This window comes from Streptomyces humi (assembly GCF_001005085.2).
GTDB lineage: Bacteria > Actinomycetota > Actinomycetes > Streptomycetales > Streptomycetaceae > Streptomyces > Streptomyces humi.
Genome location: NZ_LBMU02000044.1, coordinates 1 through 57,671 on the forward strand (window position 1 = coordinate 1; position 57,671 = coordinate 57,671).

The 57,671-nt window shown below is 72.6% G+C and carries 39 protein-coding genes; 17 read left to right on the forward strand and 22 right to left on the reverse strand.

Going from position 1 to position 57,671, the window contains the following annotated elements:
• Positions 1-43 precede the first annotated feature (43 nt).
• Positions 44-412 carry a DUF6479 family protein gene (locus tag AAW13_RS20400; protein WP_046730441.1) on the reverse strand — a complete coding sequence of 123 codons (369 nt, stop codon included), beginning with the start codon at positions 410-412 and terminating at the stop codon, positions 44-46.
• A gap of 187 nt (positions 413-599) precedes the next feature.
• On the opposite strand from AAW13_RS20400, the gene ctaD reads away from it, so the two are divergent.
• Together ctaD and ctaF are read left to right on the forward strand one after the other, a co-directional pair.
• Positions 600-2,273 (forward strand): aa3-type cytochrome oxidase subunit I, encoded by a 1,674-nt coding sequence (ctaD, locus tag AAW13_RS20405; protein ID WP_046730440.1) that lies wholly within the window; start codon positions 600-602, stop codon positions 2,271-2,273.
• A complete protein-coding gene (gene ctaF / locus AAW13_RS20410; RefSeq protein WP_046730439.1) occupies positions 2,270-2,674 on the forward strand; it encodes an aa3-type cytochrome oxidase subunit IV in 405 nt (134 codons plus the stop codon). Before ctaD ends, ctaF begins: the two co-directional genes overlap by 4 nt.
• Here ctaF and qcrB read toward each other — a convergent pair.
• The 6 genes from qcrB to AAW13_RS20440 form a co-directional block, all read right to left on the reverse strand.
• Positions 2,592-4,109, reverse strand: coding sequence for a cytochrome bc1 complex cytochrome b subunit (gene qcrB / locus AAW13_RS20415; protein WP_079178873.1), 1,518 nt, complete (start codon positions 4,107-4,109; stop codon positions 2,592-2,594). The genes ctaF and qcrB overlap by 83 nt on opposite strands.
• Before the next feature lie 137 nt (positions 4,110-4,246).
• Complete coding sequence (locus AAW13_RS20420; protein WP_046730438.1) at positions 4,247-4,666, reverse strand: CBS domain-containing protein; 420 nt, start codon at positions 4,664-4,666, stop codon at positions 4,247-4,249.
• A 14-nt stretch (positions 4,667-4,680) separates the two neighbouring features.
• Positions 4,681-5,466: a metallophosphoesterase family protein gene (locus AAW13_RS20425; protein WP_046730437.1), complete on the reverse strand. Its 786-nt coding sequence runs from the start codon at positions 5,464-5,466 to the stop codon at positions 4,681-4,683.
• The gene (locus tag AAW13_RS20430) at positions 5,463-5,705 is read right to left on the reverse strand and encodes a BON domain-containing protein (protein WP_046730436.1); all 243 of its coding nucleotides are present in this window, start codon (positions 5,703-5,705) and stop codon (positions 5,463-5,465) included. The genes AAW13_RS20425 and AAW13_RS20430 overlap by 4 nt, the downstream gene beginning before the upstream one ends.
• Positions 5,702-6,352: a nucleotidyltransferase family protein gene (locus AAW13_RS20435; RefSeq protein WP_046730435.1), complete on the reverse strand. Its 651-nt coding sequence runs from the start codon at positions 6,350-6,352 to the stop codon at positions 5,702-5,704. Before AAW13_RS20435 ends, AAW13_RS20430 begins: the two co-directional genes overlap by 4 nt.
• Entirely contained in the window at positions 6,349-6,993 is a 645-nt protein-coding gene (locus AAW13_RS20440) for a hypothetical protein (protein ID WP_046730434.1), read from the reverse strand. Before AAW13_RS20440 ends, AAW13_RS20435 begins: the two co-directional genes overlap by 4 nt.
• A gap of 139 nt (positions 6,994-7,132) precedes the next feature.
• Between AAW13_RS20440 and AAW13_RS20445 the strand changes: the two genes are divergently transcribed.
• The 9 genes from AAW13_RS20445 to AAW13_RS20485 all read left to right on the forward strand — a co-directional run bounded on the left by AAW13_RS20445 (position 7,133) and on the right by AAW13_RS20485 (position 19,535).
• A complete protein-coding gene (locus AAW13_RS20445) occupies positions 7,133-8,089 on the forward strand; it encodes an LLM class F420-dependent oxidoreductase (protein ID WP_046730433.1) in 957 nt (318 codons plus the stop codon).
• Positions 8,090-8,167: 78 nt separating this feature from the next.
• Positions 8,168-8,731, forward strand: a complete 564-nt coding sequence (locus tag AAW13_RS20450; protein ID WP_046730449.1) for a cysteine hydrolase family protein — start codon at positions 8,168-8,170, stop codon at positions 8,729-8,731.
• Positions 8,728-11,781 carry an FAD-binding and (Fe-S)-binding domain-containing protein gene (locus tag AAW13_RS20455; protein ID WP_046730432.1) on the forward strand — a complete coding sequence of 1,018 codons (3,054 nt, stop codon included), beginning with the start codon at positions 8,728-8,730 and terminating at the stop codon, positions 11,779-11,781. The genes AAW13_RS20450 and AAW13_RS20455 overlap by 4 nt, the downstream gene beginning before the upstream one ends.
• A gap of 34 nt (positions 11,782-11,815) precedes the next feature.
• Entirely contained in the window at positions 11,816-13,618 is a 1,803-nt protein-coding gene (locus AAW13_RS20460) for a thiamine pyrophosphate-requiring protein (RefSeq protein WP_046730431.1), read from the forward strand.
• Positions 13,615-14,724, forward strand: a complete 1,110-nt coding sequence (locus tag AAW13_RS20465) for an enolase C-terminal domain-like protein (RefSeq protein ID WP_046730430.1) — start codon at positions 13,615-13,617, stop codon at positions 14,722-14,724. Before AAW13_RS20460 ends, AAW13_RS20465 begins: the two co-directional genes overlap by 4 nt.
• Before the next feature lie 117 nt (positions 14,725-14,841).
• Positions 14,842-15,855 (forward strand): SDR family oxidoreductase, encoded by a 1,014-nt coding sequence (locus AAW13_RS20470; RefSeq protein ID WP_046730429.1) that lies wholly within the window; start codon positions 14,842-14,844, stop codon positions 15,853-15,855.
• 101 nt (positions 15,856-15,956) lie between these two features.
• Positions 15,957-17,483, forward strand: a complete 1,527-nt coding sequence (locus tag AAW13_RS20475; RefSeq protein WP_052768592.1) for an APC family permease — start codon at positions 15,957-15,959, stop codon at positions 17,481-17,483.
• Positions 17,484-17,549: 66 nt separating this feature from the next.
• The gene (locus AAW13_RS20480) at positions 17,550-18,509 is read left to right on the forward strand and encodes an alpha/beta fold hydrolase (RefSeq protein WP_046730447.1); all 960 of its coding nucleotides are present in this window, start codon (positions 17,550-17,552) and stop codon (positions 18,507-18,509) included.
• 111 nt (positions 18,510-18,620) lie between these two features.
• Positions 18,621-19,535, forward strand: a complete 915-nt coding sequence (locus tag AAW13_RS20485) for a squalene/phytoene synthase family protein (protein ID WP_046730446.1) — start codon at positions 18,621-18,623, stop codon at positions 19,533-19,535.
• Here AAW13_RS20485 and AAW13_RS20490 read toward each other — a convergent pair.
• From AAW13_RS20490 to AAW13_RS20505, 3 genes are all read right to left on the reverse strand, one after another.
• The gene (locus AAW13_RS20490; protein ID WP_046730428.1) at positions 19,526-21,421 is read right to left on the reverse strand and encodes a glycoside hydrolase family 97 protein; all 1,896 of its coding nucleotides are present in this window, start codon (positions 21,419-21,421) and stop codon (positions 19,526-19,528) included. The two genes, AAW13_RS20485 and AAW13_RS20490, sit on opposite strands and share 10 nt — an antisense overlap.
• A 26-nt stretch (positions 21,422-21,447) precedes the next feature.
• Entirely contained in the window at positions 21,448-23,757 is a 2,310-nt protein-coding gene (locus AAW13_RS20500; RefSeq protein WP_206306250.1) for a glycosyl hydrolase family 95 catalytic domain-containing protein, read from the reverse strand.
• Between the two features lie 232 nt (positions 23,758-23,989).
• Positions 23,990-24,982 (reverse strand): RICIN domain-containing protein, encoded by a 993-nt coding sequence (locus tag AAW13_RS20505; protein WP_240528664.1) that lies wholly within the window; start codon positions 24,980-24,982, stop codon positions 23,990-23,992.
• A gap of 308 nt (positions 24,983-25,290) precedes the next feature.
• On the opposite strand from AAW13_RS20505, the gene AAW13_RS20510 reads away from it, so the two are divergent.
• The 3 genes from AAW13_RS20510 to AAW13_RS20520 are packed head-to-tail and all read left to right on the forward strand — an operon-like array spanning position 25,291 to position 31,759.
• A complete protein-coding gene (locus AAW13_RS20510; protein ID WP_240528665.1) occupies positions 25,291-25,878 on the forward strand; it encodes a sigma-70 family RNA polymerase sigma factor in 588 nt (195 codons plus the stop codon).
• Entirely contained in the window at positions 25,875-27,152 is a 1,278-nt protein-coding gene (locus AAW13_RS44915) for a hypothetical protein (protein WP_052768590.1), read from the forward strand. Before AAW13_RS20510 ends, AAW13_RS44915 begins: the two co-directional genes overlap by 4 nt.
• 53 nt (positions 27,153-27,205) lie before the next feature.
• Complete coding sequence (locus tag AAW13_RS20520) at positions 27,206-31,759, forward strand: FtsK/SpoIIIE domain-containing protein (RefSeq protein WP_046730426.1); 4,554 nt, start codon at positions 27,206-27,208, stop codon at positions 31,757-31,759.
• A gap of 51 nt (positions 31,760-31,810) precedes the next feature.
• Here the strand turns inward: AAW13_RS20520 and AAW13_RS20525 are convergent, their stop codons facing one another.
• On the reverse strand, positions 31,811-32,122 hold the full coding sequence (locus AAW13_RS20525; RefSeq protein WP_046730425.1) for a hypothetical protein: 312 nt from the start codon (positions 32,120-32,122) through the stop codon (positions 31,811-31,813).
• Between the two features lie 41 nt (positions 32,123-32,163).
• Complete coding sequence (locus tag AAW13_RS20530; RefSeq protein WP_046730424.1) at positions 32,164-32,976, reverse strand: hypothetical protein; 813 nt, start codon at positions 32,974-32,976, stop codon at positions 32,164-32,166.
• Between the two features lie 172 nt (positions 32,977-33,148).
• Between AAW13_RS20530 and AAW13_RS20535 the strand changes: the two genes are divergently transcribed.
• The 3 genes from AAW13_RS20535 (at position 33,149) to AAW13_RS20545 (ending at position 47,285) form a co-directional block, all read left to right on the forward strand.
• Positions 33,149-44,059: a hypothetical protein gene (locus AAW13_RS20535; RefSeq protein WP_046730423.1), complete on the forward strand. Its 10,911-nt coding sequence runs from the start codon at positions 33,149-33,151 to the stop codon at positions 44,057-44,059.
• 37 nt (positions 44,060-44,096) lie between these two features.
• Entirely contained in the window at positions 44,097-46,619 is a 2,523-nt protein-coding gene (locus tag AAW13_RS20540; RefSeq protein ID WP_046730422.1) for a right-handed parallel beta-helix repeat-containing protein, read from the forward strand.
• Positions 46,620-46,712: 93 nt separating this feature from the next.
• Entirely contained in the window at positions 46,713-47,285 is a 573-nt protein-coding gene (locus AAW13_RS20545; protein WP_046730421.1) for a MarR family winged helix-turn-helix transcriptional regulator, read from the forward strand.
• Here the strand turns inward: AAW13_RS20545 and AAW13_RS20550 are convergent, their stop codons facing one another.
• The 10 genes from AAW13_RS20550 to AAW13_RS20595 all read right to left on the reverse strand — a co-directional run bounded on the left by AAW13_RS20550 (position 47,286) and on the right by AAW13_RS20595 (position 57,438).
• Complete coding sequence (locus AAW13_RS20550) at positions 47,286-47,987, reverse strand: gamma-glutamyl-gamma-aminobutyrate hydrolase family protein (protein WP_046730420.1); 702 nt, start codon at positions 47,985-47,987, stop codon at positions 47,286-47,288.
• Complete coding sequence (locus AAW13_RS20555) at positions 47,984-49,474, reverse strand: aldehyde dehydrogenase (RefSeq protein WP_046730419.1); 1,491 nt, start codon at positions 49,472-49,474, stop codon at positions 47,984-47,986. Before AAW13_RS20555 ends, AAW13_RS20550 begins: the two co-directional genes overlap by 4 nt.
• A 61-nt stretch (positions 49,475-49,535) precedes the next feature.
• Positions 49,536-50,978, reverse strand: coding sequence for an APC family permease (locus tag AAW13_RS20560; protein ID WP_046730418.1), 1,443 nt, complete (start codon positions 50,976-50,978; stop codon positions 49,536-49,538).
• Positions 50,979-51,164: 186 nt separating this feature from the next.
• Positions 51,165-51,791: a TetR/AcrR family transcriptional regulator gene (locus AAW13_RS20565; protein ID WP_046730417.1), complete on the reverse strand. Its 627-nt coding sequence runs from the start codon at positions 51,789-51,791 to the stop codon at positions 51,165-51,167.
• 43 nt (positions 51,792-51,834) lie between these two features.
• The gene (locus AAW13_RS20570; RefSeq protein ID WP_046730416.1) at positions 51,835-52,680 is read right to left on the reverse strand and encodes a fumarylacetoacetate hydrolase family protein; all 846 of its coding nucleotides are present in this window, start codon (positions 52,678-52,680) and stop codon (positions 51,835-51,837) included.
• Positions 52,681-52,691: 11 nt separating this feature from the next.
• Positions 52,692-53,630, reverse strand: a complete 939-nt coding sequence (locus tag AAW13_RS20575; RefSeq protein WP_046730415.1) for a 3,4-dihydroxyphenylacetate 2,3-dioxygenase — start codon at positions 53,628-53,630, stop codon at positions 52,692-52,694.
• Positions 53,623-55,083 carry an aldehyde dehydrogenase gene (locus AAW13_RS20580; protein ID WP_046730414.1) on the reverse strand — a complete coding sequence of 487 codons (1,461 nt, stop codon included), beginning with the start codon at positions 55,081-55,083 and terminating at the stop codon, positions 53,623-53,625. Before AAW13_RS20580 ends, AAW13_RS20575 begins: the two co-directional genes overlap by 8 nt.
• Before the next feature lie 132 nt (positions 55,084-55,215).
• Positions 55,216-56,028: an acetoacetate decarboxylase family protein gene (locus AAW13_RS20585; protein ID WP_046730413.1), complete on the reverse strand. Its 813-nt coding sequence runs from the start codon at positions 56,026-56,028 to the stop codon at positions 55,216-55,218.
• Between the two features lie 10 nt (positions 56,029-56,038).
• Positions 56,039-57,247 (reverse strand): NAD(P)/FAD-dependent oxidoreductase, encoded by a 1,209-nt coding sequence (locus AAW13_RS20590; protein WP_046730412.1) that lies wholly within the window; start codon positions 57,245-57,247, stop codon positions 56,039-56,041.
• 2 nt (positions 57,248-57,249) lie between these two features.
• Complete coding sequence (locus AAW13_RS20595; RefSeq protein ID WP_046730411.1) at positions 57,250-57,438, reverse strand: ferredoxin; 189 nt, start codon at positions 57,436-57,438, stop codon at positions 57,250-57,252.
• Positions 57,439-57,671 lie beyond the last annotated feature (233 nt).

Below are 57,671 nucleotides of genomic sequence, written 5' to 3' on the forward strand. Positions count from 1 at the left end.
CCCGTCCCCCGTCCCCCGTCCCCCGTCGGCGGACGCCGGCACGTCAGGTGGTGCCGCCGCCCCCGCCGCCGAAGGAGCCGCTGGAACCGGGGTGCCAGCGGCGGCGGGTCTGGTCGCCGCTGGGCCGGGTGGAGACGTTGCCGAGCTGGTGCGGGGTGAGACGGTCGTCGTCATCCGACGCCCGGGGCACCTCGTTCGGCTCGCGCACGCTGCGTTCCTCGCGCACCGGCCCGGTGCTGGGCAGCTTCGGCTGCTCCTCGGGCCGGGGTGCGGGGGACTCCCGCCGCCGCACCCGGATGCCCAGGCGTACGGCCGCGACCAGGGCGGCCGCGATGAGCACGCCACAGACGACGATCGCTGCCGCCCCCGCTGCCGAACCGCCGGCGGCCAGTTGCTGAAGTGTCGTATGCATGGGCGGCGAGTACCCCCCACCCGGCGTGGAATGCCCGGTCTGCGAGGCGTGGCGGACAGGGCATCGGGCGGGACACCGGTAGCGTCGCCACGCGCACCCGGCGTTCGCGTGCAGCGGCCGGTTTTCCCGGCCGGCGGGCAGGGCACCCGCGAGGCGCTCGTCGCGCCCGGCACGGCTGAGGAGGACCATGACCCAACTGTCGCAACGCGTCCACGAAGAGCCGCCGCCTCCCGCCGCACCGGCGCCCCTCGGACGCAGACTGCTGGGCTGGGCCACCACGACCGACCACAAGGTGATCGGCCGGCTCTACATGGTGACGGCGTTCTGCTTCTTCCTGTTCGCCGGGCTGCTGGCCCTCGGCATGCGCGCCGAACTGGCCCGCCCCGGCCTTCAGTTCCTCAGCAACGAGACCTACAACGAGTTCGTCACCATCCACGGCACGATCATGATGCTGCTGTTCGCGACCCCGATGTTCGCCGGGTTCACGAACGCGGTCATGCCGCTCCAGATCGGCGCGCCCGACCTGGCCTTCCCCCGGCTCAACGCGCTGTCGTACTGGATGTACCTGTTCGGCGGGCTGATCGTGGTCTCCGGATTCCTGGTGCCCGGCGGGGCCGCGTCGTTCGGCTGGTTCGCCTACGCGCCGCTGAACAGCGCGTACCGCTCCCCCGGGGCGGGCGGTGACCTGTGGACGATGGGGCTGGTGGTCTCGGGCGTGTCCACGACGCTCAGCGCCGTCAACTTCCTCGCCACCGTCATGTGTCTGCGCGCGCCGGGCATGACCATGTTCCGGATGCCGATGTTCACCTGGAACGTGCTGTTCACGTCCATCCTGGTGCTGCCCGCGTTCCCGGTGCTGACGGCCGCGCTGCTCGCCCTGGAGTGCGACCGGAAGTTCGGCTCGCACGTCTTCGACGCGCACAACGGCGGGGCGCTGCTGTGGCAGCACCTGTTCTGGTTCTTCGGGCACCCCGAGGTGTACATCGTGGCGCTGCCGTTCTTCGGCATCATCTCCGAGATCATCCCGGTGTTCTCGCGCAAGCCGCTGTTCGGCTATCTGCCGATGATCGGGGCGACCACCTCCATCACCATGCTGTCCGCGGTGGTCTGGGCGCACCACATGTTCGCCACCGGCGCGGTGCTGCTGCCGTTCTTCTCCCTCATGTCGTTCCTGATCGCGGTGCCGACCGGCATCAAGTTCTTCGCGTGGATCGGGACGATGCGCGGGGGCTCGCTCTCGTTCGAGACGCCGATGCTGTGGTCGATGGGCTTCCTCGTGACGTTCCTGCTCGGCGGGTTGAGCGGGGTGCTGGTCGCGTCGCCGCCGCTGGACTTCCACGTCACCGACTCGTACTTCGTGGTGGCGCACCTGCACTACGTGCTGTTCGGGACGGTGGTGTTCGCGATGTTCGCCGGGTTCTACTTCTGGTGGCCCAAGTTCACCGGGAAGATGCTCGACGAGCGGTGGGGCAAGGTGCACTTCTGGCTGCTGTTCCCGGGGTTCCAGCTGACGTTCCTGGTGCAGCACTGGCTCGGGGCGGAGGGCATGCCCCGCCGGTACGCCGACTACCTGCCGACGGACGGGTTCACCCTGCTCAACACCGTCTCGTCGGCGGGCGCGTTCCTGCTCGGCGTCTCCACGCTGCCGTTCCTCTACAACGTCTGGCTCACCGCGCACCAGGGCGAGCAGGTCGAGGAGGACGACCCGTGGGGCTTCGGGCGGGGCCTGGAGTGGGCGACCTCCTGTCCGCCGCCGCGGCACAACTTCGTGGCGCTCCCCCGGGTCAGGTCGGAGTCACCGGCGTTCGACCTGCACCATCCGGAGGTCGCGCGGAAGCTGGCGGAGGAGGGTCGGCGGTGAAGGTCGAGGCACTGCTCTTCGGCGGGGTGGCCGTCTTCTTCGGCGCCGCCGCCGCGCTCTACGGGGTGTGGTCGCACGCCGATCCGGCGGGTACGGCGGCGCTGATCGTGGCGTTCGGGATGGCCTCGGTGGTGTCGTTCTTCTGCGCGACGCACTATGTGCGCCACGGCTCGCGCCCCCAGGACCGTACCGACGCGGAGGTGGCCGACACCGCCGGGCCGGTGGAGTTCTTCCCGCCGCACAGTCCCTGGCCGATCGTCACCGCGCTCGGGTTCGCCGTCGCGGCGACCGGTGTGGTGTTCGGGCTGTGGCTGTTCCTCATCGGTTTCGGCGTTCTGGCCCGGGGGGTCGCGGGGCTGGTGTTCCAGTACGTGAACCGGGGGACTGAGCAGGGGGACTGAGCGGCCGGCGCGGGGCGCCCGGCCGGAAGTCGGTCACCGGCCGGTGCCCACTCTCGTAACCCCCGGCGAGGGTCTGCCGCACCAGCCCGGTCTCCTCCCCCTCGACCAGCCGTTCCTGTTCGGCGTGGAGCAGCGCGCGGCACAGGGCGCGGGTGACGAAGAAGGCCAGCACCGGGCCGACGATCAGGGCGATCCGGAAGATCCAGGTCAGCGCGTTCACCGAGATCCGGAAGGTCTGCGCCATCACGTCGTTGCCGCCGGCCAGCACCAGCACGCCGTAGAAGGTGACGCCCGCCGCGCCGAGGCCCGTGCGCACGGGGCGTTCCCGGGGCCGCTCGCTGAAGTGCTGCTCCTGCCGCCACTCCCCCGTCAGCCGCTGCTCGACGAACGGGTAGGCGTACAGGACGGCGAAGAGCAGCGCGGGCAGTACGACGGCGGGCAGCAGGACGTTCCACATGAGGGTGTGGCCGGCGAGGTTGGTCTCCCAGGGCGGGACGAGCCGCAGCGAGCCTTCCAGGAAGCCGACGTACCAGTCCGGCTGGGAGCCCGTGGACACCTGGTCGGGGCGGTACGGGCCGTACACCCAGACCGGGTTGATCTGGGCGACGCCGGCCAGGGCGACCAGCAGACCGGCGACGGTGAGGGACAGTCCGATGGAGGAGGCCGAGAACTGCGGGTAGAGCGGCTTCCCCACCACGTTGGAGTTCTTGTGGCCGGGCCCCCGCCACTGGGTGTGCTTGAGGTGGAAGACCAGGATCAGGTGGACCGTCACCAGGCCGATCAGCACGCCCGGCAGCAGCAGGATGTGCAGGCTGTACAGCCGGGGGATGATGTCGTGGCCGGGGAACTCGGAGCCGAAGAAGAGGATGCCCACGTACGTGCCGATGATCGGGATCGACTGCATGATGCCCTCGGCGATCCGCAGCCCGGTGCCCGAGAGCAGGTCGTCCGGCAGGGAGTAGCCGGCGAAGCCCTCGGCCAGTGCGAGCGCGAAGAGCGTGACGCCGATGACCCAGTTCATCTCGCGGGGGCGGCGGAACGCTCCGGTGAAGAAGATCCGCAGCAGGTGCACGCCGATCGCGCCGACGAACACCAGCGCGGCCCAGTGGTGGGCCTGCCGCATCAGCAGGCCGCCACGGACGTCGAAGCTGATGTGGAGGGTGGAGTCGAAGGCCCCGGAGACGGGCTGCCCCTGCAAGGGCGTGTAGGGCCCCTGGTACACGACCTCCCGCATCTCGGGCTTGAAGAAGAAGGTCAGCCAGACGCCGGTCACCACCAGGACGACCAGGCTGTACAGGGCGATCTCGCCGAGCAGGAAGGACCAGTGGTCGGGGAAGGCCTTGCGGAGCAGCTGTCCGGCCCCGTCGTGCACGGGCAGCCGGGCGTCGACCGCGTCCGCGAACCTCTCCCCCGCCCCGCCTCGTTCAGGCTCCACCCGACGCTCCTCCCGACGGCCCGCCGCCGTGCTCTCGTCATGCCTTGCCCGTCACGGGCTCGGAGCGGGTTCCCGGCCGGCGCGAAACACTCGCGCGGCTGGGCGGTGGCACCCGATCGGCTGAGGACGCCGGGACCTCAGGTGTTGGGACGGGCCGCGCTGATGTCGCCGAGGGCGGACCGCTCGTCGCGCTCCATCGCGAGGTCGCCGAGGGCGAGGATGCCCACGGGGCGGTCGCCGTCGACGACCGGGAGGCGCCGGACGGCGTGCTCGCGCATCAGCCGGACCGCCTGGTCCAGGCTGTCGTCCGGGGTGACGGTGACCAGGTCGGTGCTGGCCGCCTGCATGATCGTGGTCCGGTCGGGGTCGGCGCCCTCGGCGAAGGCCCGCACCACCAGGTCGCGGTCGCTCACCAGGCAGCGCAGGTGCCCTTCCTCGGTCACCAGGACCGCGCCGACGTCCTCGTCCCGCATCACCCGGGCGACGGCGGCCACCGACGCCTGGGGTTCGACGGTCACCAGGTCGCTGGTCATGATGTCGCGTACGTGCTGGGCCATGACCGGCCCCCTTCTCACTGTCGGACGGTGTCTTCCGGCGACCGGGTACCCGTGGCGCCGGATCCCTCCCCGGGATCGCGGGGATTCAGGGAGTAGACGTGGAAGGCCCGCTCGATCACGGGCTGGGCGACGTTGCGCACCCGCACTCCGCCGCCGGTCATGCCGTGTTCGGTGCCGGCGTGCGCGTGTCCGTGGACGGCGAGGTCGGCCCCCGCGGTGTCGATGGCCTCGGCGAGCAGGTAGCTGCCGAGGAACGGGTAGATCTCCAGGGGTTCGCCGGCCAGGGTGTCGGGCACGGGGGCGAAGTGGGTCAGGGCGATCCGTACGTCGCACTCGCGTCCCCTGAGCTCCTCCAGGGCGGTGCGCAGGCCGTCGGCACGGTGCCGTGAGTACCGTACGAACTCCCGCATCACGGGCTCGCCGAACTCCCCGGCGCAGCGGCCCACGAACCCGCCGCCGAACCCCTTGGTCCCGGCCACCCCGATCCGCAGACCGCCGTGGGTGACGACGGTGGCCTCGCCCTCCAGGACGTGCGCGCCGGCGTCCCGCAGGATGGCCGTGATCTCGTCGGGGTGGTCGTCGTGGTGGTCGTGGTTGCCGAGGACGGCGACGACCGGGACGCCCAGGTCCGCGATCTCCCCGGCCACCACCCGTGCCTCCTCGGGGGTGCCGTGCCGGGTGAGGTCCCCGGCCAGCAGGAGCACGTCGGCGCAGTCGGGCAGGGTGTCGAAGGCCGGGCGGAGGGTGCCCCGGCTGTCGGGGCCCAGGTGGATGTCACCGACGGCGGCTACCCGGGTCATGGGAGCTCCTCTGGGTGGTCGGGCGGGGCGTTCTCCGCGACGACGAGATCGCAGTGCACCGGCACGTCCGGGAGTTCGTCGTGGGCGACGCGGAGGATGTCGTCACGGCAGCCGGCCGAGGGGACGGTCCCCGTCAGCAGGACCGCGCCGCCCCGGATCTCGGCTCGTACCCCCAGTTCGCCGCACTGCCCCGCGGCCAGCCGTTCGGCGACGTGGGCGACGCGGTATTCCAGGTTCATCGCTCCTCCGGTTCGGGGTCGATGACGTTCAGGCGTTCCAGGAGGTAGAGGAAGGCGGCCGGCATCGGTTCGTCGCCGCAGCGGCGGCGCACCTCAGGCCAGTCGACCTTCTCGCGCAGCGAGCGGGCCACCGGGAGTACGGCCCCGAAGTCACAGTGGTGTTCGGAGAAGGCGGTGCTCAGGTTGACCACGAGGTCGGTCGCCGAGAGCACCGGCATGTGCACCGAGTCCACCGGGAGTTCCTCGGCCCGGGACAGCAGGTCCACGGTGACCGGCTGGTGGGCCAGCTCGAAGATGATGTCCACGTCCTGGTCGAAACAGGTGGTCTTCACCAGCCAGTCCTCCGGCGGCACCCGCACGGTCAGCCCGGCCGTGCGCAGCGACCCGGCCACCGCCTCGGCGTCCTCGGGGAGCACGCAGAAGTCGGTGTCGTGCTGGAGGGTGCCGGTACCGCCGTGCGCGTACACCGCGACGCTTCCGGCGAGGGCGAACTTGTGCCCGGCGCGTTTCAGGATGGCGCCCACCTGTTTGGTGGCCTCCAGGATGGCCTGGCTGCGGTCGGGCGGCAGCCGGTCCGGCGCCGGCTCGGGACCCGGGGCGGCCTGCTGGAGGTCGGGGGCGCGTTCGTCGCCCGGCGCTTCCGTCATGGCCGGCTCCCTTCGCGTGCCGCGGTGCGCAGGCAGCGCCGCAGTTCCTCGGCGTACGGCACGGCGACACCGGCGACGATCACTCCGGCGAGCGCGGCCAGGTACGTGGCGGGCAGCGGCCGCTCCTTGGGGAGCAGCCGCCAGTCCTCGGGTCCGGTGCCGCCGCGCAGCGCCCTGCGGACCTGGTCGGCGTGGAGACAGGCGGTGAACGAGAGGGCGGTGAGCGGCAGCACCTCCAGGAAGCTGTGGATGTGCTGCTCGACGGGGCGGACCTCGCGCTCGCCGACGGCCAGCGACACGTCGTAGACGGCGGTCGCCCCGTGGACCAGTGCCGCGCCGCCCATGACGGTGAGCACGAGCGGGTTGACCCGGGCCAGCAGACCCATGAGCACCGGCACGCCGGTCTCGGTCATCATCAACGCGTGGACCGCGGACTCCCTGGTCCCGCTGGTGTGCTCGATCCGGGTCCGCCTGTGCATCCACCAGTCCGCGAGGCCGGGCAGTACCCACAGGGGCAGGGCGCCGTAGAGGAGGAACCGCCGGCTCGCGTCCTCGGTGTCGGTCGATCGGAGCGGGATCCGCAGGTCGTCGGAGCGCCGCCAGTTCCGCCAGGCCTTCCGGGGCAGCAGGCGCAGTGCCATGTGAACCTCCGTGAGGTCGGTCTTCGGGGACCCGCATCCCCGGTACCCCTCCTGATCCGTGCGACACGCCGTGCACAACCCGGTGGCCATCGGGTACTCGGCAGCGGACCCCAGACGTACACGTGGTTCAGGAGAGACGATGGCGGCCTTCGGATACTTCCTCTCGTGCGAGGAGCACACCCCGGCGGAACTCGTCGAGCAGGCGCGGATGGCCGAGCAGGCCGGCTTCGAGTCGCTGTGGATATCGGACCACTACCACCCCTGGCACGACGGCCAGGGGCAGAGCCCGTTCGTCTGGTCGGTGATCGGTGCCCTGTCGCAGGCGGTCTCGCTGCCCGTGGAGACGGCGGTGACCTGCCCGCTGATCCGCACCCATCCCGCCGTGATCGCCCAGGCCGCCGCGACCAGCGCGGTGCAGCTGGGCGGGCGGTTCCGGCTGGGCGTGGGCACCGGTGAGGCGCTGAACGAGCACATCCTCGGGACCGTCTGGCCGGAGGCTCCGGTGCGGCTGGAGATGCTGGAGGAGGCCCTACAGATCATCCGGCGGCTGTTCACCGGGGAGCAGGTCAGCCATCGCGGCAAGCACTACACCGTCGAGAACGCGCGGCTGTACACCGTGCCGGACGAGCCGGTGCCGATCGACGTGTCGGCGTTCGGCCCACAGGCCGCCGAGGTGGCCGCGCGGATCGGCGACGGGCTGATCACGATGATGCCCGACGAGTCGCTGGTGGAGCGCTTCCGGCGCGGTGGCGGCGGCACCAGCCCGGTGTACGGCGGGATGAAGGTGTGCTGGGGCACCGACCGGCCGGAGGCGGTGCGCACCGCGCACCGGCTGTGGGCGAACGAGCGGCTGCCGGGCGAGCTCCCGCAGATCCTGCCGACCCCGCGCCACTTCGAGCAGGCCATGGACCTGGTCACCGAGGAGCAGGTGGCCGGTTCGGTTCCGTGCGGCGACGATCCGGACGAACACGTCAAGGCGGTCTCCGCGTTCGTCGACGCGGGCTTCGACACCGTCTACGTCAACCAGATCGGCAAGGACCAGCAGGGCTTCTTCGACTTCTACCGCACCAAGGTCCTCCCCCGGCTGCGGACCTGACCGCGACAGCAGCGGAAGGTGGTGAACGCCGTGACCGGGTCCGGTTCGACCGACGGCCGCGCGCTCGTCGTCATCGACATGATCAACACGTACGACCACGAGGACGCGGAGCTGCTGCTGCCCGCCGCGGAGCAGGTGGTGCCCGTCCTGGCGGACCTGATCGGCCGGGCCCGGGACGCGGGCGTGCCGGTGATCTACGCCAACGACAACTTCGGGCGCTGGCGTTCCCACCACGGCGAACTGGTCGAGACCGCGCTGTCCCGCCCGCACGGCGCGCTGGTCGAACCGATCCGGCCCGACGACGACTCGCTGTTCGTCGTGAAGGCCCGGCACTCGATCTTCTACGACACCCCCCTGGCCTATCTGCTGTGGCAGCTGGGCATCGGGACGGTGGTGCTGACCGGCCAGGTCACCGAGCAGTGCGTCCTGTACTCGGCCCTGGACGCGCACATCCGCCATCTGGAGGTCACGGTGCCGAGGGACGCCGTCGCCTCGATCCATCCGCACCTGGCGGACGCGGCGCTGGAAATGATGGAGCGCAACATGGACGCCCGGATCGTCCTGGCGAAGGAAGTCGACTTCCTGGGTACCCGGGGGGCCGCACCGGAGGAAACTCCACGTCAGCCCGGAGGTCGGCCATGAGCACACGCGTTCCCGGAGAGTCGTTGGACAGCCTGGTCAAGGCCCTGCGGGCCGGGACCGACGCGGAGGTCCGTTTCGATACCGGGAGCCGGGGCGCCTACTCGACGGACGGCTCCAACTACCGGCAGGTCCCGCTCGGCGTGGTCGTGCCCCGCACCGTGGAGGCCGGCGCCCACGCGCTGGAGCTGTGCGCCCGCTTCGACGTGCCGGTGCTGTCGCGCGGCGGCGGCACGAGTCTCGCCGGGCAGACCACGAACGAGGCCGTGGTGATCGACTGGAGCAAGCACTGCAACGCGCTGGTCTCCGTCGACCCCGACGCCCGCACCTGCGTGGTGGAGCCGGGCATCGTGCTGGACGAACTCAACCGGCGGCTGGCCGGCCACAAGCTCAAGTTCGGCCCGAAGCCCTCGACGCACAGCCACTGCGCGCTCGGCGGCATGATCGGCAACAACTCGTGCGGGGCGTCCGCGCAGGCCTACGGCAAGACGGTCGACAACGTGCGCCGGCTCGAAGTGATGACCTACGACGGGCTGCGGATGTGGGTGGGGCCCACCTCGAAGGCCGAGCGGGCCCGGATCGCCGCCGAGGGCGGCCGGCGGGCCGAGCTGTACGACGGTCTGGACCGTCTCGTCGCCGAGTACCTGGGTGACATCCGGCGCGGCTATCCGAAGATCCCGCGCCGCGTCTCCGGCTACAACCTGGACTCGCTGCTCCCGGAGAACGGGTTCGACGTGGCCAGGGCCCTGGTCGGCAGCGAGGGCACCCTGGTGACCGTGCTGCACGCCGAGCTGGAGCTGGTGCCGGTACCGGCGTACGAGTCGCTGCTGGTGCTCGGGTACGACGACATCTGCCAGGCCGCCGACCACGTGTCGCAGCTGCTCGAGCACTGCTCCCCCGGCCAGCTGGAGGCGCTGGACGGGCGGATGGCGCAGCTGATGCGTGAGGAGCACGCCTACCTGGAATCGCTGCGGGTGCTGCCGGAGGCGGACAGCTGGCTGCTGGTGCAGTTCACCGGGGACAGCCAGGAGGAGGTCGACGCGCAGGCGCACGCGCTGCTGAAGTCGATCGGGCGGTCCGAGAAGGACTCCTCGGTCGCCTTCTCGGACAACCCGCAGCGTGAGCAGAAGATGCTCAAGGCGCGCGAGGCCGGTCTCGGGGTGACCGCGCGGCCGCCGGACGACCGGGAGACCTGGGAGGGCTGGGAGGACTCGGCGGTGCCGCCCGAACGGCTCGGCGACTACCTGCGGGACCTCAAAGGGCTGTTCGAGGAGTTCGACTACGACCACCCTTCGCTGTACGGGCACTTCGGGCAGGGCTGTGTGCACACCCGGATCCCGTTCGGGCTGAAGACCGCGGACGGGGTGGCTGACTTCCGCCGGTTCCTGGAGCGGGCCGCCGACCTGGTGGCGTCGTACGACGGTTCGCTGTCGGGCGAGCACGGCGACGGCCAGTCCCGGGGCGAGCTGCTGAGCCGGATGTTCGGGGAACGGCTGGTCGGTGCCTTCGGCGAGCTGAAGGCACTGTTCGACCCGGGCAACCGGATGAACCCCGGCAAGGTCGTCGACCCGCATCCGGTGGACGGGCAGCTGCGGCTCGGGCCCGCCTGGCGGCCGGACACCCACGACACCCACTTCGGGTACCCGGAGGACGACCACTCCTTCACCAGGGCGGTGCTGCGCTGCGTCGGCATCGGCAACTGCCGGAGCCTCGAAGGCGACGTGATGTGCCCCTCGTACCGGGCCACCCGCGAGGAGGAGCACTCCACGCGCGGACGGTCGCGGCTGCTGTTCGAGATGCTCGACGGGCATGCCGACTCGGCGGTCAAGGACGGCTGGCGGTCCACCGAGGTCCGGGACGCCCTGGATCTCTGTCTGGCCTGCAAGGGCTGCAAGTCGGACTGTCCGACGGGCGTCGACATGGCCACGTACAAGGCGGAGTTCCTCGCCCACCACTACGCGGGCCGGCCCCGCCCGGCCGCCCACTACTCGATGGGCTGGCTGCCCCTGTGGGCGCAACTGGCTGAGCACGCGCCCGGGTTGGCGAACAGCGCGCTGCACGCGCCGCTGCTCGGCCGGGCCGGGAAGGTCCTCGCCGGGGTGGCCGGGGAGCGGCGGCCGCCGGTCTTCGCCGAGCGGTCCTTCGTCCGGTGGTGGCGCGCTCTCGGCACCGGGCAGCCGGACCCGGCGGATCCGGCGACCGTGGTCCTGTGGCCCGACACCTTCAGCAACCACTTCCATCCCTCGGTCGCGATGTCGGCGGTACGGGTCCTGGAGGACGCCGGTTTCCGGGTGGCCGTGCCCGAGACCCCCGTGTGCTGCGGCCTGACATGGATCTCGACCGGTCAACTGGCCGTCGCCAAGAAGGTGTTGCGCCGCTCCCTGCGGGCGCTGGCGCCCTATCTGGAAGCGGGCACGCCGGTCATCGGCCTGGAGCCGTCCTGCACGGCCGTGTTCCGCTCCGACGCACCCGAACTGCTGCCCGACGACCAGGACGTACAGCGGCTCGCCGGGCAGACCCGTACCTTCGCCGAGCAGCTGGTCCATCACGCGCCCGACGGGTGGCAGCCGCCGTTCCTGGCCCGGCAGGCGACCGTGCAGACCCACTGCCACCAACACGCGATCATGAAGTTCGACGCCGACCGTGAGCTGATGCACAGGGCCCGTCTGGACGCGGACGTCCTCGACGAGGGCTGCTGCGGGCTGGCCGGCAACTTCGGCTTCGAACGCGGGCACCACGACGTCTCCATGGCCGTCGGCGAACTGGGGGTCCTGCCCGCGGTGCGCGGGGCCGCCCCCGACAGTCTGGTGCTGGCCGACGGGTTCAGCTGCCGGACCCAGATCGAGCAGGGCGGCACCGGGCGCCGGGCCCTGCACCTGGCGGAGGCGCTGGCCATGGCCCTCGACGGGCCCGTGCCCAGTGACCACCCCGAGCGGCTCGCCCGGCGGCCCGCGGAACCCTCCGGGGCCGCCCGATGGGCGACCACCGCCGCCGCCGGGACCCTCGCGGCCGCGGCCGCGCTGGGCGCCGTACGGCAGCTGCGCCGCCCGTGAACACGCACGTCCACCACAGGAAAGGTTGTCGAACATGTCGACGAAGGTCTCCGACTACATCCTCCAGCGGCTGCGCGAGTGGGACGTGGAACATGTCTTCGCCTACCCCGGCGACGGCATCAACGCCCTGCTCGCGGCCTGGGGACGCGCGGAGAACAAGCCCCGGTTCATCCAGTCCCGGCACGAGGAGATGTCCGCCTTCGAGGCCTGCGGGTACGCGAAGTTCTCCGGCAAGGTCGGCGTGTGCGCCGCCACCTCCGGCCCCGGCGCCATCCATCTCCTCAACGGCCTGTACGACGCCAAGCTGGACCATGTCCCGGTGGTGGCGATCGTCGGGCAGACCAACCGCAGCGCCATGGGCGGCTCCTACCAGCAGGAGATCGACCTGGTCAGCCTGTACAAGGACGTCGCCTCGGACTTCTGCGAGATGGTCACCGTGCCCGAGCAGCTTCCGAACGTCCTGGACCGCGCCATGCGCACCGCGATGGCGCGCCGCTCGGTGACCGCTCTCATCATCCCGGCCGACGTGCAGGAACTCGACTACTCGCCGCCCGAGCACGCCTTCAAGATGGTGCCGTCCAGCCTCGGCATGTCGCACTACGCGCCGGTGCCCGACGACGGCGACCTCCAGCGCGCCGCCGACGTGCTCAACTCCGGCGGCAGGACGGCCATCCTGATCGGCCAGGGCGCACGCGGCGCCCGCACGGAGGTCAAGGAGGTCGCCGACCGGCTCGGCGCGGGGGTCGCGAAGGCGCTGCTGGGCAAGGACGCCCTCGACGACGACCTGCCCTACGTCACCGGTGCCATCGGACTGCTCGGCACCCGGCCGTCGTACGAGATGATGCGCGACTGCGACACGCTGCTCGTCATCGGTTCGTCCTTCCCGTACACGCAGTTCCTGCCGGCGTTCGGGAAGGCGCGGGCCGTGCAGATCGACATCGATCCGCACATGGTCGGGATGCGCTACCCCTTCGAGGTCAACCTCGTCGGCGACGCCGCCCGGACGCTGCGCCGGCTGCTGCCGCTGCTGGACCAGATGGAGGACCCGTCCTGGCGGGAGACGATCGAGAGCAACGTCAGGGACTGGTGGGAGGTGATGGAGCGGCGGGCCGCCGTCCAGGCCGACCCGATCAACCCCGAGCACGTGGCCCACTCCCTCAGCGGGCTGCTCCCGGACGACGTGATCCTCTCCTCCGACTCCGGTTCGGCCGCCAACTGGTACGCCCGGCACCTGAAGCTGGGCGGGGCGATGCGGGGTTCGCTGTCGGGGACGCTGGCGACGATGGGTCCGGGCGTGCCGTACGCCATCGGCGCCAAGTTCGCGCACGGCGACCGGCCGGCGATCGCCCTGGTCGGTGACGGGGCGATGCAGATGAACGGCATGGCCGAGCTGATCACCATCGCCAAGTACTGGCAGGACTGGGAGGACCCGCGGCTGATCGTCGCCGTGTTCAACAACCGGGACCTGAACCAGGTGACCTGGGAGATGCGGGCGATGGAGGGCGCTCCGCAGTTCCTGCCCTCGCAGTCCATCCCGGACGTCGGGTACGCCGACTTCGCCCGCTCGCTGGGCCTGACGGGCATGCGGATCGAGGAGCCGGGCGGGGTGACCGGCGCCTGGGAGACCGCGCTCGCCGCCGACCGGCCGTGCGTCCTCGACTTCGTGACCGATCCGGCCGTACCGCCGATCCCGCCGCACGCCACCCTCGACCAGATCGAGGCGGCGGCCGCCGCCGTCCTCAAGGGCGACAGCGACCGGGTGGCGATGGTCCGGCAGGGCTTCAAGGCCAAGGTGCAGGAGTTCCTGCCGCACCGGCACGAAGCGGGACGGCGGTGAGCGACCTGCCGGCCGTCGAACGGGTGGACAGCGCCGTCTACACCGTTCCGACGGACGCACCCGAGGCGGACGGCACCGCGGCCTGGGACAGCACCACGCTCGTCCTGGTCACCGTCCGCTGCGGGGAGGTCTCCGGGCTGGGGTACACCTACGCCCCGGCGGCGGCCGCGAGGACCGTCGACGACCTGCTCGCCCCGGCGGTCACCGGCCTTTCCGCGCTCGACGTGCCGCGCGCCAACGAGGCCATGCGGCGGGCCGTGCGCAACGCCGGGCTGCCGGGGATCGCCGCGGAGGCGGTCTCCGCCGTGGACATCGCCCTGTGGGACGCCAAGGCACGGCTGCTCGGGCTCCCGCTGGTGGACCTGCTCGGCGCCGCCCGTGACGAGGTGCCGGTGTACGGCAGCGGCGGCTTCACCACGTACGACGCGGAGCGGCAGGACCGGCAGCTGCGGGGCTGGGTGGCGGAGGAGGGCATCCCCCGCGTCAAGATCAAGATCGGGGAGTCCTGGGGCAGCCGCGAGACCCGTGACCTGGCACGGGTGGCCCGGGCCCGCGCGAGCATCGGCGACGCGGCCGAACTGTACGTGGACGCCAACGGCGGTTACGGCGTGAAGCAGGCGGTGCGGGTGGCCGCGGGGCTGGACGGGGAGGGCGTGACCTGGTTCGAGGAGCCGGTCTCCTCCGACCACCTCGACGCGCTGGCCGCCGTCCGTGGCCGGGTCATGGCCGATGTGACGGCCGGCGAGTACGGCTACACGCTCCCGTACTTCCGGCACATGCTCGCCGCCGGGGCCGTCGACTGTCTCCAGGCGGACGTCACCCGCTGCGGCGGGATCACCGTCTGGCTGCGGGTCGCGGCGCTGGCGCTGGGCCACGGCCTGGAGATCTCGGGGCACTGCGCACCCGCCGCCCACGCGCACGCGGCGGCCTCGGTGCCGAACCTGCGGCACCTGGAGTGGTTCCACGACCACGTCCGCATCGAGCGCCTGCTCTTCCACGGCGCACCCGGTCCGCAGGGCGGCGCCCTGGTCCCGGGCCGCGACGGGTCCCCCGGCCTGGGACTGCGGCTCGACGCCGAACGGGCCGGCCCCTACCGCGTCGGCTGACGGAGCGGAGTTCACCGCGGCTCGCTGAAGCGCACGAAAGCGCCCACGAAAGTGCTCACGGAAGCGCTCACGAAAGTGCTCCCGGAAGCGCTCACGAAACGAACGAAGGAAAGGACCATGTCGCAAGTCGTCGTCATCACCGGAGCCAGTGCCGGCATCGGCCGTGCCACGGCCCGGCTCTTCGCCGAGCGCGGTGCCCGCATCGCCCTCGTGGCCCGTGGCGAGGCCGGACTGGAGGCGGCCGCCAAGGAGGTCGCCGAACGCGGCGGCCGGCCGCTGGTCCAGCAGGCCGACACCGCCGACCCCGCCCAGCTGGAGGCCGTCGCCGACGCCACCGAACGGCTCCTCGGCCCCATCGACGTCTGGATCAACTGCGCCTTCACCAGTGTGTTCGCGCCCTTCACCGAGATCACCCCGGAGGAGTACCGGCGGGTGACCGAGGTGACGTACCTCGGGTTCGTCAACGGCACCCGGACCGCCCTCGGCCGGATGCTCCCGCGGGACCGCGGGACGATCGTGCAGGTCGGTTCCGCGCTCGGCGAGCGGGCCATCCCGCTCCAGTCGGCCTACTGCGCGGCCAAGCACGCCATCAACGGCTTCACCTCGTCGGTCCGCGTGGAGCTGCTGCACCAGGGCAGCAACGTGCACGTCACGGTCGCCCAGATGCCCGCCGTCAACACCCCGCAGTTCTCCTGGGTGCGGACCCGGCTCCCCCACCACGCGCAGCCGGTGCCGCCGATCTACCAGCCCGAGGTGGCCGCCCGCGGAGTCCTGTACGCGGCCGATCACCCACGGCGCAAGCAGCGCTACATCGGGGCCACGACCGCGGCGACGATCTGGGCCAACCGGCTCGCCCCGGCCCTGCTCGACCGCTACCTGGCGCGGACGGGCTTCGGCTCCCAGCAGACGGACGAGTCCGCCCCGGCCGGTTCCGGCAACCTGTACTCGCCGGCCGACGCCACGCCCGGCTCCGATCACGGCGCCCACGGCGAGTTCGACGAGCGGTCCCACCCGCGCTCCGTGCAGGCCGCGCTGGCCCGGCATCCCGCGGCGACGGCGGTGACCACGACGGCGCTGACCGTGGCGGCCGTCGGCGGCATACGCCGGCTGCTGGGCACCGGCAGCGCGTAGCGGAACGATGGGCAAGACTTGACCCTGAGCGCTTGTGAGCTCGTGCGGTGCGGCGGATCATTGGCCGAATCCCGCCCCCTCCGAGCAAGCTGGAGCTCCCGGTGACCGCTGGCCCCCTCGCTCCCGACCCGGTCGACGCGCCGACCCCGGCCCAGGCGGAACGGCGGAAGCTGCGCAAGCACTTCGGCCGCTTCGACATCCTGTTCTTCCTGCTGTGCACCATCGTCGGCGTGGACACCATCGGCGTGGTGGCCGCGAAGGGCGCCGAGGCGTTCACCTGGCTGATCGTGCTGGCCGTGGTGTTCTTCGTGCCGTCCGCGCTGCTGATCGCCGAGCTCGGGGCCGCCTTTCCGGACGAGGGCGGCCCCTACATCTGGACCAGCCGGGCCTTCGGGCGCCTCGCCGGTGCCGTCAACAACTTCCTGTACTGGATCACCAACCCGGTGTGGCTGGGCGGCACCCTCGCCGTCTCGGCCGTCACCGCGTACACCACCTTCTTCAACGGCGGGAAGGACCTGGGCGCCCCCGCCTTCTACGCCTTCACGCTGGTCTTCGTCTGGGTGGGGGTGCTCGCCGCGATCCTCTCCTTCGACATCGGCAAGTGGATCCCGACCATCGGCGCCTGGAGCCGGTTCCTGCTGCTCGGCCTGTTCACGGTGACGGTCGTGGTGTACGGCGTACAGCACGGCCTGCACGGCTTCGGGACGGGCGATTTCTCGCCGACCTACGCGGGCTTCGTCGGTCTGGTGCCGGTGCTGATGTTCAACTACGTCGGTTTCGAGCTGCCCAACACGGCCGGCGACGAGATGACGAACCCGCAGAAGGACGTCCCGTACGGGATCTTCCGCAGCGCCGTCCTCTCCGTCCTGCTGTACGCGCTGCCGATCCTCGGCATCCTGCTCGTCCTGCCGGTCAAGGCCATCACCGGCCTCGGCGGGTTCGTGGACGCGATCAGGCAGGTCTTCACCGTGTACGGCGGCCACGTCGGCGCCGACGGCACGGCCACGCTGACCGGGGCCGGCTCGGTGCTCGGCGACCTGGCCGCGATCATGTTCATCCTCACGGTGCTGTCCTCGGGCGTCACCTGGATCATGGGGTCCGACCGGGCCCTGGCCGTCTCCGGCTACGACGGCGCGGCACCCCGCTTCCTCGGCGTCATCTCCAGCCGGTTCGGCACCCCGGTCCGGGTCAACGTGCTCAGCGGGCTGGTCTCCACGGTCGTCCTGGTCCTGGCCCACGAGCTGACCAACGGCAGCGCGGCCAAGCTCTTCGGCGCGGTCCTCGGGCTCGCGGTGTCCACCACCCTCGTCAGCTACCTGGGCATCTTCCCCGCGCTGCCGGTGCTGCGCCGCAGGTACCCGGACACCCCCCGGCCCTACCGCACCCCGCTCCCCCGCGTCATCGGCACGGTCCTCACACTGCTCATCCTGTTCGCGAGCGTGCAGCTGGTCGCGCCCGGACTGGGCGACCACTGGTTCGGCGCAGGCTACGCGCCGGACGGCTGGAGCCACACCGAGCGCTGGAAGTACCTCGCGACGGAGCTGGTGCCGCTCGTCGGGTTCATGCTGCTGGGAGTGGTGTTCTGGGCGCTCGGGAGCCCGACCCGGCGGGCGGCGGAACACCGCTGAGCCGGACGGGGCAGCGCCGCCGGACCCACCGGCCGACCGATGATCATTGCGCGTACGCTCGTGCACATGGTCCAGCATCGAATGATCGACGCGAACGGGATCCGGCTGCACGTCGCCGAGCAGGGTTCCGGCCCGCTGGTCGTGCTGCTGCACGGCTTCCCCGAGTCCTGGCACTCCTGGCAGCACCAGTTCGGCCCGCTGGCCGCGGCCGGCTTCCGGGTGGTCGCCCCCGACCAGCGCGGGTACGGCGGCAGCGACCATCCTCGGGACGTCGAGGCGTACAGCATCCTGCACCTGGTCGGCGACGTCGTCGGGCTGATCCGGGAGCTGGGCGAGGACCGGGCGTTCGTCGTCGGGCACGACTGGGGCGCGCCGGTGGCCTGGCACACCGCGCTGCTCCGCCCGGACCTGGTGCGCGGGGTGGCCGGGCTGAGCGTGCCGCCGCCGTTCCGGGGCGACCGGCCGCCGCTCAAGGCCATGGACGAGAGGTTCGGCGGCCGGTTCTACTGGAACTACTTCGACCGCCCGGGCGTCGCGGACGCCGAGTTCGGCCGCGATCCGCGCACCACGCTGCGGAAGTTCTTCACCATGGCGGCCGGTGACGCCCACACCGGTGAGATCAGCCAGCCGCTCGTCGACCCGGAGCGCGGCTGGCTCGCGGACCTGCCCGACCCCGAGACGCTGCCCGACTGGTTCACCGAGGCCGACCTGGACGCGCTCACCGAGAGCTTCGCGCAAGGCTTCACGGGCGCCCTGAACTGGTACCGCAACCTCGACCGCAACTGGGAACTGACCGCCCCCTGGCAGGACGCCGTGGTCACCCCGCCCGCCCTGTACGTCTACGGCGACCGTGACATCGTCCCGGCGTTCCCCGGCACGCCCGAACTGATCGCCCGCCTGCCCGAGTTGATGCCGAACCTGGTGCGCGAGCCACTGAGGCTGACGGGCTGCGGGCACTGGACCCAGCAGGAGCGCCCGGACGAGGTGAACGCGGCGCTCCTGGAGTTCCTGAAGTCCCTTTCCTGAAGTCCCTTTTCGGAATCCCTTTTCTGGAGTCCCTCTCCTGAAGGCCCTTTGCCGAGCCCACGGTTCGCGGCCGGCGGTCGGGTGGTCCGCGGCGCCCTCTACGATCGTCCGGTGAGCGCGTGGAACAAGACCCTGACCGCGGCAGGCATCACGGACCCGGAGCTGCGCCGGGACTACGGCGCCCAGCGGCGGCTGGTGCGGCGGTACCGGCGCAGTGCCTACCTGGCCTGCCGGGTGCTGCTGCCACCCGCCGTGCTGCCGCATGTGATCGCCGCGACGGCCGTGATGCACCACGGCGACGTCCTTCTGGACAGCGGCCCGAAGCCGGGGCGGGCGGCGGCCTGGGCCGCCTGGGAGGAGCGGGTGCGCACCGCGCTGGAAACCGGCACCAGTGACGATCCGCTGATCCGCACCCTGCTGCACACGGTCACCGCGTTCCCGCGGCACCGGGAGGCCGTGGAGGCGTATCTGGCCACCGCCGTCACCGAGTTGGAGTTCGACGGGTTCGCGACGGAGGCCGACTACCAGGCCTACGTGGACGCCTACTCACTGCCCGCCTTCCTGCCGATCGCCGGGCTGCTGGGGCCCGAGAGCGACACCGACGGGCGGTACCGGGCGGGCTGCCGCACACTCATCGACGGCAGCCAGCGGCTGGACTTCGTCAACGACCTGGCCGAGGACCTGCGGGAGGGGCATCCGGGGATCCCGGCGGAGACCCTGAAACGGTTCTCGGTCACGGTGGCGGACCTGGAGGCGGGCCGGCCCTCGGCCGGTCTGGGCGCCCTCGTGGAGCAGGAGGTCGAGAGGGCCCGCGTCGATCTCCGGTCGGGCCGGGAGGTGCTGGCTCTGATGCCGGCACCCCACCGGCCGATGGTGCGCGCCCTCATCGAGATCGAGCTGATGACGGCCGAGGCCGTACTGGCCCGCGGTACCGGGGTGCTGCGCGGTTCCGCGTCACCGTCCACGGCGGGCACGCTCAGGCTGCTGCTCGGTGCCCGCCGCGAGGCGGTGCGCGCTCAGCGGTAGCAGGTGGTGACGCCCGGCCGCCAGTGGCAGGCGATCGCGGCGAACCCGCCGTTCGCCACCACGTCGACGCTCAACTCCTCCCCTCCGCGCAGTACTCGGCGGTCCTGCACGAGTCCGTCGGCGCCGTCTCGGACCGTCTGCACCAGCCAGCGGCCCGCTCCGAGCGTCAGCGGCACGGCGGCCGTGCGGGCGGCTCCCGCGTACACCCCGCCCAGGAACCAGCGGTCCCCGCTGCGGCGGGCGAGCACGGCCTCCTGCCCGGGACTGCCGGCCAGCAGCCGGGTGTCGTCCCAGGCCGCGGGCTCCTGGTCCATGAAGTCCCGTGCGAGGGGCCGCTGGTCGTACGACTCGGGGGTGCCCGCGAACATCTGGAGCCCGGACTCGTAGGCGACGGTGAGCCCGACCTCGGCGGCGTCGGAGTTCGGGCGCAGCCCGACCCGCTGGAAGCCGCCGGGGGTGAAGTCCATGGAGCCGATCACGTTGCGGGTGAAGGGCAGGGTGGTGAGGTGGGCGGCGGTGTTGGTGCGCTTCTCCTCACCGCCGACGGCCTCCATGGTCATCACCTGGGGCCAGGTGCGCTGGATGCCCTTGGGCAGGGTGGCGCCGTGGAAGTCGACCATGAGGTGGTGGGCTGCGGTCTCCGCGAGGATGGTGTCGTACCACTGGAACATGGACTGCGCCTCGGAGTTCATGAAGTCGATCTTGACTCCCTTGACGCCCCAGCGTTCCAGGGCGGGCAGCCACCGGTCGCGTTCCTCGGGGGTGTCGAGGTCCCGCTGGTGGATCCAGACGATGATCCCGACGCCCTTGGCCCGTGCGTAATCGACGAGTTGGGGCATCCAGCTGTCGGTCTCCCAGTCCGGGTCGGTGACGTCCCACTCGTCCTTCTTGAAGTACCAGCCGGAGTCCACGGCTTCGTAGGGCCAGTGGTGCGCCGCCGCGTAGTCGACGTAGGCCTTCTGCGCGTCGAGGCTCTGGCCCGCCGTGCGCCCGCCGGCCAGCCAGGTCCACAGCACCGTGCCGGGGCGGATCCAGGAGGTGTCGGCGACCTTGGACGCGGCGGCGAGGTCGTCGGTGAAGGTGGAGCGGGTGACGGTGGCCAGGTCACCGGTGATCATGGCGCGCCAGGGGGTGGCGAGGGGGCCGTCGCCGTGGACGCGGTCGTCGGCGAGCTGGATCCGGTAGGTGCCGGTGCCCTGGGTGTGCGCGAGCCGGGCGCCGGAGTAGGCGCCGGTGAGGTCGGACTCGGCGAGCAGGGTGTAGCCGCCCGGCGTGGCGAAGAGGGCCTGGTCGGAGTAGGCGCCGGTGGGGGCGGTCGCGGCGGTGTACGGGGTGAACGGGCCCTCGTTGTCGACCCGGTAGGTGCTGAGCCAGGCGCCCGCGTCCGGGGGCAGCGCGAACGCGGAGGTCTCGCCGAGGACGTCGCCGTGTCCGGCGGGCAGGACGTAGCGGTAGGCGATGCCGTCGGCTGCGGCCCGCACGACCAGGTCGAGACGGGCCCCGGCGGCGGTGGCGAAGGACAGCCGGGTCTCGTTCATGCGCACCCTGCGGTCCAGGCGCTTGCCGGACTTCGCCCGGTAGTGCTCGTCGACGGTGCGGTCCTCGCGGTGCAGGAACCGCAACCCCTGGGACAGGTCGGCCTGTTCGGTGACGATGCCGACGGGCGACGGCTCTACGACGGTACGGCCGGCCCGGGTGACCGCGAGGCTGAGGGTGCCGGTGGTGTCGTCGAGGGATATCCGGGCGCGGGGTGCGTGGGGTGCCTCGGAGACGGTCCAGGCGTGGGAACTCTGCCCGGCCCGGGCGGCGGGCGCGGTGGTGAGGAGGGTGGCCGCGAGACCGGCGCAGAGCGCGGCGACCACGGTTCTTCTGAGCGGAACAGCCATGGGAACCCTGCCTTTCCTGTCGGCGGTTACGGCAGTCCCCACGCCGCGCCCGGTTCGCTGACGGCGACGGGGGCGATGACGAGGTCGGGGCGGGTGCCGGAGTACACGAGTACCTCGCGGCCGCGGGGCAGTTCCACGGCGAGGGTGCCGTCGCCGAGGTCGTGGGTGCGGGCCGGGGTGCCGTCGTCGAGGAGGACGGTGAGCGGGCCGGTCAGGCCGTGCCGGAGCCTGAGGGGTTCGCCGGCCAGGCTCCTGACCCGGATGAACCGGGTTTTCCCCGCCTTGCGGACGGCGCTGACCAGGAAGGCGCCCTGGGTGCGGAAGTCGTGCAGGGTGAGGTCCGCCCAGGCGGCCGGGACGGCCGGGAAAACGCGGATGACCCCGCCCCAGCTCTGGCAGAACATGTCGTGCAGGGACTGCGAGGCGGACAGCGGGGTCTCGATGACCGGACCGGCCTCGGTGTAGTGGGTGTTGGCGCGGCACGGGTAGCGGGTCGTGGGGTCGAAGAACTTGCGGAGATAGCTGATCGCGGTGTCGCCGTCGCCGGTCATGGCGTACATCGAGGCGGCGCCGGTGTAGCTGTAGCCGCGGTGGGCGCCGGTCAGGGCGTGCCAGCGGACCACCGACCTCGTGATCAGGTCGCGGTTCTCCTGCTGGTCCCAGTTGACCAGGTACAGCGGGTACACCATGAGCAGGTGCGAGTAGTGGCGGTGGGACTGCGCGTACGGGGTGTCGGCGCCGATCATGAAGCCGTTCTCGTCGACCGGGTACGGCGTGAGCTTGGCCAGCACCTCCCGCCAGCGGGGTGCCAGTTCGTCGTCGACACCGAGGAGTTCCGCGGATTCGAGGAGGGTCTGGCAGCCCCAGCGGATCAGGGCGAGGTCGTAGTTGGTGTCCTGCGGCGGCACGACCGGGTACTCGGGCGAGAGCGTGCTCGGGAGGTGGAGCCGTCCGTCGCTGCCCGGGGTGAGGAAGTGCAGGTAGTAGCTGATCGCACGGCGCAGCACCGGGTAGATCGTGTCGCGCAGGAGGGACTTGTCCATGGAGTGGCGGTAGGACAGCCAGACGTTGTGCAGTGCCCAGGTGAGGTCGCCGGTCTCGGCGCCGGTGCCGGGCCTGCCCACCTCGCGGTTCGCGAACATGTCGGAGCTGCGGCCGATGCCGGAACTGTCCGCACGGTAGGCGGCGGGCACGTTGGCGGTGAGCTGTTCCTGGCTCTGGCGCAGGGTGGTGGCGAGGGAGTCGAGTTCGGGGTGGTTGAAGGCGTGGATCAGCCAGTACTCGAGCTGGACGTTCAGGTTCCACCAGACGGCGGGCCAGGGGGTGGGTTCCAGCCAGGGCCCGGAGGTGGCCATCACGGGGCCGTCGGCGCGGCTGGCGCAGGCGACCTTGTAGAGCTGGATCCAGTGGAAGCTCTGCAACCGCTGGTCGGGGAAGGACACGAAGCTCTTCCGGTAGAAGGCGTGCCACCAGCGGGTGTGCCGGCGCCGGAGGACGGCGTAGGTCCGGGCGCGGCGCAGGTTGCGCCGGGAGTCGGCCTCGGCCGCGGTGTCCGAGGGGAAGCTGTGGCCGACGCTGAGCAGCAGTTCGTCGCTAGCACGGCGGTAGGAGGTGGCCGTCTGTCCGCCGCCGGTGAGCGGCTGGAGGACCTGTTCGGTGCCGTCGGACGTGGTCCGGGTGGTCCACGGCGGGTTGGCGGTGTAGCCGGCGGGCGGTGACTCCTGGATCTTGCGAGGGCTGACGGCCTCCTCGGGATGGAAGGTCCAGGTGACCCGTTCGCCGCCGTGGGCGGTGGCGCGGACGGCCAGGACCTCGTCGTGGACGAACGCGGCGAGGGTGAGGGTGCCGGCGGTGGTGGTGACGGTGCCGGAAAGTTCGGCGTTCCAGAGACTGAGCCGCCAGTCGACGGCGGTGACGGTGCCGGCCGGTTCCAGGGTGAGGTGGCCGACCGGGAGGCGGGCGGTGCCCCAGCCGCTGCCGAACTCCGGCCGGTGGTCCTGAACCCGGCCGTGCTGGACGGTGAAGCGGATCTGATCGGCGCCCGGTTCCTGGTAGATCATGCTTCCGAGCAGCCCGTCGCCGAGGAACGGCGCCTCGTGCCAGACGGTGGGCAGTCTGCTCCACAGCAGGTCCTGGCCGCGCAGGAACTCGTCCCAGGCGCCGTCGGTGGTCATGGTGTCGCGGAGCTTCCAGGGGTGTGCGCCGCGCGCGTCGGCCGGTTCCGCCGGGGCCGCGTGGACGGTGCCGGGCAGGGCGGCGACCGCCGCTGTCCCGAGGGCGGTGCCGAGCACGGCTCTGCGGGGCACCTGTGAATGTTTCTCCGGCTGCGAGGTCATCATCGTCCTCCAGAGCTGGCGGATCATCAATACATCGGGTGTATCGGCGAACTTAGGGACCCGACGTATGACTGTCAACAACCCCAACAGTCGGCGTCGACACAGCAATTGATCCCGAAATGCCGGATTGGCCTTGGGTTGAGCTGGGCGTTCACATCGACGGCCTGGACCCAACTGGTTGACTCATCCGATGTATTGATGCGCTGGACCGGTACCTGGAGGGCGGCAGCCGTCAGCCCTTGTGCCACTTCTGGTTGGAGGTGCCGGCGCAGGTCCACAGCTGGAGCTTGGTGCCGCTCGCGGTGCCGTTGTCGGTGACGTCGACGCACTTGTCGGCCAGCGCGCTGACCAGGTCGCCCTGCGCGCTGAGGTAGAAGAGCTGGGCGCGGTTCCCGCTGCACCTGGCGACCTGGATCGCCGTGCCGTTGGCGGTGTTCGCCCAGGCCAGGTCCATGCACAGGCCGAGCGAGCGGATGGTGCCGTCCGACTGGAAGACCCACTTCTGCCGGGCGGCGCCCGAGCAGGTCGCGATCTGGAGTCTGGTGCCGTCGCCACCCGCGTCGGTGACGTCGACGCAGCGGCCGGATCCGGTACCGATCAGAGCCACGCCGGGGACGGTGGTGGACTTGGTGCCGCCGCTCGATCCGCCGCTCGACCCGCCATTCGATCCGCCACTCGACGAGGAGTTCCCGGAGGAGGAGCCGCCGCCCGAACCGGACGTGGAACCGCCGGAGCTGGAGCCGGCGGAACCGGAAGATCCCGACGAGCCGCCGGAGTTGCCGGAAGCGCTGGCCGACCCGCCCGAACCGGAGCCGCCCGGCCCGGAGTTCGCACTCGAGGCGACCGAGCCGCCACCGGACTGCCGCCCGTTCGACCCCGCACCGCCCGAGGAGGTCTTCGCGGGCTTGTGGGAGGAGCCGCGGCTCGGCGACGGTGACTCGGCCGGCGACTCCGTGGTGGCGGACAGCGTGGTCGGCTCACCCGCCGCCGCCACCACCGCGGTCGGCGCGGTGTCGGGTTCGCGGAACAGGTCGGCCCGGCCCAGCAGCGGCACGGCCAGGGAGACGACGACGGTCAGGGCGGCCGCTCCGCCGACGGTCGCCCACACCCGTGCGCCCGGCACCAGCCCGCGGCGGGGCAGCGCCGGTCGGCGGGCGAAGGTGTCGCTGAAACGTCCCGTCGGAGTGCCGGGCCGTTCGGGCCTGGATTTACGAAGGGGCGGCACGTCGTCTCCCGGAGATCTGTCGAGGGTCTGGGAACGCCCGGTACGGGCTGAACACAGGAACAGTAACCAAGGGCCGCCGTAGGTCCGGACACCCGTCCACGAAGATCCCTCCGAACGTCACCTTCCGTCCACCTGTGCGAAGTTGGCTGTGACGAATTTGTTGAACTACGAATCAGCGCGGGTTCGGGAACATCCGATTCTCGCGCTAGCGTTCGCACTTGACACGTTTCACAGTGGCACACAGCGACACCCAGCGACCCACGGCGACACCGCATGACAGCAGCACCCGACACCGGAAGGCGGAGGCCGTGAGCCTCATCGACCATGACCGCGCCGACGGCGCGGACCGGACGCCAGACCTCCTTCTCGCGGAGCGCGACAGCCTGCGCCGCTTCGTGACCGGCCTGATGGGGCGCGACCCCCACGGCGCCGAGGACGTCGTCCAGGAAACCCTGTTGCGTGCCTGGCAGTCGGCGGGCCGGCTGGACTGGCGGGACCGGCCGATCCGCATGTGGCTGTTCCGGGTGGCCCGCAACCTCGTGGTCGACAGCCGGCGCCGGGACCGGACCGTCCCGGTGGGCATCACGGCGGCGGACTTCGGTCCCGTCGGGCCGCCGCCGGTGCCGGACCACGCCGAACAGGTCGGTGACCGGCGGGTGCTGGTCTCCGCGCTGCGCACACTCGCTCCCGCACACCGCGAAGTCGTCGCCCGGGTCCATCTGCTCGGACAGAGCGGTGAGGACGTGGCCCGCCAGCTGGGCCTGCCCCAGGGCACGGTCAAGTCCCGTACCCATCACGGCATGCGGGCGCTGCGCGCCTCCCTCGAGTCCCAGGGCCCGCGCACGGCCGGCGCCGGGAACCACCGGGGAGAGACCGTCCGGGGAGAGACGCGATGAGCTCCGACACCATCACCACCCTGCTCGGCCTGGCCGGCGTGCTGGTCCTGGTCCTCGCCGTCACCAACTGGCTGGTGCGGCGCGGCGGCGGCTGGAAGGCCCTGTGGCGCCGGCTCGGACGCGAGATCACCCTCACCGTACGGGCGTTCACCGGTCCGGTGCGCACGGAACTGCGCTACCGGCGGGGGCTGCGCCTGCTGGTGCGACTGCTGCGCGACCCGGCCGTGTGGGACGACGCCGAGCGGGCCACCGCGCTGGCGGCGGCCGTCCGGCCCGGGGTCCGTCCGTACGGCGTGCTGGCCGGTGCCGAGTGGATGGCCGTGCTGGTCGCGGCGGACGGTGACGCGTTGCGCGAACCGCCGGAGCCCTGGGCCGCCGACGAGGCCGACCCGCGGCTGTGGTGGATCGAGCGCGCCGATCTGACCGAGGTGCCCGACGGGGCCGCCGTACCGCTGCTGGTGTGTGTGGGTCACGACCTGGGGCATGCCGTACTGCTCGACGTGCGGTCAGGGCCGCCCGCCCTGTCGGTGTACGGCCCGCCGCGTGCCGCCCGTACGGCGCGCGCGGTGCTCCAGGCGCTCACCGCGCAGCTGGACGCCCGGCTGCCGGAGGGCCGGGTAGCCGTCGCCTCCGGGGTGCACCCCAGGTTTCCGGGAGTGCCGGCCGCGGCGGCCGTCGGGCGGCCCGGCGTCGAGATCGCGGTCTGCGCCGACCCGCTGGAACGGCCGCTGCCGTCCGGTGTCCGGCTGCTCAGCCTGGGCGTCGCCCGCGGCCGGACCCGGCTGCTGGAGATCGCGCCGGACGCGGTGCTCACGGTGCACGGCTCGCCCGCCGCCGCCCGCGTCGACGTGCTGCCGCTGTCGCGGGCCGTGGCCCGGACCCTGGCCGTGCTGCCCCCGTACCCCGACCGCCCGGGCGACGAGGCACGGCGACCGGCGGACGTCACCCGCGCCGCCGACCCGGACCTGCTGCCGGACGAACCGGACCTGGGCCCGGACCTGGGCGCGGGCGCGTCGCGGGACACCGGCCCGACCGGGGTCTCCGCCACCCGCCCGGCGCCGGCACCCGCGCCCGTATCCGCTCCGGCCGCGCCCGTATCCGCTCCGGCCGCGCCCGAATCCGTTCCGGCCGCGCCCGTACCCGCTCAGGCCGCGCCCGTCGAAGCCCATGCCGACTCCGCCGCCGCTGTCGACGACGACTTCGACGACGACTTCGCGGAACCCAGCGCCTCCGGTGCGGCCGGTGTCTCCGCGGCCTCGCCACCGGCGCCGTGACCGCCGTCGTACCACCGCCCTTCCCCACACGAACGACCGCCCGGCTGGGAGCCGTGAACCTCACCATCACCACCGTGGACGCCACGGACGGACAGCGCCGCGACCACCAGGTCCGGCTGCCCTCGAACGCCACCGTCGGCGACCTCGCCGCCGCCCTGACCCAGGACGAGGCCGCCGCCACCGGTGGCGCGGACTGGGCCGCGTCCGGTGCGCCGCAGGCCCGCAACCTGTACGCCGGGGACCGCCGGCTGGACCCCGGGACGCCGGTGGCCGGCAGCGGGATCCGCGACGGCGGGCTGCTCGGGCTCGGCGGTCCGGCGCGCCCGGCGGATCTGGTCCGGATCCAGGACGACGACCAGGACGACGACCGGGACGGCGTGCTCGCCGAGGTGCACGTGGTCTCCGGGCCCGGCGCCGGCCGGACCTGGCGGCTCGGTCCCGGCAGCCACGAGATCGGCACCGACGCGCTGTGCGCCCTCAGACTGGACGCCGGCGCCGGGGTGCCCGAGTCCGGATTGTGGGTGACGGTCGGCGCGGACTCCACGGCGACCTGGCAGCGCGTCGACGACGACCCCGAGGCCGTGGTCCGTGCCCGGCTCGCCTCGCCGCCGCCCGACGACGCCATCACCCAGCTGCGCCGGCCCCGTCCGCAGCCGCCGCGCGAACGCCCGGCCGGGCCGGGTCCGGTGCCCTGGCCGGACGGCGAGGACCTGACGGTCGGTCCGGTACTGCTGCGGATGACCCGGCCGGTCGAGGCGGACGCGGCGGTCACCCCGTCCGCCGACGGGTTCGGCGTGGACTACAACCGGCCGCCGCGGATCGCCCCGCACCTGGACGCCGAACGGGTACGGCTGCCGCAGCCGCCGTCACCGCCGCAGAAGCGCCCGTTCCCGACCGTGATGATGATCTCCCCGATCGTCCTCGGGCTGTTCATGGTCAGCATCTTCAAGTCGTACTACTTCCTGGTGTTCCTGTTCCTCAGCCCGATGATGATGCTGTCGAACTGGGCGACCGGGCGCCGGGCGGCCCGCAAGCAGTTCCTGGAGTCGGAGGCGGCCTACGAGCGGCGCCGTGACGTGCTGGAGGAGCAGGTCCGGGGCGCGGTGACGGGCGAACGCCGGGTCCGCGACAAGACCGGTCCCGACCCGGCCGCCGTCGCGCTGATCGCGACCGGCCCCGGCGGCCGGCTGTGGGAACGGCGCCGTCGCGACCCGGATCATCTGGTGCTGCGCCTGGGCACGGTGGACCAGCCGTCGGTACGGGAGCTGGAGGACCCGGCCCGGGACGAGAACCACCGCTCGATCCGCTGGAACATCCCGGACACGCCGATCGGCGTGGACATCGCCGCGCACGGTGTCGTCGGCGTCGCCGGCCCGGCCGCCGAGGTGCAGCCGCTGGCCCGCTGGCTGGTGGCGCAGGCCGGTGTGCTGCACAGCCCGCGCGACCTGCGGGTGGTGATCCTGACCGAGCCCGACCGGGTCGCGGACTGGGCGTGGACCCGTTGGCTGCCGCACCTCAGGCCGGGCACGGCGGGTGGTCCCGTGGTGCTGATCGGCAACGACCCCGAGTCCACCGCGGCCCGGATCAGCGAGCTGGTCTCCCAGGTGCAGTCACGCCGCCGGCAGGCCGGCAACGACCGTGACGTGGTCTTCACCGACCCGGACGTGCTGGTCGTCGCGGACGGCGCGCGCCGGCTGCGCGACGTGCCCGGCATGGTGCAGGTGCTCACCGACGGGCCGCGGGTGCGGATCTTCAGCGTCTGCCTGGACGAACAGGAGCGGCTGCTGCCCGAGGAGAGCACCGGGGTCGTGCTGGCGGCGGAGAGCCGGCTGACCGTACGCCGGCCCGGCGCCCCCGACCTGCCCGGCGTCCGTGCCGACCGGGTCTCCCCCGAGTGGTGCGAGCAGTTGGCCCGCGCCCTGGCGCCGGTCCGGGACGTCAGCCCCGAGCACGACGCCGGACTTCCCCAGCGGGTCCGTCTGCTGGACCTGCTGGAGCAGGAACCGCCCAACGCCGAGGCCCTGTTGGACCGCTGGCGGCACGAACCCGCCAGCACCTCCTTCGTCGTCGGCACCGGCTTCGACGGGCCGCTCTCCCTGGACCTGGTGCAGGACGGGCCGCACGGCCTGGTCGCCGGTACGACGGGATCCGGCAAGTCGGAGCTGCTCCAGACGTTCGTGGCCTCGCTGGCCGCCGTGAACCGGCCCGACGAACTGACCTTCGTGCTGGTCGACTACAAGGGCGGAAGCGCCTTCAAGGAGTGCGCCGGCCTGCCGCACACCCTGGGCATGGTCACCGACCTCGACGCCCACCTGGTGGAGCGGGCGCTGGAGTCGCTCGGCGCCGAACTGCGCCGCCGTGAACAGGTGCTGGCGGCCGCGGACGCCAAGGACCACCCCGAGTACCGGGCCAAGCGCGCCGCCGACCCGTCGCTCGCCCCGCTCCCCCGGCTGCTGCTGGTCATCGACGAGTTCGCCACCCTGGTCCGCGAAGTCCCCGACTTCGTGCCGGGGTTGATCAGCATCGCGCAGCGCGGCCGTTCGCTGGGCATCCACCTGGTCCTGGCCACCCAGCGTCCGGCCGGTGTGGTCACCGGTGACATCCGGGCCAACACCAACCTGCGGATCGCGCTGCGGGTGACGGACATGACCGAGAGCCAGGACATCATCGACGTCAAGGACGCCGTCGACATCTCCTCCGGCACCCCCGGCCGGGCCCTGGTCCGGCGCGGGCCGAAGCAGGCGGACCCGTTCCAGACCGCCTGGGTGGGCGCGGAGCGGCCCCGGCAGACCCCGGCCGCCGCGACGGCCGGGCCGGAGCCGGGCCCCCGCAGGCCGGTGCGTGCGGTGGACGTGGGCTGGGACGCACTGGGCCGGCCCGCCGAACTGCCCGCCGAGACACGGACGGTGACGGCCACGGCCCCGCAGGGCCCGGCCCCCACCGATCTCCAGGCCCTGGTCGAGGAGATCCGCACCGCCGCCGACCTGCTCGACGACTTCACCCCGCAGCCCAGCCCGTGGCTGCCCCCGCTCCGGCGCGAACTGACCCTGGACGACCTGGAAGGACTCGGCGCCACCCGCGAGGGCCGGCTGGTCATCCCGTACGCCCTGGAGGACGTTCCGCAGCTCCAGCAGCGCCGGGTGGCCGTCGCCGACCTGGCCACCTTCGGGCACCTGTACGTCATCGGCGCCCCGCGTTCGGGCCGTACCCAGGTGCTGCGGACCATCGCGGGGTCGGCGGCCCGCGCGACGAGCACCGCCGACGTGCACATCTACGGCATCGACGCGGGCGGCGGCGGCCTCACCGCGATCGGCGCGCTGCCGCACTGCGGAGGGGTGGTCTCCCGGCACGACCTGGAACGGCTGGGCCGGCTGCTGCGCCGGCTGAACCGGGAACTGACCGAGCGCCAGGACCTGGCGCAGACACACAGCGCGACCGGTGTCGACGAGCTGCGCAGGCTGCTGCCGAAGGCGCAGCGGCCCGCGCACATCCTGTTGTTCATCGACGGCTGGGACTCGCTCTCGGTCATCATCGACGAGCACGACCACGGCCAGCTGGTGCAGGAGGTGACCCGGCTCATCCGGGAGGGCGCCGCCGCCGGCATCCATGTCGTCGCCACGTCCGAACGCTCCCTGCTGGGCGGGCGGATGGCCGCGCACAACGACCACAAGCTGCTGCTGCGGCAGGGCGACCGCAGCGACTACCAGGCCGTCGGGATGATGCCGAACAAGATCCCCGCCGACATCCCGCCGGGCCGCGGCTGGCACGTCCTCAGCGGTACCGAGACCCAGGTGGCGCTGCTCGCCGCAGGCGGCGGCACCGAGCAGGCGGAGGCGTTGCGGGCGATCGGTGAGAGTGCCCGCAAGCGGGACGCCCGGGTCCCCGAGACCCGGCGGCCGTTCCAGGTCGCGGTGCTGCCGCGCTCGGTGGAGTTCGCCGACGCCTACCAGAAGGTCCCCGACCCGGACCGGCGGCCGATGTGGGGGCTGCTCGGTGTCGGCGGCGACGAGGGCGGCCCGGTCGGCGTGGACCTCGCGGGCTCGGCCTCGGCGTTCGGGGTGTTCGGCCCGGCCGGGTCCGGCCGGAGCAACGCGCTCGCGTCGATCGCCGTGTCCCTGCTGGCCGGTGGCACCTCGCTGGTGGTCCTCACCCCGCGCGATTCGCCGCTGCGGGCCCTGGAGCGCCACGCCACGGCCACCGTGCTCACCGAGAACGACCCGTCGGCCGACTCCGTGCGGGCGGCCCTGGACGCGCTGCCCGGGCCGCGTGTGGTGATGATCGACGACGCCGATCTGATCACCAACTCGGCGGCCGACAAGCTCCTCAAGGAGATCGCCGTCTCCGGCCGCGACCAGGGCCTCGGACTGGTCTACGCGGCCTCCGCGGAGGGTTTCCAGAGCGGGATGAGCGGCTGGACGCTCGCGGCCCGGCGGGCCCGGCGCGGTCTGCTGCTCGCGCCGAAGAACCTCACCGAGGGCGACCTGGTCGGCGTACGGCTGATGCCCAGTGTGGTGCGGGCGACCACGCACCCCGGCCGGGCCTGGACGGCCGGCCCCGGCGGCGCGCTGCTCGCCCTCCAGGTGCCGCTCACCCCGCTGCGGACCTGACAGGCGGACGCGGAGGGGGCCCGGCGAAACCGGCCGGGCCCCCCGTGTGCGCTACGAGTTGTTCTGAAGGCTGCTGCTGATGCCCTGGTCGAACTGGATCGCGTTCTCCTTGATGCCGTTGAACATCTCCGAGAAGTCGTTGATGCCCTTGACGGCGGCCAGCAGGCTGGTGTCGAAGTTGTTGTAGGTGGTCCGGATGACCTCGCTGGACTGCTGGAAGACCATGCCGTCGTCGACGAGGGTGTTGACCCGGTTGCGCAGGTTGCTGAGCACCGGCAGCAGGTTCTCGTGGGCGTCGTGCAGCAGGCTCACGACCTCCTCGATCTTGTGGTAGTCGAGGTTGATGCCGTTGTAGCTGGCCATGGGGTTCCTGTCCGTTCCTGTCGGTCGTGGGTCGTCGGTCGTCAGTCGTCGTCGGTGGTGCCGCCCACCTGCTGCCAGTCCGGCTGGTTGCCGTCGGCGTCCTTGGGGCCGCGGGTGTACTCGGTGCGGTCGCCGTCGCTGCCGGTGGTGACCATGGTCCCGCTGCCGTCGGGGTTGAGGTTGGTCTCCGAGTGGACGGTGCTGCCGTCCGGGTAGGAGGTGTCCGTGGTGTAGTGGTTGCCGTCGCTGGAGTAGTCGGTCACCGACGTGTACGTCTTGCCGTCGTACGTGACGGTGGACTCCTCCTTGATCACATGGCGCTGGTCGTCCAGGGTGAGATGGGTGTGGACGCTGCCGCGCGCGGTGTTGATCGTCTGGTCCAGCGGCGGGTCGCCGGGGTCGGTGGCCGAGCAGAAGTCCGGCATCTTGCCGTCCGGTCCGGGCACGCACTGGTCCAGGTGGGACTGCTTGTAGTCCCACAGGTCCTTGTCCCGGAAGTAGTTCTGGAGCCCCAGGTTGCTGCCGGTTATGCCCATGCCCTGGGAGAGCTCGGAGTCGAACGACAGGAAGGCCTCGCCCACCGAACCGAAGGCGCCCGCCAGTTCCTTGAGGCCCTTGTCCGCGTGGGACATGGTGCTGCTGGCGTTGGAGTAGAAACCCGAGAGCGCGTCGGCCAGGGTCTGGTCGCCCAGGACCGTCAGGGCGTCGCTGGAGGTGTATCCGTCGTAGTCCGTCTGGCCCAGCCGGGAGAACGTGCTGTTGTCGAGGAGCGGACCGATGTCTCCGGCCAGGGCCTCCAGGTCCCGCTTGGCGTCGTTCAGGACGTTGTATTCGATTTTGAGTGAATCGGCCATGCCTGGGCCTCCCAGTCGGGACTCCGGTCAGTTGGACCACGCCGCACCCGGCCCGCCGGTTCACCCCGGACGGCCGCTGTAACTCAGATCACGTGAACCGCATCTGGGGCTGTGGCGTGGTCAGTTGGGGAGTGACCGCCCCGAAGGCCGCCGTACCCGGGAGGAACTTCACATGCCACGCCCGACCGACTGGAACGCGATCGGGCTCGACGGCGACCCCACCCCCGGCGACCCCGACCAGATCCGGACGCTGGCCACCGAGCTGAACCACCTGGGCTCCGAGGCCCGGCGGATCAGCACGGCGATCGACGCGGTCATGAACACGGCCGGCGACAGCGTCTTCGTCGGCGAGGCCGCCGACGCGCTGCGCGACAAGGTCAACGACCGGCTGCGCGGACACATCGAGGACGTGGCGCAGTCCTTCGAGACCGCGGCGAGCGCGCTGACCACCTGGGCGGACAAGCTGGTCGACCTACAGTCCCGGGCCGACGGCGCCCTCAACTCGGGCCGGGGGCTGTCCGAGGACGACCCGAGCAGGGACACCTACGCCTCGACGGCGCGACAGGCCGGCACCGAGCACGGCGAGGGCGCGGCCGCGGCGGCCGGCAGCATCTCGGGTGTCTCCGACATCCAGCTGCCGATCTCCAGGTGCCAGATCTTCTGGGAGGCGTTCCAGTGGCTGGCGATCATCCTGATCGTGCCGGCGCTGATCTTCGGCGGCCCGATCGCGCTGCTCGCCCTCGGCGTCAACCTCACCCTGTTCATCAAGACGATCGTCGACTTCGCCAACGGTGACGCCAGTTTCCTCGACCTGTTCCTCGCCGGGCTGGGCATCCTGGCGCCCACCACCAAGGCACTGCCGATCTTCCAGATCATCAAGGGCGTCGGTACGACCGCCTTCGCCAAGGGCTTCGCCAACATCGCCCGCGGTACCTTCCAGGCCCTGCGCAACCTGTTCACCAACGGCTTCCGGCCGACGACCCTGCTGCTGGGCCTGAAGGACCTGGTCCGGCTCGGCAGCACCTGGGTCTACAAGGGCGGCCTGTGGGTGCTGGACGGCATCCACAACCTGCCCAACGTCATCAGCCACGGCGTCAACTCCCTGGGCCTGACGGTCGTCCAGGGCTTCAAGGCGATCCCCGGGTTCGTGCGCGGCCTGCCCGAGACGCTCTCCAAGGGCTGGCAGGCCACGAAGACCTGGGTGGGCCAGGAGTTCGGGGGCACCAAGTGGCTGCGGATCCTCCTGCCGGTGGACGCGGCGGAGATCGGCGAGTACGGCTTCGCGCGCGCCCTGCGGATCAGCCTCTTCGACCGCGGTGTACTCGGGCAGCACGTGTTCGGCGCCCCGATCACGGGCGCCGTCGGCCGTACGATCAGCTCGGTCCCGGTCGATCCGCGTACCGTCGACGCCCTGGTCGACATGCCGCGCATCCAGCTGAACGAGCTGCGGTTCGGGGCGGGGGCCGGGCAGAACGCGCTGCGCAACCTCGACCTGCGCCTCCCCGGCACCCACCTGGACGTCACGTCGACGCTGCGGCCGCCGTCGCTGAACCTGGGCGACGTGGGCGCGATCGCCCACCGCGGCAACTTCGGCGTGCAGGCGGGACGCACGGTGGACGCGCTGGTCGACATGCCCCGGGTCCAGCTCGGCGGCGTCCACGTGGAGAACCTCGGTGCGCTGGGCGGGCGTTCGGACCTCGGGGTGAGCGTCGCCGCCACACCGACCGTCACCACCGCGTCCGGTCTGCACGTACCGGCGTCGGCCGGTGTCCCCGGCGCCGCGCACGGCGTCGCGAACACGCCGGTCGCGGCCGTCACCGGGGGCGCCCACACCACGCTCACCGGACTGCCCCCGACCCCGGCGAACCTCACCTCGCACGCCGAGGTGCTGCTGCCCGGCGGTGCGCACGGCGGCACGCACACGCCGGGTACCTCGGTCCTGACCGGCACCCACGGCACGCCGCCGCCCGTCGCCGGTACGGCGGGCGGCCTGGCCACGCCGGGCTCCCCCGTCGCCGGCCCCGTCCACACGACGCTGACCGGCACCGGCGCACCGGCCACGAACCTCGCGCACACCGCGCTGAACTCGACGCCGGCGCCGATGGCCGCGCACGAGGTGACCGCACCGAACAGCCTGCTCACCGGGCCGACGACGGTCGCCCACCCCGCCCCGAACGGCATCGGGCACACCGTGCCGGGCGCGGTCGACACCCACGCCTCGGCGTTCGACCTGCTGGCGGGCGGCCACCGCAACACGCCGAACACACCGGTGGCCCCCGGCACCGGCAGCACCCTCGCCGACCGCACCACCAGCGCCCTGACGGCCAACCAGACCCGGCTCCACCTCGACGAACTCGTCCACAGCCCCGGCTCACCCCGCCCCGGTGCCGCGCCGGAGCACCTGCCGCACGGCTCAGCGGCACCGGGCACCCCGGACCGGCTGACGGTGAACCCCGCCGCTCCCGACCGGCTGACGGTGAACCCCGCCGCTCCCGACCGGCTGACGGTGAACCCCGCCGCTCCCGACCGGCTGATGACGAACCCCGCCGCGCCGGACCGGCTCACGGCCGGGACGACCACACCCGACCGGCTCACGGTCGGCACGACCACACCCGCCCGGCTCACGGTGACGCCCACGACACCGGACCGGCTTCCCGTCACCGTCTCCCCGCACGACCCGCCCTCCCCCGCTCCTGTCGGCGGTTCCGGCCGCCCGGGCCCGGGCGGTGACCACAGCCGCTCGGCCCTCGACCTCGTCGACACCGGCCGCAGCGCCCGCGGGAACGACACCCCCGCCTTCGCCGGCACCCCCGCCCACACCGACACCGGCAAGGGCCTGGCCGGCTCGGCCTCCGGCACCTCCGGGCACACCCCCGAGCACCTGCCGGAGCAGCGCGCCGCCGCCCCGTCCGACAGGACGAGCGGCCCCTACCCAAGCGGGACCGGCGGCGGCCGCGACCTGCCCGGGCACGGGCCCCGGCTCACCCCGGCCCAGATCGAGGAGGCCTGGTTCCGGGACGGGCAGCGGGTCGACGCGCTGTTCGGCCACGCGGACGACCCGCTGCGCCAGGCCCGCCGCGATGCCTGGCGGGACCACGTCCAGGCACGCTACGACCTGGGCCGGGCCGAGGAATCGCTGCCGCACGACGGCCACGCGGGCAGCTCCCACGGCCCCACCGCCGCCGAGCTCCGGGCCCGCGAGAACGTCGACGCCGCCCGGCAGCGGTACGACGCCACCCACGACCGGCTGACCGGACTCGGTGTCGACCCGGTGCGGATGGAGGCTGACCTCGCCGCCCTGCGCGGGCTCGGCCTGAACGAGCGGCCCCGCGCGCTCGGCGGCACGGTCCTGCCCGCCGACACCGCGACTCCCCCGCCCGCGCACACCGCGCCGTCCGCCCACGGTGAGACGCGGACGGCCACCTCCGCGACGCCTCCCCAGCGGCTGGCGGAGTTCCTGGGCGAGCACACCGAGGCCCAGCGCGGCCTGCACCAGGCCGAGATCAACCTCGCCAACGCCGGCCAGAAACAACGCCCGACGATGGAGGCCGCCCTCGCCAAGGCGAACGAGGAGGCGACCCGGAGCACGGTCCGGCTGGACGACGCCATGACGCGGGCGCTGACCGAGGGCAGGCTCTCCCAGCGTGACCTCAACCTGCTGGTCGACCAGTTCGCCGGTGCCGGTGACATCCAGCGGGCCCTGCGGCTCCAGGAGCACGCGCTGCGGCTGGACACCGAGGCGCGCCACGCGCCCGACGCCGCCCGCCCGGACCATTTCATCAGGACCGGCGCGGAGATCCAGGAGCAGTCGCGCGGCCTGCGCGAACTCACCCGGCGGCTGGAGAACCTGGTCGAGGCGGGCAAGAGGACCCCGCAGGAGCTCCAGGGCCTCGCCCGGACCCTCGACGAGGCCGCCCACACCCTCGACGCCTCCCTCCAGGGCTTCGTCAAGGACGCCGCCGAACTCGGCGGCACGTACACCCTGCGCAACGAGCACGCCCCCGTCGCCACCGTGGCCCACCAGCTCGCCAGGATGGTCGACGAGGCCGTCACGGAGGCCGGGCCGGGCGGGTCCGTCTCCCTCAAGGGCTTCCTCGGCACCGAGGCCTCGATCACCCGTCTACAGCGCGACATGCCGGCCGTCGCCCGCCGCTTCCGCACCGACAAGGCGTACGCCGAGGTGCCCACCGGTCTCCAGTGGAAGGCCGAACTGCCCGGCACCCAGGCCCAGTGGAAGCAGGTCTTCGACGACTTCGAGGACTTCGACAAGCTCTCCAGGACCCAGCAGACGGAGTTCGTGCAGAAGCTGTCCGAGCGCAACATCAGGCAACTGCGCCAGGACGTCGCCGAACTGCTCGACGGCCTGCCGCGGGCCGAACGGGCGCAGTTCGAGAAACTGCTGGCCGGTCTGGAGAACCTGCCGTACCGCGTCAAGCACGCGACCCCGGCCTACCACGCCATCGCCAACAGCGGGGTGATGTCCTCCCAGGGCGACCTGGCCCGACGGGGCATCAGGTTCCTCGCCTCCGGCAAGAGTTCGGCGAAGAACACCTCCAACCTCGGCAACGACGACTTCGTCTTCTTCCGGATGGAGGCCGGTGACAAGCCGATGGCGACGCGGTACGGGCCGACCACGCTCGTCTTCGACGCCAAGGTCCTGGAGGAGAAGGGCGGCTGGGTGTCGCTGCACGACCAGCTGCACCCGCTGGACCGCGAGACGATGCGGGACCTGAAGTTCGGCGACGACACCGTGCGCAGCGCCACGTACGACGAGGGCTTCGACGAGATGGGCAAGCGGGCCCGCTGGACGTACGCGTACCCGGACGGCGGCTCCCGCACGGTCTCCTTCGACCAGGAGGTCTTCCACGGCGCGCACGTCCAGGAGGCGCTGGCCCTGTCGGTGGTGCGCGAGGTGCACCGGATCGGCGGCGGCTTCAAGGACGACGTCCTCCGGCTCGTCCACGGGCGGGTCGACGCGGAGGGACTGGGGTCGGTCGTCTCCAAGCTGTACCGGCCCGAGGCGAAGTTCGGGTCCGGACTGCCCATCAACCCGCTCGCGAGCCGTGTCGAGTCCGAGTGGCCGAGGCCGCTCATGGTCCACGACGCGGAGGGCGACGGACGCTATCTCGCCGACGGGACGGTGGACCCGGCCGCGCGGGCCGCGGGCAAGGCGTTCGACGAGGCGTCGGACAAGCTGCGCCAGGCCGACAACGCCGTCGTCAGCGGCAACAAGAAGGCGCAGCGCTACAACCTCAACAAGGCGCAGCCGCTCGCCGAGCAGTCGGTCAGGCTGACGCGGGAGTTCCACGCCCTCGCCGAGGGTGCCCGCAAGGACATGGCGCAGGGCCTGCTCGACGAGCGGGTGAAGCTGCTGGACACCGTCAACGGACGCGTCGACGCCCTGAAGCAGGGACCCGACCCGGACGCGGTGAAGGCGCAGCCCAGGCCGGGAAAGAACCAGGGCGCCGGGGCCTCGTCGTCGGCCGCCGTGCCCGGCGGACCCGACCTCGCCGAACTTCCGCGTGCGGCCGAGGACGCGCTCAAGGCGGTGCCGGGCATCACGGACCCCATGAAGAAGATGGTCCGGGCACTCGCCAACTCCGACGGCTTCCGGTCGCTGCCGGACTCCAAGGTCGGCGCGCAGACCACGGCCGCCGTCGACCTGGGCAGGAACGCCTTCGACAAGGCGTTCAAGCACCTGTCCAAGGCGGGACTGGTCTACGGTGACGAGGCGGGCCTCCACTTCACGGACGACGGCCGGCGGCTGTTCCTGCCGCCGAGCGCCGACACCAAGACCCCCACGCTCACCGGCGACCACCTCCCGTCCCACACCCCGGACACGAACGGCACACCCCGCCCCACCGAGAACGACACGCCCGCATCGCGCCCCGTCGACATCGCCCCGGCCGCACCGCACGGCGGCGGCACGGCCCCGCACACGCGGACCGGGCTCCAGACGACGCTCGACGGTGTGGACAGGTCCGCCCGGGTCCAGCGGCAGAACGACGCCCTGAGCCTGCTGGACGGCACCCCGCCGGCATCCGTAGGGACCGGTCGCGGCACCGGTCCGGCCGTGCCCCCACGGCAGCCCGGGCGGACGCCTTGGGCGGAGGATTCGGCGCGGTTCGACGAGCTGCTGGGCGGCGACGGCCGGCCGTTCCGCGAGGCCTGGGTCGAGCTGTCGTCCGCCCGGGCCGAACTGAACCGGGTCGAGGACCTGCGCGGCGCGCCGGGCGGAGCGAGCACGTCACAGGGCGTCAGCGCGTTCGACGTGCAGCTCAACCAGGAACTGGTCGCCGCGCGGGAGCGGTTCCGCACCGCCTACACGAACCTCCAGGACCTCGGTGTCCAGCCGGCCGAGATCGAGGCCCGGGTCCAGGAGATCCAGCTGGGGGCCACCCGCCGTGGCGCGACGCTCGGCGCGGGCAAGCACGACACGCTGCCCGACACCGTCCCGCCCGCGGTCGACCACATCGCTCTGAACAGCTCGGGTGTGAGCGGTCCGAACGGTCTGACCGTCGAGCGGAGCGTGGGCCAGGACGGCGCGGTGACGCTGCGGATGGTCGACCAGCAGCTGCACCCGGACCCGGCGCACACGGTCGTCGCCCGGCCGGACGGCGGTTTCGACGTCCGGAACACCGGGTCGGACACGGTCGAGACCTACACCGCGCACGGCGACCGGACCGGCTACGAGATGCCGCTGCACGGGGCCGACGGCCGGCCGACGGGCATGCGGCTGCGCACGGACGTCAACGGCCACGGCACGCGCCGGGCCCTGACGGTGCACGGGCCCGGAGCGGACGGGCTGACCGCCTTCCCGCTGCCCGGCGACGCCACGCGGATCACCCGTGGCGACACCGGCGCCACCCGCCGCGTGGACGCCCTGGGGCACCATCTCGACGAGGGCGTCCAGCTCACCGGCCGGGACGGGGCACCCGGCCCGACCGACCGGGTGCTGGTCACCGACGGCTCCGGCGGTCATGTCACCGATCTCGCGGGCAACCGTCTGGACCTGCGGGTGCGGGACCTGGGTGACGGGCACGGCGTCAGGGTCACCGACGAGACGACCGGGGTGTCCGTACGCCACGACGGCCGGGGGCGCCTCCAGGAGACCTGTGTCGCGCTGACCGACCCGCGGGGCGTGCGCGGGGAGCGGTTCCTGGCGGACGACGGCACGGGCCGCTTCACGCTGACCGACCCGTCCGGTGCCCGGCAGCCCCAGACGGTCACCGCGCTGCCCGACGGAGCCGGCTTCCGGGTGACCGACGAGACGAGCGGCGCCACCAGCACGTTCACGGCCGACGGCCGCTACCGGGACACCGGCCTCGCGCTGTTCGACCCGGCGGCGGACGCGCGCGGCGGCCGGATCGTCGTACCGGACGGCGCGGGCGGTCACCGTCTCACCGACACGGCGGGGCAGCCGCTCCCCCAGCGGGTCGTCACCGTCGACGGCAACCGGCCGCGCACCATCGACGGCGTCACCGGCGAGTCCGTGCTGTACGACGCCCAGGGCCGCCCGGTGAGCACCTCGACCGCGCTGGCCGACCCGGCCGACGGGCAGCGCGGCGCCCGGTTCGCCGAGCCGGACGGCGCCGGCGGCCACCGTCTCACCGACGCCGACGGCAACCGGCTGCCCGGCACCGTCACCGCGCTCGCGGACAACGGTGGTTTCCGTACCGTCCACGACACCGGTCACCGCACCTTCGCGCCCGACGGCGGCCTCGCGGGCGACGGGCTGCGGCTGACCGGCCGGGACGGCGTACCGGCCGGGCATCTCGACCGGCCGCTCGGCGGGGCCCCGCGCTGGCTGGACGACGCGTTCGCGGCGGACCCGGCGCGGGCGGTCACCTTCGACCCGGCCGGCCGCGTCGAGATCGCCCGCCCGGGCGGCGGCCGGCAGGTCTTCGACCAGAACACCGGGCGGTTCGTCCAGGAGACGGTCCCGCTGCCCGGCGGCGGTCACCGGACCACGCCGGCCGACGGGACGTTCACCCGGTACGACGCCCAGGGCGCCGTCACGGCGACCGGCACCCCGCTGCCCGCGGGCCACGGCGGGCGCCTGCTCGTGGTGGCTCCGCCGACCGCGGCGCACCCCGGCGCCTGGCTGGAGGACGCGGCGGGCGGCAGGCTCGCGCACTGGACCGCAGTCCGGCGGCCCGACGGCACCACCCGGATCGCCTTCGACGACCGGACCAGCCCGCGGCACGGCGAGTTCGTGCACCTGGCCGCCGACGGCAGCGTGGTCCGGCAGGGCTTCAACGTGCTGGACGACGGGCGGCGGACGGACTACCGGTACGTCGTCGACCGCACCACGGGCACCTGGGAGCGGACCACCAGGTCCGGAGCACCGGTGGCGGCCGGGTCCTTCCACCACGGCACCGCCGACCTGTCCGGGGCGGCGGGCGGTCACATCAAGCTGCTCAGCTCGACCGGGAAGCGGGTGCCGGTCTTCGAACGCCGGGTGCTGCCCGGTGCCTCCGGCGACGTCGTCGACTCCTTCCGGCGGACCGACACGATCGGCTTCGCCCGCACCAACCCCCGTACTCACTGGGTGCGTTGGGACGACACCGGCACTCCGGCCGGTACGGGCAGCCGGCACTACGACACGGCGGGCACCGGCTGGCGCGACACCGACGGCTGGGGCCGCACGGTCCGTGAGTACCGCGACGGGCTTCAGAAGTTCGACGGCCGGGCCGGCCACACGCTGGGCGTCGACGACGGCAACGGGGTCTGGACCTGGCACCGTCACGACGGCGACGGCAAGGTGATCGCCTCGGGTCCGCGCACCCGGGAGCGCGTCGGCAGCGGCTGGACCGACCGCACCGCGGACGGCCGGATCGCCCAGCGGCAGTGGGGCATGGCGGAATGGCCCGAGCGGGCCGGCCAGTACCAGGAACACGCCGTGAACCCGGCCGACGGCACCCTCCGCGCCACCTGGGAGCGGCACTCCCCGCACGGCAAGGAGGTCGGCAGGCACGAGGCCTTCGGCGACGGCTTCCTGACCACCGACCGCTGGCGTGAGCAGCGGCCGCCGACCTGGGTGCGCACCCGCTGGCTGGCCGGCGCCGAGCACACCCGGCCGCCGTACGCCCATGTCCGGGGCGACGACACCTACCAGCTGTTCACCTGGACCAAGGAGGCGGGCGACGGCACCACCACCTCCGGGGTCCGCTACGTCGGGATGGACGGCAGCGCCCTGGATCTGGTCGCCGACGGCACCTTCGCGCGGTTCAGCGGGAAGCTGCACGACGGCACGTCCCTGAAGGTGGGCGACCACGCGGCACGCCCCGCCCACGCCCCCGCCGATGCCGCCGACCTGCCCTGGCAGGCCGGAAACCTGCGGGGCTACCGCCACACGCTCGTGGACGACCCGGACGGCAGGCTCTGGGAGGACGTCCACCAGGACGCCGGCGGCACCCCGCACGTCGCGCGTGAGGGGCGGCCCGGCGGGATCGTGCGGGAGTTCACCGGCGACCGCACCTGGGTGGACCGGGACCCGCACGGCAACCTCGTCGGGCAGAGCCACGCCCACCCGGACGGCACCGCCGGACGGGTGGTCCAGGGCTCCGGCCGCGCCGACTCGGGCCGCTGGACCTGGCGTGAGCTGGACGCCCAGGGCACCGAAGTCGGCCGCGGCCGCAGGGAGTTCTTCCGGGGGTCACAGGACTCGCGGCTGCCCTGGGACGACTCCTACCGGGACTACGACGGCAACGGCGACCTCGTCCGCGAGCGCCGGGCGCTGGACTCGGGGCGGTATGTCGACGCCTGGCGGGACGATCAGGGCCAGTGGCGCGCCGCTGCCCACGAGCGCGACGGCACGCCCATCACGGTGGGCGACGGCGAGCAGGTCCGCCGCTGGTGGGACGGCCGCGCCTGGCAGGACCGGTGGACCAACGGCGCCCGCCACTTCCGTGACGAGCTGCGCGTCCCCGGCCAGGGCGCGCCCGTCGTACTGCGCGAGACCCCGCTGCACAACGGCGGTCCGCTGCGGGTGCGGGCGTACAGCACCGCGGTCACCCAGAACACCCCCGCCGGTTCGGTGTGGAAGGAGTTCGACCACGGCGGCGTGGTCCGGGAGCGCAGGGCGGAGGGCACCGGGTTCGTGGAGACCGACGCCTGGCGCGGCCAGTGGAACCGGTACGACAGGAACGGCGATCTGATCGCCCAACGCACCGACAACGGGCTGGTGTTCGAACGGGACACGTTCGGCAACTGGCGGCTGACCGGCAACGAGTACGACTTCCGGGGCCCGCTGACCGAGATTCGTGGCTGGGGCCGTACCACCCGTGAGGCGCAGCGGATGCCGTGGTCCGGCACGGTGCTGCCGGACGGCGACGCGGCGCTGCGCGAGGCGCGTTACGAGCCGTACTGGCAGAGCGTGGCGAAGAAGGCGGCGCTGGAGTTCGGCCAGGAGTTCATCCTGGAGTTCGGTGCGAACCTCGCGGTGAACGGGATCGTCGCGGCCGTCCAGAACAAGCCGTTCACCGGCAAGGACGCGCTCAAGTCGTTCGCGAACGCGGCGGTCGGCGCGGGCATCAAGACCGGTCTGAGCACGGCGGTGCACGAGAGCCGGGCCCTCGGGCTGGAGAACCTCGGCAGGCTGAAGGCCGGCATCGCCAACATCGACGGCGGGAAGCCGTGGACCCGCCGCCCCATGAACCACGACAAGACCTGGGTCAACGAGTGGGCGGGCAACGAGACTCCGACCCGCTGGCGGGGCGGCGTCTACGACTACTCGTTCGGTGTCCTCAGCAGCGCGCTCTCGGGCTGGGTCAACGGCAGCATGAACGCGGCGGTGTGGGGCGTGACCGATGCCGACGGCCAGACCGTGAAGCTGCACGGCGGGGACGCGGTGTGGGAGGGCGGCATCAACGCGGCGGCCTCGGTCACCACGGCCGCCACCACCGGACTCGTCAAGAACGTCTTCGTGATGAGCGCCGGCGGCCGGCTCTTCCACCGCCAGGGCTTCGCCGACTTCTGGGTCCAGCTACCCTTCAAGATCTTCGAGAAGACGATCCAGTCGCTGTACCTGACCAGTACCTACCGTGCGAGCATCAATCCCACGTACTACCAGGCGCCTTGACCGGGCAGCGGCGATCACCGAGGACTGGGGACAGCAGATGACCACCCGTCACACCGTGGCGCCCAAGGGCCAGGGCGGCCGGGGCGCCTACCGGACCATCGGGGAGGCGGTCCGCGCCGCCTCCCCCGGCGATCTGGTGGTGATCGCCCCCGGCACCTGGACCGAGAACGTGGTCCTGGACCGTGCCGTGGTGCTCACGGCCGAGCACGGCCGGGGCAGCGTGGTGATCACGGCGCCGCCCGGTGAGACGCCCGCGGTGACCGTGGACGGTCCGGACTGCGCCCTGCACAACCTCACCGTGTGGGGTTCGGACGCGGGGCTGCCCGCCGTGAGCGTGTCGCCCGGCGCCGGACTGGTCCTGGAGGAGTGCTCGGTGGAGGGCGGCCGGGTGCAGGTGAAGGGCCCGGACGACGAGGAGGGCGGTACGACGGCCGTGGTCCTGCGCCGCTGCCGTCTGGAGGGTGCGAGACTGGCCGGTCTGCACCTGGCCGGGGGTGTCCGGGCGCGGCTGGAGGACACGGCGGTCACCGGGGTCGACGGCACGGGCGTCGTCCTGTCGGGTACCGCGAGCCTGGACGCCGTACGGCTGCGGCTGGAGCGGACGACCGGGTCGGGGATACGGCTGCGCGGCCGGTCCCGGCTGCGGCTGGCGGACTCGGTGCTGGCCGGCAGCGGGCGGGCCGGACTGCTCCTGGAGGACGCCACCGAGGCGCTGGCCGGGGAGACGCGGATCGAGACGCCGGGCGCCGCCGGGGTGCATCTGACCGGGTCGGCGCGGGCCGAGCTGACCGACTGCCGGATCCGTGGGGCGGCCGCGAGCGGTCTGGTGGTGCAGGAGACCGCGCGGCTGACCGCCGCGGGCTGCTCGGTGGCCGACGCGGGCGCCAACGGCCTGCTGGTGACGGGTTCGGGCGAGGCGCAGCTGGCCGACTGCCGGATCGACCGCAGCGCCTTCAGCGCGGTCCACCTGGCCGGTACGGCCGTCGGACGGCTCGCGGACTGCCGGGTGCGCGGCGGCTCGGAGCACGGGGTGCACGCCACCGGTGAGGCGCGCGTCGAACTGGCCGACTGCGGGATCACCGACGTGGCGATGACCGGGGTGAGTGTCCTGGAGCGGGCGGTGGCCACGCTGACGGGCTGCCGGGTCGCCGGAACGGCCGCGGGGATCGGGATCGGCTCGGCCGCCGGCTGCACGGTCGCCGACTCCACGGTGACCGGTACGAAGGAGATCGGCGTGCAGGTCGCCAAGGGCGCCGTCGCCGCCCTGGCCGGGATCCGGATCAGCGGCGCGGGCGCGGCCGGGCTGGTGGTCGACGAGGACGCCGAGGCGACGGTGGACGGCGGCTGGGTGGAGGACTGCGCGGGCTCCGGCGCCGTGGTGTGGACGGGAGCCCGGCCTCAGGTGACCGGGCTCCGTATCGACCGGCCGGGCAAGAACGGCGTGTTCCTGGCGGAGGGCGCGGGCGGCACGTTCACGGCGCTCGACGTCACCCGCGCCGGGTTCCCCGCCCTGCATGTCGCCAAGGGCGCCGACCCGGTCTTCCGGCACTGCCGCGTCCGGGACTGCGCGGAGGCGCTCGGCACCGACGAGGGCGCCGGGCCGGTCCTGGAGGACTGCACGGCCGACGGCGCCCCGCTGGTCTTCGGCGACCCGGCCGCGGCCCCGGCCGGCGGGACCGCGGCCGGGACCTCTTCCGTACCCGCCCCGGCCAGGTCCGCGGAAGGCGCGGCGGAGCCCGAGGAGGAGAACCTGGAGGACCTGCTCGGCGAACTCCACGAACTGGTCGGCCTGGACCGGGTCAAACAGGACGTCGGCTCGCTGGTCAAGCTGATGCAGACGGTCCGCCGCCGTGAGGAGGCCGGACTGCCGGCTCCGCCGCTCAGCCGCCACCTGGTGTTCGCCGGCAACCCCGGTACCGGCAAGACCACGGTCGCCCGCCTCTACGGCCGCCTGCTCAAGGCCCTCGGCCTGCTGCGCCGGGGGCATCTGGTCGAGGTCGACCGGACCGCGCTGGTCGGCGAGTACGTCGGCCACACCGGCCCGAAGACCACCGCGGCCTTCAACCGCGCGCTCGGCGGGGTGTTGTTCATCGACGAGGCCTACTCGCTGGCCCCGGCGTTCGCGGGCAACGACTTCGGCACCGAGGCGGTGGCGACCCTGGTGAAGCTGATGGAGGACCACCGCGACGACGTGGTGGTGATCGCCGCCGGCTACCCCGGTGACATGCACCGTTTCATCGGCTCCAACCCCGGTCTCGCCTCCCGTTTCGGCCGCACCCTGCTCTTCGAGGACTACGAGCCGGCCGAGCTGGTCTCGATCGTGGAGTTCCAGGCCGGACAGCACCGCTACGAGCTGACACCGACCGCCCGCGCGGAACTCCTCGCCCTGTTCGAGGGGATGCCCAAGGGCGAGGGCTTCGGCAACGGCCGCTCGGCCCGCCAGGTCTTCCAGGAGATGACCGAACGCCAGGCCCAGCGGGTCGCCGAACTCGCCGCCCCGACCGACGAACAGCTGATCAGCCTGGAGGACCACGACCTGCCGCACCCGGCCGCGCGCTGACGGCACGATTCGTTTCGTACAATTTGAGGCCGAACGACCGTGCGGCGGCAGGCCGCCGCACGGTGCAGGAGCAGGTTCGCGAAGGAGTACGCCGTGCCCGGTCAGCGGTCCATCACCGAAGCCGAGAAGCTCGCCTCGGCCAAGCTCGGCGGTACCCCGGTCCGCCGGGAGCAGATGGCGGCCGTGGCGAACATCTACCGGGCCGCCTCCGCGGTGCGCCAGCATCTGGAGAACTCGGTGCTGCGCGGCTCCGACCTGACCTGGACCGCGTTCGTGGTGCTGTGGGTGGTGTGGGTGTGGGGCGAGTCGGAGACCCGGCACGTGGCGGAGGAGGCCGGGATCTCCAAGGGCACGCTCACCGGGGTGGCCCGCACCCTGGAGTCGCGGGGGCTGCTCGCCCGCGCCGGGCATCCGAGCGACGGCCGGCTGGTGCTGCTGAGCCTCACCGACAAGGGCGAGGAGCTGATGCAGCGGGTGTTCCCGGCGTTCAACGAGGAGGAGGCGTTCGTGACCGCCGGCCTCAGCGACGCCGAGTGCCGGGGTCTCGCCGAGGGGCTGCGGCGGGTCGTGCTCCAGGTCGAGGAGCACGGCGAGGAGCGGCGCCGGGAACTGCTCGACGGGGCCGCGCCCGCGCCGCGCCGCAGCGGTCGGCGCCCCCGGGCGTGATCAGGCGGCGGCCCGGACGAACGCGTCGAACAGCCGCTGCTGGACGGGGTCTTCGTGCGCGGTGTCCTCGGGATGCCACTGCACGGCCGTGAACCAGCCCCGCCCGTCGGCCGCCTCGATGCCCTCGACCGTGCCGTCCGCCGCGGTGGCGGAGACGGTGAGCCCGCTGCCGAGGCGGTCCACGCGCTGGTGGTGGTAGCAGGAGGCGTCCAGCTTCTCGGTGTCCGTGGCCCGTTCCAGCCGGGAACCGGGACGCACGCGCACGGGGTGGACCACATGGCGGTGCGCGGTGTCCATGTCCTGGTGCAGGGTGCCGCCCAGGGCCACGTTCACGACCTGGAGGCCCCGGCAGACGGCCAGCAGCGGCAGCCCCGACTCCATCGCGTGGCGGGCGATGTGGAGGTCGAAGGTGTCCTGGAGGTCGTCGACGTCGTAGACGCTGTCATGGGTGTCGGCGGCGCCGTAGCGGTACGGGGCGAGGTCGCCGCCACCGGGCAGCAGCACCCCGTCGAAGCGGGCCAGCCGGCCGGCCACGTCGGTGTCGGCGGGGTGGATGCTCGCGGGCTCGCCGCCGGCCCGCCAGACGGCCTCGACCAGGGCCCGGGCGTTGACCTCGGCGGCGAAGCGCAGGGCCGAGGTGGTGGCGGAGAACCGGGCGGGTACGGCGATGAGCGGGCGGAGCTGTCGGCGCGGTCGGGTCACAGCTGGATCCAGGTCGTCTTGAGCTCGGTGTACTTGTCGATCGCGTGGGCGGACTTGTCCCGGCCGTTGCCGGACTGCTTCATCCCGCCGAAGGGCACGGTCAGGTCGCCCTCCTCGTAGCAGTTCACCCAGACCGTGCCGGCCTTCAGGGCCCGGGACACCCGGTGTGCGGTGGCCAGGTCGGAGGTCCACAGTCCGGCCGCGAGTCCGTACTCGGTGGCGTTGGCGAGCCGGACCGCCTCGTCCAGGTCGTCGAAGGCGAGGACGGACAGCACCGGCCCGAAGATCTCCTCGCGGGCCAGCCGCATCCCGGGGTCGACGCGGTCGAAGACGGTGGGCCGCAGGTAGCTGCCGCCGGTCCCGGTCAGGGCGCGTTCGCCGCCGGTGCGCAGCCGGGCGCCCTGCTCGTGCCCGGTGGCGATGTGGTCCCGGACGCGCTCCAGGTGGGCCTCGCCGACCAGTGCGCCCATCTCGGTCGCCGGGTCCAGCGGGTCGCCGATCCGCAGTTCCTCGGCGCGGCGCACGATCGCGTCCGTGACGCGCTCGGCGATCGAGGAGTGGACCAGGAGCCGGGAGGGCGCGGTGCACATCTCGCCCTGGTTGAAGAAGATGCCCCAGGCGGCGGTGGCGGCGGCCGCGTCCAGGTCGGGGGCGTCCGGGAGGATGATGTTGGGCGACTTGCCGCCGAGCTCCAGCCAGACCCGCTTCAGGTTGGAGTCGGCGGAGTAGCGGAGGTAGTGGCGGCCGACGGCGGTGGAGCCGGTGAAGGCCAGCACGTCGATGTCCGGGTGGAGGCCGATGGCCCGCCCGGCGGTGGGGCCGTCGCCCGCGACCACGTTCAGCACCCCGGGCGGGAGTCCGGCCTCGGTCCCGATCCGGCCGAGGAGCAGGGCGGAGAGCGGCGAGGACTCGGACGGTTTGAGGACGACCGTGCACCCGGCCGCGAGCGCCGGGGCCACCTTCCAGCTCGCGAGGGTGAGGGGGAAGTTCCAGGGGACGACCGCGCCGACGACGCCTGTCGGCTCGCGGGTGACGAGGGCGAGGGCGTCGGGGGCGGTGTGCGGGGACTCGTCGGTGAGCTTGTCGGCGAGCTGGCCGTACCAGCGGAAGGTGCTGATCGCGGCGCGCAGCTCGATGGCGTAGGCCTCGGTGACGGGCTTGCCCATCTCCAAGGTGACGGTCAGGGCGAGCTCTTCCCGTCGCTCCTCTAGGAGTTCGGCGATCCGCAGCAGGATCCGGCCGCGTTCGGCGGGGGCGAGGCGGGGCCAGGGACCGGAGTCGAAGGCGCGGCGGGCGGCGGCCACGGCGTGGTCGACCTCCGCCTGCCCGGCGTCGGCGACCCGGGTGAGGAGCTGTCCGTCACGGGGGGACACGACGGCGAAGGCGGCCCCGCCGCCGGGTTCGGCGGTGCCGTCGATGTGGTGGTGCGTGGGCGGGTCGAGTGCCTTCGCCCGGCTGAGCAGTTCGTCGTGGGGGAGGTCCAGCATGGTGATCCCGTCGGGGGGTCGGGGGTCCGGCCGCGCGGCGGCCGGACCCGGCGAGCGAGGGTCAGCGGCGGTGTACGAGGCGTGCGGTGCCGGCTCCGAGCAGCAGCACCACGGGGACGGCGAGCACGAGCCAGGTGGCGGTGGTGGCGTCGCCGCCGATGAGGGTCGTGAAGTTGGTGAGGACGAGCCAGATCACGGCGGCGATGCCGAGGGCGCCGAGGGCCGGGGCGACCAGGGTGTTCCAGGGCCGGGTGTCGAGGCGTTCGCGGCGGAAGAAGACGATCACGGAGACCGAGGTGAGGAAGTACAGCAGCATGCAGGCCAGGACCCCGACACCGCTGAACCAGGAGAACAGGGTGAGGACCGGGTCCTTGCCGGCGAGGGCGAAGGGCATCACCAGGAGCACGGCGATCACCGTCTGCACGATGCCGGCGGCCCAGGGCGAGTGCCGCTGGTTGAGGCTGCGCAGCCGCCCCGGCAGCAGGCCCTCGCGGCTGAGCGAGAACAGGTAGCGGTTGGCGGAGTTGTGGAAGGCGAGGATGCCCGCGAAGAGGGAGGTGCCCAGCAGGATCGGCAGCACGTCGTTGACCCAGCCGCCGAACTGGGCGGCGATCGGCGCGAAGACGAACACCGTGGAGTCGCCGCCGGCGAGCGCCTTGCCCGCGGCGGCGGTGACCTTCGAGGGGCCGTACGACGAGACCAGCATCCACGACACGAAGGCGAAGAAGCCGGTGACCACGGTGACCGACAGATAGGTGGCGCGGGGCACGGTCCTGTGGGGCTCGCGGGCCTCCTCGCCGTAGATGGCGGTGGCCTCGAAGCCGAACATCGAGGCGACGGCGAACATCAGCGCCACACCGGGTGCGCCCTGGAGCACGGCGCCGGGCGAGAAGGTGCCGCCGAGGTCGAGGCCCTCGGGTCCGCCGCCCTTGACGAAGGTGACCAGGGCGAAGACGAGCAGGATGCTGAACTCGGCGAGCACGAACACGGCGAGCACCTTGGCCCCCAGCTCGATTCCCGCCGCGCCCAGCACCTGGACGACGGCCATGGTCACCAGGGCCCACACCCACCAGGCCAGGTGCGCGCCGGAGTAGTGCTCGACGAGTCCGCTGACGGTGTACCCGTACAGCCCGTACATCGCGGCCTGGACCGTGCAGTAGGCGAACAGCGCCACGGCGGCGCTGCCGCTGCCGATGGTCCGCCCGAGCCCCCTGCCGATGTAGGTGTAGAAGGCGCCCGCGTCGACGACGTGCCGGCCCATGGCCACGAAGCCCACCGAGAACAGCAGGATCACCGCTCCGGCGACGGCGTACGCGGCCGGGGCACCGGGGCCGTTGCCGACCGCCACGGCGATCGGGACGGCACCCGCGATGCCGGTGAGCGGTGCCTGGGCGGACAGGACGAAGAAGAGGATGCCCAGGACACCCAGGGCGTTGCGTTTGAGGGTGGCCGCGGGGCGGCCCTCTCCGGTCTGCGGAGAGGCGTCGACCGTCTGACTGTCCACTCGGATCACCTGCTGAGGGGAAGGGAGGAGTTTTCGTTTTGAGCCAAACGAGTTGCCTTATGGTGGGCCGGAACTATCCATCTGGCAAGGGGGCGGGAAGGGGAATTTACGCCGGGGAAACCGCCCCGCCCGGGCATGACGAACCCCCCGGCGCGACCACGACGGGGGGTTCCGGTCCGGGCACGCTCAGTCGCGGTCCTGCGGCGGCCGTTCACCCAGAGTGCGCAGCAGGGCGCGCAGTTCGGCCAGCGCGCCTTCGGTGTCCGCGCGGTCGCGGATGCCGGTGAGCTGGTGCAGTACGAGTCCGTCGAGCGCGGCGAAGACCAGCCGGTTGAACGCCGGGCTCGCGTCGTCGGGCAGTATCCGGGCCAGTTCGCGCTGCGAGGCCCCGAAGTACTCGTCGTACAGCTCGCGGACCTTCGGCAGCAGCTCCGGACGGCGGCGGGCCTCCAGCAGCAGCTCGTACTGGTACGCCTGGACGTCCGCGTCGTCCTCGACCATGTCCGTCAGCCCGGTCACGAAGTCCTCGGGTTTCCCGGTGCCGGGCTCCAGCAGGCTGCTGCTCAGGCTGAGGCGCACGGCGTAGGCGAGGGACTCCTCGATCAGCGCGTCCCGGGAGCCGAAGTGGTGGACGACCAGGCCGTGGGTGACGCCGGCCTCCTCGGCCACGGCACGGTAGGTGAGATGCCGCAGTCCGCGCCGCCCGACGACCCGGACGGCGGCCTTGAGCAGCGCCTCGCGCCCCTCCCCGTACCCGAGCCGCTTGCGCGACCGGGCGTCGGACGGTTGCGGGGTGCCGGCGGATTCGGTCATGGTCGCGACCCTACCCGCCGGGTGCCGCGGCACCCCGCGACGGCTACCGGCGGGGTGCGCGGATGCCACGGAACTCCCAGTCGCCGCCGAGCGCGGTGGACAGCACCTCCTCGGACTCGGTGGGCTGCGCGCCGACGTCGGTACGGATCGGGGTGGGCCCGGTGACGATGTGGTTGGTCAGCCGCCCGAGGCCCTCCACCTCCACCTCGACGACGTCGCCGGGCCCGACCGGGCGGGAGTTGGCGGGGGTGCCGGAGAGCAGCACGTCACCGGGGTACAGCGTGATCGTGCGGGCGATGTCGGCGACGAGGTAGTGCATGTCCCACTTCATCTCGTCGGTCGAACCGTCCTGGACCACCTCGCCGTTGACGTACGTCCGCAGCCGCTTGCCGTGGAAGTCCCAGTCCGTGACCAGCCCCGGGCCCAGCGGGCACAGCGTGTCCGAGCCCTTCACCCGCAGCATCGACCCGGCGTCGGTGTCGCGGAAGTCGTGCAGGCCGTAGTCGTTGGCGACGGTGTATCCCGCGATGTACTCCCCCGCCTCGGCCGGGGAGACGTTCCGCGCGGTCCGTCCGATCACGATGGCGACCTCGCCCTCGTAGTTGAGCCACTTGCAGCCCTCGGGCCGGACGACGGCGCCCCGGTGGGAGTTGAGGGAGGAGGTCGGCTTGTGGAAGTAGGTCGGCGTGTCGGGCAGGTCGATCCGGAACTCGTCGACGCGGCTCCGGTGGTTGAGGTGGACGGCGATCACCTTGGACGGCACGACCGGAGGCAGGTGCTGGGCATCCTCGGTCTTCACCCGGCGCCCGTCCCCGGCGACGAGTTCGTCCCCGTCGACGGTGACCTGGACGGCGGCGCCGTCGAGGAGGATGCGGCGGTGTTCGGACATGGGCGGGCCTCCTAGGCGCGGCGGTGCGGGTGGTGGGGTGCGGCGGCTGTCGCCGGCCGGTCCGTGCCGGTCCAGCCGTCGGCGGGCCGGTCGAACCAGAGGTGGACCTGGCCGGTGCCGACGGAGTTCTCGTACTGCCCGTACTGCCGGGCCCTGGCCACGCAGGCCCGTTCGCCGAGGGCGCCGGCCATCATCAGGTAGTGGAAGAACTTCGCCTCGGGCCGGAACTTCCAGAACGTGTCCATGGTGTCGAGGACCTGGTCGTGCCGGCCCTCCTTGAACCAGGCGATGCGCTCGTGATCCGCTTCCCGAGCCTCGGGTGTCCGGATGTGCACGGGGTCGCTGGCCTCGTGGTCGCGCAGTTCGCGCAGCGGCCAGAAGGTGTGCGAGAGGGCGCCGGAGGCGATGAGCAGCACCCGGCGTCCCGGCGTGGCGGCGATGCCGTCGGCGAGCGCCCGCCCCAGCCGCAGATGGTCCTCCATGTCCCCGGTCTGGCAGACCCCGATGGTCACCCACCGCTTGTCGGGCAGCCCTTCGCCCAGGTACTTCCAGAGGTTGATGGTGGCGTAGTAGATCGGCAGGTACTCGTCCTCGATCGCGGTGATCCAGGTGCCGTGCTTGTCGGCGAACTTCTCCATGTTGCGGGCGAGTTCGGGGTCGCCGGGGAAGTCGTACGGCATCCGGCACATGCCGCGCGGCAGTTCCTCGGAGGTGAACAGGCCGGCGCGCCGCTGCTGGGCGGTGACGACGAACTCGACGGTGGTGGCCCAGTGCGAGTCGAGGACCACGACGGTGTCGTAGTCGTCCCGTTCGAACACCTCGCGGCGCAGCTCCCGCAGCCCGGTGACAAGGGTGATCTCCTTGCCCTCGTTGAGTTCCAGCCGGTCGGCCTCCGGCAGCACGATGGTGGGGACGTGGGCGAGGAGCCCCGCCCCGACGATCTCACCCATGGTCCTTCCACCCCTTCGGTGCGGTGACGGTGTTCTTCAGGTCGCAGTAGAAGTCGAAGCTCCAGGTGCCGCCCTCGCGGCCGACGCCGGAGAGCCGGGAACCGCCGAACGGCGCCTGGAGGTCCCGGACGAAGAAGCAGTTGACCCAGACCGTGCCTGCGACCAGCCGGGCGCCGACCCGTGCGGCGCGCTCGGGGTCACCGGTGGCGAGGGTGGCGGCGAGCCCGAACCGGGTGTCGTTCGCGAGCCGGACGGCCTCCTCCTCACCGGCGAAGGTCTGAAGGGTGAGGACCGGCCCGAAGACCTCCTCCTGGACGATCTCGCTGTCCTGCGCGACATCGGTGAGCAGGGTCGGCGCGTAGCACTGCCCGTCCCCGCGCTGTCCGCCGATGACGGCACGGGCCCCGGCGGCGAGCGCCCGTCGCACGAACCCGTCGATCTTCTCCAGCTGACGGGGGTGGATGTTGGGCCCGATGTCGGTGGCCTCGTCGCGTGGATCGCCCTGCACGAGCGCGCCCGCCTTCGCCACGAACCGGCGGGTGAACTCCTCGGCGACGGACTCCTCCACGAGGATCCGGGTGGCGGCGAGACAGACCTGCCCGGCGTTGTCGTACTGCTCCACCGCGAGGTCGACGGCGAGGTCCAGATCGGCGTCGGCGAACACCAGCAGCGGTGACTTTCCTCCGAGTTCGAGGCTCAGGGGCGTCAGGTTGGCAGCGGCCGAGCCGGCGATCCGCCGGGCCGTCGGCACGGACCCGGTGAAGCTGATCCGGCGCACGTCCGGATGCGAGGTCAGCGCGTCGCCGATCTCGGCGCCGTACCCCTGTACGACGTTGAGGACACCGGCCGGCAGCCCGGCCTCGGCGGCGATGTCGGCGAGCAGGGAGGCGGTCAGCGGCGACCACTCGGCGGGCTTCAGCACCACGGTGTTGCCGGCGGCGAGCGCCGGGGCGACCTTCCAGGTGGCCAGCATGAGCGGGGCGTTCCACGGGGTGATCAGCACGGCGGGCCCGGCGGGGTCCCAGCTGACGTGGTTGGTGTGCCCGCGCGTCTCGAAGTCGTCGTGCTCCAGCGTCAGCAGCCAGTCGGCGAAGAACCGGAAGTTGTGGGCGACGCGGGGCATGACGCCGCGGCGGTGGGAGCGGAGCAGCGCGCCGTTGTCGGTGGTCTCGACGATCGCCAGCTCCTCGATCCGCTTCTCGACCCCGTCGGCGACGGCGTGCAGGAGACGGGCGCGTTCGGAACGGGAGGTGGCGGCCCAGGACGGGAAGGCGTCGCGGGCGGCGGCGACAGCGGCCCGCGCCTCGGCGGGGCCACCGCGGGCGATCTCACCGATCAGTCGCCCGTCGATGGGCGAGTGGTCGGCGAACGTGTCGCCGGAGGCGACGCGTCGACCGCCGATCCAGTGCCGGGTGTCGACTGGCACACCGGCGACGACGATCTTGTCAGGCATGAGAAGGGTCTCCATTCAGACGAAGGGTCCGGTCACTCACTTCAGGTCAGGGGTGCTGGGGGTACCCCCGGCCGAAGGCCGGGGGAGGAACCGCGCGGCCGGCCGCGAACGGCCCGGACCCGACCGCGCACCTCACTCGGCAACCGCTCCGGACGTCCCGCTCTCCAGCAGCCGTCCCCCGTCCCAGACCACCCCGACCTGCCGGTAGTACGCGGCGATCGGCTCACGGACCTCCAGCCGGGCCAGCTCCTCCGTAGGCGCCTCGAACAGCTCCAACTCGGCATCACCGACCCACGGTTGACCGCCCTCGAAGTCCGCGGCCCCGGACTCGATCAACTCGTCCAGCGCCAGCCCCTTCCCCTTCTCGATCGACGGCAGCCACCGGTGATGGACCATCGGGTGCGCGTTGACGAACCCGTTCGTCCCGGAAGGCTCCCGCAACGTCACCACGGCCTGCGCCAACCGCCGGTCCGCGGCCGCCAGCGTCGCCCCGAACCGCGCCCCCGCCTCGATCCGCGGAGCCGGCCCGTGCGGATGCGGCCGCGTCTGGTGGATGGAACCGAGCTTCTTCGGATACCCCTGGTGCAGTCCGCGTGCGATCGCGAAGTCCTTGTCCACCCAGATGTGGACGCACCGCGAGTACGTCTGCCCCCGGTACGCGCAGCGCACGACCGCGAAGGCCTCCTTGTACTGGGAGAGCACCGGATCCAGCAGCTCCTCCCCCGACGCCGAGCAGGACTGCCAGTCGGCCCAGATCAGGGCCACCGCACCGGGATCCTCGTTGGCCAGTGCCAGCGGCTCGGGCAGCAGTTCACGCACCCGCGCCGGATCCGTGCGGTACTCGACGGTCAGCAGATCACCGGAGTACCGCCAGGGCGGCGAGGGAATCAGCGACGAGGCACCGCTCGCCGTCTTCGGATGGAAGTAACCACGGAGACTGGCCACTTGGGGCTCCTTAAACAGTGAGGGCGGGCTGCCGCAGCAGCTCGGCGCGGTAGCGGGCGGCGGCCGCGGCGACGGCCTGGCCGCCGAGCGCGACGACCCCGACGAGCAGGCCGTCGCGGTGGTAGCCGACGAGGACGTCCCCGTCCGGATCGCCGTCGAGGACCCGGACATCGCCCTTGCCGAGCAGGGGCGCTCCGAAGGACTGGAGCCGGAAGTCGTGCTGGTCGCTCCAGAACGTGGGCAGCGGCGCGAAGGGCGGCAACTCCGGCTCGTCGCCGTGCAGATGACCGACCAGCCCCTTCGCCGCGTGCTTCGCCGAGTCCGTCGGGATCGACCAGTGCTCGACCCGGCGGGGTACGCCGTCGTAGCGGGCGTTGGGGAACCGCGCCACATCACCGACGGCCACGACCTCGGGACGTCCGCCCACCCGCAGCAGCGGGTCGGTCAGCACGCCGTCGCGCAGGTCGAGTCCGTTGCCGTCGAGCCACTCCGTGTTGGCGACCGAGCCGACCGACTCCACGACCACGTCGGCGGGGAGTACGGAGCCGTCGTCCAGCACCACGCCGGTGACCCGGTCGTCGCCGGCGAACCCGGCGACCCCGGCACCGAGCACGAAGCGCACCCCGCGCTGCTCGTGCCGCCTGCGCAGCGACCGGCCCAGCAGTTCCCCGAGCGGGCCGGCCATGGGCAGCGGCAGCGGATCGACGACCGTCACCTCCGCCACCCCGAGGCCCACCGCGGTCGCGGCCACCTCGCAGCCGATGAACCCCGCGCCGACCACCACGACCCGGGCACCGGGCCGGGTCAGCGCCGCGCGCAGGCCCTGGGCGTCGTCGAGGGTGCGGACCGTGTGCCGGCCGGCCGCCGGCCCGGCGCACCTCAGGCGCCGCGGGCGCATCCCGGTGGCGACGACCAGTCCGTCGTACGACAGCACGCTGCCGTCGTCGAGCCGGACCGTGCGCCGGTCCAGCCGGGCGGCGACGGCCTTCCTCCCCAGCCGCCACTCGACGTCCGCGACACTCGCGCGCGGCCGGAAGGCGAGGGACTCGAAGGGTGCCCGGCCGGCCAGGACCTCCTTGGACAGGGGCGGCCGGTTGTACGGCATGTGCGGTTCGTCGCCGACGAGGGTGATCGCGCCGGTCCAGCCGGCCGCGCGCACCTGCTCGGCGGCGCGCAGGCCGGCCATGGAGGCACCGGCCACGACGATGCGGGGGCTCACGGTCAGCCCTCGATCCGGATGGCCTGGAGCGGGCAGACGTCGGCCGCTTCCTCGACCTCGTCGCGCAGGGCGTCGTCCGGGTCGGAGACGTGGACGAGGTGGCCGGCGTCGTCCAGGGAGAAGACGTCGGGGGCCGCGAAGACGCACTGGCCGTGGTCCTGGCACTTGTTCATGTCGACGACGACCTTCATGGCCGGTCCTCCTGAGGGAGCGGAAGCGAAGGGAGGGGGAAGTGGGCCCGGCCGGCCGTGCCGACCGGGCCCTGCCAACGGGTGGCGGCGGACCACCACCCGAACTCGTTTGGCTTCAAACAAGGTAGGCAGGCGTCACCCCCTGGTCAATAGCTATCCGGATGGATAAATTCTTTCCGCCACCCTCTTGCGGCAGGGTGCGCCCCTGCCTACCGTTTGGCTTCAAACAGCAG

Excerpts from the sequence above, each read along its gene's own strand:
- AAW13_RS20400 (WP_046730441.1), bottom strand. The coding sequence starts at position 412 with ATGCATACGACACTTCAGCAACTGGCCGCCGGCGGTTCGGCAGCGGGG.
- ctaD (WP_046730440.1), top strand. The coding sequence starts at position 600 with ATGACCCAACTGTCGCAACGCGTCCACGAAGAGCCGCCGCCTCCCGCC.
- AAW13_RS20420 (WP_046730438.1), bottom strand. The coding sequence starts at position 4,666 with ATGGCCCAGCACGTACGCGACATCATGACCAGCGACCTGGTGACCGTC.
- AAW13_RS20425 (WP_046730437.1), bottom strand. The coding sequence starts at position 5,466 with ATGACCCGGGTAGCCGCCGTCGGTGACATCCACCTGGGCCCCGACAGC.
- AAW13_RS20430 (WP_046730436.1), bottom strand. The coding sequence starts at position 5,705 with ATGAACCTGGAATACCGCGTCGCCCACGTCGCCGAACGGCTGGCCGCG.
- AAW13_RS20435 (WP_046730435.1), bottom strand. The coding sequence starts at position 6,352 with ATGACGGAAGCGCCGGGCGACGAACGCGCCCCCGACCTCCAGCAGGCC.
- AAW13_RS20440 (WP_046730434.1), bottom strand. The coding sequence starts at position 6,993 with ATGGCACTGCGCCTGCTGCCCCGGAAGGCCTGGCGGAACTGGCGGCGC.
- AAW13_RS20445 (WP_046730433.1), top strand. The coding sequence starts at position 7,133 with ATGGCGGCCTTCGGATACTTCCTCTCGTGCGAGGAGCACACCCCGGCG.
- AAW13_RS20450 (WP_046730449.1), top strand. The coding sequence starts at position 8,168 with ATGATCAACACGTACGACCACGAGGACGCGGAGCTGCTGCTGCCCGCC.
- AAW13_RS20455 (WP_046730432.1), top strand. The coding sequence starts at position 8,728 with ATGAGCACACGCGTTCCCGGAGAGTCGTTGGACAGCCTGGTCAAGGCC.
- AAW13_RS20460 (WP_046730431.1), top strand. The coding sequence starts at position 11,816 with ATGTCGACGAAGGTCTCCGACTACATCCTCCAGCGGCTGCGCGAGTGG.
- AAW13_RS20470 (WP_046730429.1), top strand. The coding sequence starts at position 14,842 with ATGTCGCAAGTCGTCGTCATCACCGGAGCCAGTGCCGGCATCGGCCGT.
- AAW13_RS20480 (WP_046730447.1), top strand. The coding sequence starts at position 17,550 with ATGGTCCAGCATCGAATGATCGACGCGAACGGGATCCGGCTGCACGTC.
- AAW13_RS20490 (WP_046730428.1), bottom strand. The coding sequence starts at position 21,421 with ATGGCTGTTCCGCTCAGAAGAACCGTGGTCGCCGCGCTCTGCGCCGGT.
- AAW13_RS20500 (WP_206306250.1), bottom strand. The coding sequence starts at position 23,757 with ATGACCTCGCAGCCGGAGAAACATTCACAGGTGCCCCGCAGAGCCGTG.
- AAW13_RS44915 (WP_052768590.1), top strand. The coding sequence starts at position 25,875 with ATGAGCTCCGACACCATCACCACCCTGCTCGGCCTGGCCGGCGTGCTG.
- AAW13_RS20525 (WP_046730425.1), bottom strand. The coding sequence starts at position 32,122 with ATGGCCAGCTACAACGGCATCAACCTCGACTACCACAAGATCGAGGAG.
- AAW13_RS20530 (WP_046730424.1), bottom strand. The coding sequence starts at position 32,976 with ATGGCCGATTCACTCAAAATCGAATACAACGTCCTGAACGACGCCAAG.
- AAW13_RS20535 (WP_046730423.1), top strand. The coding sequence starts at position 33,149 with ATGCCACGCCCGACCGACTGGAACGCGATCGGGCTCGACGGCGACCCC.
- AAW13_RS20540 (WP_046730422.1), top strand. The coding sequence starts at position 44,097 with ATGACCACCCGTCACACCGTGGCGCCCAAGGGCCAGGGCGGCCGGGGC.
- AAW13_RS20555 (WP_046730419.1), bottom strand. The coding sequence starts at position 49,474 with ATGCTGGACCTCCCCCACGACGAACTGCTCAGCCGGGCGAAGGCACTC.
- AAW13_RS20565 (WP_046730417.1), bottom strand. The coding sequence starts at position 51,791 with ATGACCGAATCCGCCGGCACCCCGCAACCGTCCGACGCCCGGTCGCGC.
- AAW13_RS20570 (WP_046730416.1), bottom strand. The coding sequence starts at position 52,680 with ATGTCCGAACACCGCCGCATCCTCCTCGACGGCGCCGCCGTCCAGGTC.
- AAW13_RS20575 (WP_046730415.1), bottom strand. The coding sequence starts at position 53,630 with ATGGGTGAGATCGTCGGGGCGGGGCTCCTCGCCCACGTCCCCACCATC.
- AAW13_RS20580 (WP_046730414.1), bottom strand. The coding sequence starts at position 55,083 with ATGCCTGACAAGATCGTCGTCGCCGGTGTGCCAGTCGACACCCGGCAC.
- AAW13_RS20595 (WP_046730411.1), bottom strand. The coding sequence starts at position 57,438 with ATGAAGGTCGTCGTCGACATGAACAAGTGCCAGGACCACGGCCAGTGC.